The 57,671-nt window shown below is 38.8% G+C and carries 56 protein-coding genes and 1 tRNA gene (2 of these 57 cut by a window edge); 33 read left to right on the forward strand and 24 right to left on the reverse strand.

Going from position 1 to position 57,671, the window contains the following annotated elements; genetic code table 11:
- Positions 1 to 1,014: the 3' portion of an FAD-dependent monooxygenase gene (locus I6F43_RS13675; protein ID WP_101216069.1), read on the forward strand. It extends 153 nt beyond the left edge of the window; 1,014 of the gene's 1,167 nt are visible here — the last part of the coding sequence; its start codon lies off the left edge, out of view; its stop codon occupies positions 1,012 to 1,014.
- 197 nt (positions 1,015 to 1,211) lie between these two features.
- Positions 1,212 to 3,113 carry an alpha/beta hydrolase family protein gene (locus tag I6F43_RS13680; protein ID WP_231614087.1) on the forward strand — a complete coding sequence of 634 codons (1,902 nt, stop codon included), beginning with the start codon at positions 1,212 to 1,214 and terminating at the stop codon, positions 3,111 to 3,113.
- Positions 3,114 to 3,381: 268 nt separating this feature from the next.
- Here the strand turns inward: I6F43_RS13680 and I6F43_RS13685 are convergent, their stop codons facing one another.
- Entirely contained in the window at positions 3,382 to 4,581 is a 1,200-nt protein-coding gene (locus tag I6F43_RS13685) for an alpha/beta hydrolase-fold protein (RefSeq protein WP_197102766.1), read from the reverse strand.
- Positions 4,582 to 4,958: 377 nt separating this feature from the next.
- Here I6F43_RS13685 and rpsF point away from each other — a divergent pair, with 377 nt between their 5' ends.
- The 9 genes from rpsF to alr all read left to right on the forward strand — a co-directional run bounded on the left by rpsF (position 4,959) and on the right by alr (position 11,146).
- Complete coding sequence (gene rpsF / locus I6F43_RS13690) at positions 4,959 to 5,300, forward strand: 30S ribosomal protein S6 (protein ID WP_007378473.1); 342 nt, start codon at positions 4,959 to 4,961, stop codon at positions 5,298 to 5,300.
- Positions 5,301 to 5,343: 43 nt separating this feature from the next.
- Positions 5,344 to 5,661, forward strand: a complete 318-nt coding sequence (priB, locus tag I6F43_RS13695; protein ID WP_004588456.1) for a primosomal replication protein N — start codon at positions 5,344 to 5,346, stop codon at positions 5,659 to 5,661.
- 12 nt (positions 5,662 to 5,673) lie between these two features.
- Positions 5,674 to 5,901: a 30S ribosomal protein S18 gene (gene rpsR, locus I6F43_RS13700; RefSeq protein ID WP_007378475.1), complete on the forward strand. Its 228-nt coding sequence runs from the start codon at positions 5,674 to 5,676 to the stop codon at positions 5,899 to 5,901.
- A gap of 35 nt (positions 5,902 to 5,936) precedes the next feature.
- Positions 5,937 to 6,389, forward strand: coding sequence for a 50S ribosomal protein L9 (gene rplI, locus I6F43_RS13705; RefSeq protein WP_002962755.1), 453 nt, complete (start codon positions 5,937 to 5,939; stop codon positions 6,387 to 6,389).
- 219 nt (positions 6,390 to 6,608) lie between these two features.
- Positions 6,609 to 7,157: an RNA polymerase sigma factor gene (locus I6F43_RS13710; RefSeq protein ID WP_197102767.1), complete on the forward strand. Its 549-nt coding sequence runs from the start codon at positions 6,609 to 6,611 to the stop codon at positions 7,155 to 7,157.
- Positions 7,144 to 7,626 (forward strand): hypothetical protein, encoded by a 483-nt coding sequence (locus I6F43_RS13715; protein ID WP_024607941.1) that lies wholly within the window; start codon positions 7,144 to 7,146, stop codon positions 7,624 to 7,626. Before I6F43_RS13710 ends, I6F43_RS13715 begins: the two co-directional genes overlap by 14 nt.
- A 9-nt stretch (positions 7,627 to 7,635) precedes the next feature.
- Positions 7,636 to 8,574, forward strand: a complete 939-nt coding sequence (locus tag I6F43_RS13720; protein WP_197102769.1) for a DUF4097 family beta strand repeat-containing protein — start codon at positions 7,636 to 7,638, stop codon at positions 8,572 to 8,574.
- Between the two features lie 113 nt (positions 8,575 to 8,687).
- A complete protein-coding gene (gene dnaB / locus I6F43_RS13725) occupies positions 8,688 to 10,067 on the forward strand; it encodes a replicative DNA helicase (RefSeq protein ID WP_007587308.1) in 1,380 nt (459 codons plus the stop codon).
- A complete protein-coding gene (gene alr, locus I6F43_RS13730) occupies positions 10,067 to 11,146 on the forward strand; it encodes an alanine racemase (protein ID WP_007587306.1) in 1,080 nt (359 codons plus the stop codon). Before dnaB ends, alr begins: the two co-directional genes overlap by 1 nt.
- A gap of 19 nt (positions 11,147 to 11,165) precedes the next feature.
- Here alr and I6F43_RS13735 read toward each other — a convergent pair whose 3' ends face one another.
- On the reverse strand, positions 11,166 to 11,405 hold the full coding sequence (locus I6F43_RS13735; RefSeq protein ID WP_007587305.1) for a DUF2960 domain-containing protein: 240 nt from the start codon (positions 11,403 to 11,405) through the stop codon (positions 11,166 to 11,168).
- Positions 11,406 to 11,512: 107 nt separating this feature from the next.
- On the opposite strand from I6F43_RS13735, the gene I6F43_RS13740 reads away from it, so the two are divergent.
- From I6F43_RS13740 to I6F43_RS13750, 3 genes are all read left to right on the forward strand, one after another.
- Positions 11,513 to 11,764 carry a hypothetical protein gene (locus I6F43_RS13740; RefSeq protein WP_007587304.1) on the forward strand — a complete coding sequence of 84 codons (252 nt, stop codon included), beginning with the start codon at positions 11,513 to 11,515 and terminating at the stop codon, positions 11,762 to 11,764.
- 201 nt (positions 11,765 to 11,965) lie between these two features.
- Positions 11,966 to 12,583 carry a nicotinamide riboside transporter PnuC gene (pnuC, locus tag I6F43_RS13745; protein WP_007587303.1) on the forward strand — a complete coding sequence of 206 codons (618 nt, stop codon included), beginning with the start codon at positions 11,966 to 11,968 and terminating at the stop codon, positions 12,581 to 12,583.
- Positions 12,584 to 12,586: 3 nt separating this feature from the next.
- On the forward strand, positions 12,587 to 13,393 hold the full coding sequence (locus I6F43_RS13750) for a phosphotransferase (protein ID WP_197102771.1): 807 nt from the start codon (positions 12,587 to 12,589) through the stop codon (positions 13,391 to 13,393).
- Positions 13,394 to 13,396: 3 nt separating this feature from the next.
- On the opposite strand, the gene I6F43_RS13755 is transcribed toward I6F43_RS13750, so the two are convergent.
- The gene (locus I6F43_RS13755) at positions 13,397 to 13,579 is read right to left on the reverse strand and encodes a hypothetical protein (protein WP_007587299.1); all 183 of its coding nucleotides are present in this window, start codon (positions 13,577 to 13,579) and stop codon (positions 13,397 to 13,399) included.
- A gap of 246 nt (positions 13,580 to 13,825) precedes the next feature.
- Here I6F43_RS13755 and I6F43_RS13760 point away from each other — a divergent pair.
- The 3 genes from I6F43_RS13760 to I6F43_RS13770 all read left to right on the forward strand — a co-directional run bounded on the left by I6F43_RS13760 (position 13,826) and on the right by I6F43_RS13770 (position 15,354).
- Positions 13,826 to 13,900: transfer RNA gene (locus I6F43_RS13760), tRNA-Arg, on the forward strand.
- A 214-nt stretch (positions 13,901 to 14,114) separates the two neighbouring features.
- Positions 14,115 to 14,648 (forward strand): hypothetical protein, encoded by a 534-nt coding sequence (locus I6F43_RS13765; RefSeq protein WP_024589710.1) that lies wholly within the window; start codon positions 14,115 to 14,117, stop codon positions 14,646 to 14,648.
- A gap of 1 nt (position 14,649) precedes the next feature.
- Positions 14,650 to 15,354 carry an NRDE family protein gene (locus tag I6F43_RS13770; RefSeq protein ID WP_024592246.1) on the forward strand — a complete coding sequence of 235 codons (705 nt, stop codon included), beginning with the start codon at positions 14,650 to 14,652 and terminating at the stop codon, positions 15,352 to 15,354.
- 108 nt (positions 15,355 to 15,462) lie between these two features.
- Here I6F43_RS13770 and I6F43_RS13775 read toward each other — a convergent pair whose 3' ends face one another.
- A complete protein-coding gene (locus I6F43_RS13775; RefSeq protein ID WP_197102774.1) occupies positions 15,463 to 17,226 on the reverse strand; it encodes a lysophospholipid acyltransferase family protein in 1,764 nt (587 codons plus the stop codon).
- 352 nt (positions 17,227 to 17,578) lie between these two features.
- Here I6F43_RS13775 and I6F43_RS13780 point away from each other — a divergent pair, with 352 nt between their 5' ends.
- A complete protein-coding gene (locus I6F43_RS13780; RefSeq protein ID WP_007587289.1) occupies positions 17,579 to 18,793 on the forward strand; it encodes an HD-GYP domain-containing protein in 1,215 nt (404 codons plus the stop codon).
- Here the strand turns inward: I6F43_RS13780 and I6F43_RS20155 are convergent.
- Positions 18,753 to 19,076: a hypothetical protein gene (locus I6F43_RS20155; RefSeq protein ID WP_024592106.1), complete on the reverse strand. Its 324-nt coding sequence runs from the start codon at positions 19,074 to 19,076 to the stop codon at positions 18,753 to 18,755. The two genes, I6F43_RS13780 and I6F43_RS20155, sit on opposite strands and share 41 nt — an antisense overlap.
- Positions 19,077 to 19,359: 283 nt before the next feature.
- Here I6F43_RS20155 and I6F43_RS13785 point away from each other — a divergent pair, with 283 nt between their 5' ends.
- Complete coding sequence (locus I6F43_RS13785; protein ID WP_121954265.1) at positions 19,360 to 20,622, forward strand: outer membrane protein transport protein; 1,263 nt, start codon at positions 19,360 to 19,362, stop codon at positions 20,620 to 20,622.
- 113 nt (positions 20,623 to 20,735) lie between these two features.
- On the opposite strand, the gene I6F43_RS13790 is transcribed toward I6F43_RS13785, so the two are convergent.
- From I6F43_RS13790 to pepA, 3 genes are all read right to left on the reverse strand, one after another.
- Positions 20,736 to 23,591, reverse strand: a complete 2,856-nt coding sequence (locus tag I6F43_RS13790; protein ID WP_197102780.1) for a valine--tRNA ligase — start codon at positions 23,589 to 23,591, stop codon at positions 20,736 to 20,738.
- Positions 23,592 to 23,644: 53 nt separating this feature from the next.
- Positions 23,645 to 24,091: a DNA polymerase III subunit chi gene (locus tag I6F43_RS13795; RefSeq protein ID WP_007587285.1), complete on the reverse strand. Its 447-nt coding sequence runs from the start codon at positions 24,089 to 24,091 to the stop codon at positions 23,645 to 23,647.
- A gap of 150 nt (positions 24,092 to 24,241) precedes the next feature.
- Positions 24,242 to 25,753, reverse strand: a complete 1,512-nt coding sequence (gene pepA / locus I6F43_RS13800) for a leucyl aminopeptidase (protein WP_007587283.1) — start codon at positions 25,751 to 25,753, stop codon at positions 24,242 to 24,244.
- Positions 25,754 to 26,062: 309 nt separating this feature from the next.
- Here pepA and lptF point away from each other — a divergent pair, with 309 nt between their 5' ends.
- Together lptF and lptG are read left to right on the forward strand one after the other, a co-directional pair.
- On the forward strand, positions 26,063 to 27,175 hold the full coding sequence (gene lptF / locus I6F43_RS13805; protein WP_007587281.1) for an LPS export ABC transporter permease LptF: 1,113 nt from the start codon (positions 26,063 to 26,065) through the stop codon (positions 27,173 to 27,175).
- The gene (gene lptG, locus I6F43_RS13810; protein WP_007587278.1) at positions 27,172 to 28,239 is read left to right on the forward strand and encodes an LPS export ABC transporter permease LptG; all 1,068 of its coding nucleotides are present in this window, start codon (positions 27,172 to 27,174) and stop codon (positions 28,237 to 28,239) included. The genes lptF and lptG overlap by 4 nt, the downstream gene beginning before the upstream one ends.
- 100 nt (positions 28,240 to 28,339) lie before the next feature.
- Here the strand turns inward: lptG and I6F43_RS13815 are convergent, their stop codons facing one another.
- From I6F43_RS13815 to I6F43_RS13830, 4 genes are all read right to left on the reverse strand, one after another.
- Positions 28,340 to 28,840 carry an RDD family protein gene (locus I6F43_RS13815; RefSeq protein WP_007587274.1) on the reverse strand — a complete coding sequence of 167 codons (501 nt, stop codon included), beginning with the start codon at positions 28,838 to 28,840 and terminating at the stop codon, positions 28,340 to 28,342.
- Positions 28,841 to 29,011: 171 nt separating this feature from the next.
- Positions 29,012 to 29,776 carry a DUF6515 family protein gene (locus tag I6F43_RS13820; protein WP_165722072.1) on the reverse strand — a complete coding sequence of 255 codons (765 nt, stop codon included), beginning with the start codon at positions 29,774 to 29,776 and terminating at the stop codon, positions 29,012 to 29,014.
- Positions 29,777 to 30,154: 378 nt separating this feature from the next.
- Positions 30,155 to 30,412, reverse strand: coding sequence for a hypothetical protein (locus tag I6F43_RS13825; protein WP_170072658.1), 258 nt, complete (start codon positions 30,410 to 30,412; stop codon positions 30,155 to 30,157).
- A 378-nt stretch (positions 30,413 to 30,790) separates the two neighbouring features.
- Complete coding sequence (locus I6F43_RS13830) at positions 30,791 to 31,930, reverse strand: alkene reductase (protein ID WP_197102781.1); 1,140 nt, start codon at positions 31,928 to 31,930, stop codon at positions 30,791 to 30,793.
- 80 nt (positions 31,931 to 32,010) lie between these two features.
- On the opposite strand from I6F43_RS13830, the gene I6F43_RS13835 reads away from it, so the two are divergent.
- Positions 32,011 to 32,928, forward strand: a complete 918-nt coding sequence (locus I6F43_RS13835; protein WP_197102782.1) for a LysR family transcriptional regulator — start codon at positions 32,011 to 32,013, stop codon at positions 32,926 to 32,928.
- A 144-nt stretch (positions 32,929 to 33,072) separates the two neighbouring features.
- Complete coding sequence (locus I6F43_RS13840; protein WP_197102784.1) at positions 33,073 to 34,905, forward strand: tetratricopeptide repeat-containing diguanylate cyclase; 1,833 nt, start codon at positions 33,073 to 33,075, stop codon at positions 34,903 to 34,905.
- A 541-nt stretch (positions 34,906 to 35,446) separates the two neighbouring features.
- Here I6F43_RS13840 and I6F43_RS13845 read toward each other — a convergent pair.
- From I6F43_RS13845 to I6F43_RS13855, 3 genes are all read right to left on the reverse strand, one after another.
- Positions 35,447 to 35,680, reverse strand: a complete 234-nt coding sequence (locus tag I6F43_RS13845) for a hypothetical protein (protein WP_121955078.1) — start codon at positions 35,678 to 35,680, stop codon at positions 35,447 to 35,449.
- Between the two features lie 181 nt (positions 35,681 to 35,861).
- Positions 35,862 to 36,719 carry an MBL fold metallo-hydrolase gene (locus I6F43_RS13850; RefSeq protein ID WP_197102786.1) on the reverse strand — a complete coding sequence of 286 codons (858 nt, stop codon included), beginning with the start codon at positions 36,717 to 36,719 and terminating at the stop codon, positions 35,862 to 35,864.
- 201 nt (positions 36,720 to 36,920) lie between these two features.
- Positions 36,921 to 38,804 carry a propionyl-CoA synthetase gene (locus I6F43_RS13855; protein WP_169045088.1) on the reverse strand — a complete coding sequence of 628 codons (1,884 nt, stop codon included), beginning with the start codon at positions 38,802 to 38,804 and terminating at the stop codon, positions 36,921 to 36,923.
- Between the two features lie 186 nt (positions 38,805 to 38,990).
- On the opposite strand from I6F43_RS13855, the gene I6F43_RS13860 reads away from it, so the two are divergent.
- A complete protein-coding gene (locus I6F43_RS13860) occupies positions 38,991 to 39,392 on the forward strand; it encodes a nucleotide triphosphate diphosphatase NUDT15 (RefSeq protein WP_024589726.1) in 402 nt (133 codons plus the stop codon).
- On the opposite strand, the gene I6F43_RS13865 is transcribed toward I6F43_RS13860, so the two are convergent.
- The 3 genes from I6F43_RS13865 to I6F43_RS13875 form a co-directional block, all read right to left on the reverse strand.
- Entirely contained in the window at positions 39,393 to 40,490 is a 1,098-nt protein-coding gene (locus I6F43_RS13865; protein ID WP_197102787.1) for a polysaccharide lyase family 7 protein, read from the reverse strand.
- Positions 40,491 to 40,847: 357 nt separating this feature from the next.
- Entirely contained in the window at positions 40,848 to 41,621 is a 774-nt protein-coding gene (locus tag I6F43_RS13870) for a substrate-binding periplasmic protein (protein ID WP_197102788.1), read from the reverse strand.
- Positions 41,622 to 41,713: 92 nt separating this feature from the next.
- Positions 41,714 to 42,727: an AraC family transcriptional regulator gene (locus tag I6F43_RS13875; protein WP_024605807.1), complete on the reverse strand. Its 1,014-nt coding sequence runs from the start codon at positions 42,725 to 42,727 to the stop codon at positions 41,714 to 41,716.
- A gap of 97 nt (positions 42,728 to 42,824) precedes the next feature.
- On the opposite strand from I6F43_RS13875, the gene I6F43_RS13880 reads away from it, so the two are divergent.
- Complete coding sequence (locus I6F43_RS13880) at positions 42,825 to 43,271, forward strand: SRPBCC family protein (RefSeq protein WP_101216759.1); 447 nt, start codon at positions 42,825 to 42,827, stop codon at positions 43,269 to 43,271.
- Entirely contained in the window at positions 43,268 to 44,089 is an 822-nt protein-coding gene (locus I6F43_RS13885; RefSeq protein WP_197102789.1) for a sterol desaturase family protein, read from the forward strand. Before I6F43_RS13880 ends, I6F43_RS13885 begins: the two co-directional genes overlap by 4 nt.
- Positions 44,090 to 44,100: 11 nt before the next feature.
- Here I6F43_RS13885 and I6F43_RS13890 read toward each other — a convergent pair whose 3' ends face one another.
- The 4 genes from I6F43_RS13890 to I6F43_RS13905 all read right to left on the reverse strand — a co-directional run bounded on the left by I6F43_RS13890 (position 44,101) and on the right by I6F43_RS13905 (position 47,362).
- Positions 44,101 to 45,939, reverse strand: coding sequence for an Lnb N-terminal periplasmic domain-containing protein (locus tag I6F43_RS13890; protein ID WP_197102790.1), 1,839 nt, complete (start codon positions 45,937 to 45,939; stop codon positions 44,101 to 44,103).
- Between the two features lie 79 nt (positions 45,940 to 46,018).
- Positions 46,019 to 46,501, reverse strand: a complete 483-nt coding sequence (locus tag I6F43_RS13895) for a DUF3015 domain-containing protein (protein ID WP_024589733.1) — start codon at positions 46,499 to 46,501, stop codon at positions 46,019 to 46,021.
- 169 nt (positions 46,502 to 46,670) lie between these two features.
- A complete protein-coding gene (locus I6F43_RS13900) occupies positions 46,671 to 47,060 on the reverse strand; it encodes a hypothetical protein (protein ID WP_007587227.1) in 390 nt (129 codons plus the stop codon).
- The gene (locus I6F43_RS13905; RefSeq protein WP_024594103.1) at positions 47,057 to 47,362 is read right to left on the reverse strand and encodes a hypothetical protein; all 306 of its coding nucleotides are present in this window, start codon (positions 47,360 to 47,362) and stop codon (positions 47,057 to 47,059) included. Before I6F43_RS13905 ends, I6F43_RS13900 begins: the two co-directional genes overlap by 4 nt.
- Positions 47,363 to 47,635: 273 nt before the next feature.
- Here I6F43_RS13905 and I6F43_RS13910 point away from each other — a divergent pair, with 273 nt between their 5' ends.
- Entirely contained in the window at positions 47,636 to 48,055 is a 420-nt protein-coding gene (locus I6F43_RS13910; RefSeq protein ID WP_010554617.1) for a VOC family protein, read from the forward strand.
- A 194-nt stretch (positions 48,056 to 48,249) separates the two neighbouring features.
- Positions 48,250 to 49,068: a hypothetical protein gene (locus tag I6F43_RS13915; protein ID WP_197102791.1), complete on the forward strand. Its 819-nt coding sequence runs from the start codon at positions 48,250 to 48,252 to the stop codon at positions 49,066 to 49,068.
- A 22-nt stretch (positions 49,069 to 49,090) separates the two neighbouring features.
- Here I6F43_RS13915 and I6F43_RS13920 read toward each other — a convergent pair whose 3' ends face one another.
- Complete coding sequence (locus I6F43_RS13920) at positions 49,091 to 49,975, reverse strand: AraC family transcriptional regulator (RefSeq protein WP_024594102.1); 885 nt, start codon at positions 49,973 to 49,975, stop codon at positions 49,091 to 49,093.
- Positions 49,976 to 50,159: 184 nt separating this feature from the next.
- Here I6F43_RS13920 and I6F43_RS13925 point away from each other — a divergent pair, with 184 nt between their 5' ends.
- Entirely contained in the window at positions 50,160 to 51,305 is a 1,146-nt protein-coding gene (locus I6F43_RS13925; RefSeq protein WP_007587207.1) for an iron-containing alcohol dehydrogenase, read from the forward strand.
- A gap of 217 nt (positions 51,306 to 51,522) precedes the next feature.
- Complete coding sequence (locus tag I6F43_RS13930; protein WP_165725736.1) at positions 51,523 to 51,969, forward strand: DoxX family protein; 447 nt, start codon at positions 51,523 to 51,525, stop codon at positions 51,967 to 51,969.
- Between the two features lie 61 nt (positions 51,970 to 52,030).
- On the opposite strand, the gene I6F43_RS13935 is transcribed toward I6F43_RS13930, so the two are convergent.
- On the reverse strand, positions 52,031 to 55,117 hold the full coding sequence (locus I6F43_RS13935; protein ID WP_197102792.1) for a beta-galactosidase: 3,087 nt from the start codon (positions 55,115 to 55,117) through the stop codon (positions 52,031 to 52,033).
- A gap of 112 nt (positions 55,118 to 55,229) precedes the next feature.
- Between I6F43_RS13935 and I6F43_RS13940 the strand changes: the two genes are divergently transcribed.
- The 3 genes from I6F43_RS13940 to I6F43_RS13950 form a co-directional block, all read left to right on the forward strand.
- On the forward strand, positions 55,230 to 56,048 hold the full coding sequence (locus I6F43_RS13940) for an AraC family transcriptional regulator (RefSeq protein WP_197102793.1): 819 nt from the start codon (positions 55,230 to 55,232) through the stop codon (positions 56,046 to 56,048).
- 80 nt (positions 56,049 to 56,128) lie between these two features.
- Positions 56,129 to 56,449, forward strand: a complete 321-nt coding sequence (locus I6F43_RS13945) for a hypothetical protein (RefSeq protein ID WP_007378232.1) — start codon at positions 56,129 to 56,131, stop codon at positions 56,447 to 56,449.
- A 150-nt stretch (positions 56,450 to 56,599) separates the two neighbouring features.
- Positions 56,600 to 57,671: the 5' portion of a TolC family protein gene (locus I6F43_RS13950; RefSeq protein WP_165735876.1), read on the forward strand. Its footprint extends 182 nt past the window's final position; only the first 1,072 of its 1,254 coding nucleotides appear in the window; it begins with the start codon at positions 56,600 to 56,602; its stop codon lies off the right edge, out of view.

The raw sequence follows: 57,671 nt of genomic DNA on the forward strand, positions 1-57,671 counted from the left end.
TTAAGCATTGCAAGCCAAACCTTGCTTGAACAATTAAATGTATGGCCCGAAATTATCGCACAGCGAGCGTGCGCTTATACACATATGGATGTACGTGATGCCGACAGCTTTGGCAAAATAGCGTTTAATAACGAGCAACTTGAGCTTGAACATTTAGGCCATATTGTTGAAAACGACATTATCCGCTTTGCGCTTATAAAAGAGCTAGAGCAACAAAGCAGTGCAACACTAATGTTTGATACACAGTATCAGCAAATACATCAAAGCGAATCTGATGTATTTATAACACTTAAAAGCGGCGAGCCAATTATTGCAAAACTGCTGGTGGCGGCTGATGGTGCAAATTCAGCTATACGTAAACAATTTAATATGGCGCTTAGTTTTAAAGATTACGATCACCATGCGCTAGTCGCGACAGTTAAAACTAAAGAGCAACATGCAAACACCGCACGCCAAGTCTTTTTACCAACAGGGCCACTCGCGTTTTTACCATTGAGCGATGAGCATACTCATTCAATTGTGTGGTCTACCAGCCCCAATCATTGTGATGAATTATTAGCAATGGACGACACCGCCTTTAATAAAGCCGTAATGGCTGCAATTGATGGTCAATGCGGGCTGTGTGAAGTGCAAAGTGCGCGTACTGCTTTCCCACTTAAAATGCGCTACGCCCAGCAATGGGTTTCAGGCAAAGTGGTACTCATTGGCGACGCTGCACATACAATCCATCCACTTGCAGGGCTTGGTATGAACCTAGGCCTAAAAGATGCGGCTTATTTAATTGAGCTTTTGACAAGCGATAGCAAGGAGTTTGCAAGCACTCGCACACTGCGCGATTACGAGCGCACTCGTAAGCTCGATGCACAAAAGCACATAGCTATGATGCAAGGGCTAAAAGAGTTATTTGAAGGTGCAAACCCAGTTAAAAAACTTATTCGTGGAGTAGGGCTGTCACTCGTTGATAATTTAGGCCCAATAAAACACCTGTTCGCCAAAGAAGCGATAGGAAAGTGATGTAGGTTGAGTGAAACAAAACCCAACGAGAAAAGCGGTTAGTTATTCGCTTTTAATAAAAAACCGATGTTTAATTTAAGCATCGGTTTTTTATTAAAATAAATTAAGTACTTACTTTGTATGTTTTTTTGGTAAACTTTGTTATTTTTACATTAAATATAATAAAAAGTTTTTACTAAATTTTAAGGAAGAAATAAATGTTAAAAATAACACTCTTATTTTTTTTATTAACTGCGTCTGTAGTTCATGCAAAAGATAAACCTTGGGAGTCTTACGCTAAACTTCCAATGGTAGAGCAACCACAAATATCGCCAAATGGAGAAATGATAGCAACACTTTATAATACTGCTGAAGGTCCTACTATCAGTTTAGCTAAATTTCCTAGTATCGAATTCAATATATTAGCAAGTCTCAAAAAAGATAAAGACAGAGTCGACTTTATTCGTTGGTCAGGTAATAAATATATCATTGTTTCTGCTAGTTACCCTGAATATGTCAATGGTCAATACATGAGAGTTTCAAGGTTATATTCGATCAATGTTGAAACCAATGAAAGTAAAATGCTAACTACGCGACGTTTTTCTGAATATAGGTGGTATAGATATCAGAGTTTCAGACTCGTTTCCTCACTTAAAAATGAGCCAGATTTCGCGCTAGTGTCAACGTTTGATGAAAAAGATAAAGCTTATTCTGTTTTTAAAGTTGAATTAGGTGATTCTAGTTTTGATAAAATTCAGAGGAATAAAGAAAATATTGGAAGTTGGTATGCAGACCCTAAGGGAGTTTTACGCCTGGGGATCGCAATTGATAAAAAAGATGATAAGTTTATTGCTTCAATATGGTATCGAGCAAAGAAAGATGAAGCATTAAAAATGATTCATACCCATATTTTGGGTGAAGATAGTACTTTCTCCATCCAAGGCCTTAATGAAGATGGTACAAAAGCTTACGTCCTTTCTGATCGTGTATTACACAGACAAGCTTTATGGTCATATGATATCGAGTCAGGGGAGTTTGAAGAGCTTGTTTATAGCAATGATAAATACGATATAAATAATGCAATCGTTAATAGTGAGGGCGATTTTATAGGGGTTGGCTACTATGATGATTTCTACAAGAGCCATTATTTTTCAGAGGTAGACGGTAAGCAAGAGCTTATGGTTACTAATTTATTTGGTGATAAGCAAGCTAGTATTGTTAGCCGCAGTAAAGATAGAACACGAATTCTTGTAAATGTAATAAGTGATTCAGTCAGCCCTACTTATTATTATTTTGATTTAAACACAAAGAAGGGCGGCGCTTGGTTATCTAAATTTCCTTATTTAGCACGTAATAAATTTGTACCAGTGCAAAACTATAGCTTTAAAGCGAGCGATGGAGCTGAAATCTCAGGCTATTTTACAAAACCAGAAGGGATTAAAACTCCGCCGCTAATTGTAATGCCTCACGGAGGACCTCATAGTCGAGACTACAAATACTTTAATCGAGAGCTTCAATATTTAGTTAGTTTAGGTTATGCGGTATTGCAAGTGAACTTCAGAGGCTCAGAAGGTTTTGGTAGTGCTTTTGAAACTGATGGTTATTATCAGTGGGGTAAACGTATGCAACAAGATGTATATGACGCAATGGATTGGGCTACTAGAACCGGATTAACATCAAAAAATGATGCATGTATTTATGGTGCAAGTTATGGTGGTTATGTTGCATTAACAGCTGCATGGCAAGAGCCCGATCGCTTTAAATGCATTATTAGTATTTCTGGAATATCGGATCTAAAAGGGTTAGTTGAAGATGAAGAGCGACAAGATGCCTACCTAGGTAATATTGTTGATATGACTGATAGTAAAGCCGTTGATGCATTATCTGAGGTTTCGGCAATCAATATGATTAACCGAATTAAAGCCCCACTTTTACTTATCCATGGGACAAAGGATACGAGAGTTGACTATCGACAATCAAAATATTTTTATGATAAAGCAAAGCGAAATCTAGATATAAAGTATGTTGAAATTGATGACGGAACACACTTTTTTGATGACTCAGAAAGCTTAAAAGTACAATACAAAGAGGTTACTGAGTTTCTTAAAAAACACTTGTAAATAAATGAGTGAGCGTTTTTTAACTCGAAACCTATTTTAAATTTTCTAGTAATTATAAAAAACCGATGTTTAGTTTAAACATCGGTTTTTTGTTTTAAAATAGTTTTGAACATATTTAAAGCCGCGCTTTTCACGCGAGCAAGCTCGGCGTCTACATGCAAAGTTTAACACTGAGCTTAATCTTACCTGTAGGCGTTTAGCTTGCTGACGCGACGAGCGTAGCTCGTAATTACTATCGTTAGTTAAAAAGCGCTTTGCGTTAAATCAGTTACAAATTCTCTTGTGCTTCATTCACCATATCTTTGAGCGCATCAATTAACAGCGGGTCTTTTTTGTTTTCTTTTGCAAGCTCGAGTGCGTTTTTCATACTAGTGACGGCCTCTTTAAATTGTTTGTTAGCAGTATAGCCTTGCGATAAACGCATGTGAGAATAAGTTGCATTGGGATAATCGGTAGTAAAATGTTTAAGCGTTGCTATAGCTTTAGCTGTATTACCAAACTTTTGCTGGCTATGAGCAAACTCTACGTATACATCTTGTGGAATTTTAAGCTCAAACCCGTACTTATCACTAAGTGCTTGGTAATAACCTGTAATGAGCGATACATCAGCAAACTTTCCGTGCTCGTCAGTAACCTTAAATATTAGGTCGCTAAATAAGTGAATTAGGCTATCGCTAAGCGCTGGTAGTATAGTGCCCATATGAGTAAAAGCGGGGTAATGCTTATATTCCCATTTAAGCTGCGAGGGCGTTTGTTGTTCTAAATTTACCAAAGTATTTAATACGCCTGTATAAAAGCGTGCTCCTTCGCTTGCTACACTAATAAATAACGCCTGATCACCTTTAGGGTTTTTAGTGTATTTTATAATATTATTTTTTAATTCCTCATCACTCCACCAACTGTTTGGGCTTATAGCTATATAGTTATTAAATAACTCAGGCTGATTAACTAAAGTATAAAGCGCCAAATTACCTGCATTAGAGTGGCCAATTAAGGTGTTGTAGCCGTTAGTTGAGTAATTACTGTTTATATAAGGCATGAGTTCATCAGACACAAACTTTAAAAACTTGTCGGTTTGTCCTGCGTCAGGCCATTTGTTTTTAACAAAAGTTTGAAACTCTGTTTTAGGCTCGCCTTCTACTTTTGGTAAATAATCACGAACACGGTTAGTTGTATCAATACCAACGAGCATTGCGTTAGGTATCTGCTCGTAATCAACAAGGGATTTAATAACACCAGACGCCGTATGAAAGTGCTCAACACCATCAAGTAAATAAATAACATAAAGCGGCTGATCGTCTTTTACAGTGTCAGGTATGAAAATTTTAATGGGTCTGTCTTCGTTAAGTATTTTTGATTGCAGAATGACTTTTTTACCAACGGTTATGTCAGTTGTATTGGTTTTTGCGTGGCTTAAAAATGGTGTACTAAAAGTAAGTATTAATACAAGCGATAGTAAGAGCTTCATAAATATCCTTATTTAATAATGTATTGCTTAATAATTGCACGGCTTTAAGCTTGAGTAAATGTTTATATTTTCGGGGTAAACATAAAGCTTAAGTAATTAAAAGCTATCGCTTTTCATGCGAGTAAGCTCGGCTTCTACAAGAGACATTGCACTCTGTGCTTAACTTTTTCGGTAGGCGAGCAGCTTGCTGACGCGACGAGCGAAGCTCGTAATAATTACCTTTTAACTCTTATCTATAAAAGCTTAAAAAACCTGCTTGCTTAATTATCCGTCTAAGCGTAAAATGCGCGCTCATTTCGGCTTTTAAACTATTAATTCCTTGCCTTAAACCGACCGGCCGAAACGGTAGAAGGCTCTATTAACCGTAAGGAATATCCATGCGTCATTACGAAATCGTATTCATGGTTCACCCAGATCAGAGTGAGCAAGTTGCTGGTATGATCGAACGTTATACTGGTTCTATCACTGAAGCTGGTGGTGTTATCCACCGTCTTGAAGATTGGGGCCGTCGTCAATTGGCTTACCCAATTAACAAGCTTCATAAAGCTCACTATGTTCTTATGAACGTTGAAGCACCAACTGAAGTAATCAGCGAGCTAGAAACTACTTTCCGCTACAACGATGCAGTGCTTCGTAACTTAGTTATCCGCACTAAAACTGCTGAAACTGAAGCGTCTCCTCTTGCAAGAGAAGAGAAGAAAGAAGCACCAGCTGCTTAATTGTTTTGAGTCCTAGCATGGCATGTAATCAGCAGTTACTATAATGGTTAGCCCATATATGAATCAGCTGGTTATATCTGGGGTAGTTTGTAAAACTCCCAAGTTTAGCCAAAGCCCTGCTGGCATCCCGCATTGTATTTTTGTTGTAGAACATAAATCGATGCAAACCGAAGCAGACCTTAACCGTAATAGTTACGTGAGGCTTCAGGTAGTTGCCAGTGGAAAGCAAATGCAACAACAGACTCAACATTTGCACGTTGGGCAGGCATTGCAAGTGAGTGGTTTTTTAAATCGCCACGAAGGTCGTAACGGCCTTAGCCAATTGGTTTTGCATGCTCAGCATATAGAAAGAATTATTTGAGGAATTAATCTCATGGCACGTTATTTCAGACGTCGTAAGTTCTGCCGCTTTAAAGCGGAAGGCGTAAAACAAATCGATTACAAAGATCTAGCTACTCTTAGAAACTATGTTACAGAAAGTGGCAAAATCGTACCTAGCCGTATCACAGGTACTAGCGCTAAATTTCAGCGCCAGCTAGCAACTGCTATTAAGCGTGCTCGCTACTTAGCCCTTCTTCCATACACTGACTTACATAAGTAAGCAGCGGATTAACAGTTTTTAAAAGGTGTAGAAACATGCAAGTTATTCTACTAGATAAGATCGCTAACCTAGGTAGCCTAGGTGAACAGGTTGTAGTTAAATCTGGTTTCGCACGTAACTTCCTTTTCCCTCAAGGTAAGGCAGTTCCTGCGACTAAAGCTAACATTGAAACGTTTGACGCTCGTCGTGCAGAACTTGAAGCGAAAATCGCTGAACAGTTAGTTGCTGCACAAGCACGCGCTGAAAAACTAGAAGCATTAGCAGAAGTTACATTAGTATCTAAAGCTGGTGACGAAGGTAAGTTATTCGGTTCAATCGGTACTCGTGACATCGCTGACGCTATCTCAGCTGTTGGTGTTGAAGTTGCTAAGTCAGAAGTTCGTTTGCCTCTAGGTACTATCCGTGAGACAGGTGAATTTGACGTATCAATTTCAGTTCACTCAGACGTAACGGCTACTATTAAAGTAATCGTAATCGCTGAAGCTTAATTTTTAATTAAGCGACAAAAGCCGTGCTATTAGCACGGCTTTTTTGTGTCTGTAATTTGGCTAACTTTATTAGTTAAGGGCACTGTTAAATACAACCTCGTACAAGCCCCTTTTTTATTCAATTATTTTTTCATTCCCTTTAAACCTTTTCGAACTGTTATTACGTCTAACTTATCAATACACTAACTCAATAATAATAATTAAAAGGCGACATCACGGATGTTACACGTTAAACCCGAACAAACGCCTTTATGCGAAGCTAAACTCATTGAGCGTTTTAAATCAGGTGATCAAGGCGCATACACAACGCTTTATGAGTTACATATAAAACGAGTCTACGGTTTATGTCTACGCTTATTAGCGGACCAAGCGCATGCTGAAGATGCAGCCCAAGAAGTGTTTGTACAGGTATGGCGTAAAATAGCGCAATTTGACGGTCGCTCGCAGTTTTCTACTTGGCTCTACAGCGTTGCCAGTAATGTTGCGATTAACTACTTACGCAAGCAAAAAAATTGGCTGCAAAAAGTAGTGAGCATTGAACACTGCGGTATGGATGAGCAATCAGCTAATGACTGCAAAGGCTTAAATGGTCTCGATAAATTAATAGTAAGGCTTCCTGAGCGCGCACGTATGGTGTTTGTGTTGTTTGCAATCGAAGGTTACAGGCACGAGGAAATAGCCGAGCAATTAGGTATGGCTGTTGGTTCAAGTAAATCGCAATATCATCGTGCTAGGCAGCTACTACAAGAGTGGTATGAAAATGAATAAACCAAATTTTGACGACTATTTAAATGAGTCATTAAACACGCTTGATAAAGACATTACGCCACAAAAAGACCTGTGGGCGGGAATTGAGCGAGCAATGGTTAGTAATAAGCAGGACCTAAAAGGCACTGCTATTTGGCCAAAACTAACAGCAATAGCTGCCTGCACATTAGCTGCTTTAATTGCTGTAAATCTATTTGTTATAGCGCCTGAGCCACAACCCGTAGTGGCTATAAGTGATTACTTTTCGGCGCAAAAAAACAGTTTGTTGGTTGAATATGAAAATAAAGAAGCATTGACCACTAACTGGCAAACGCAGCTACAAGAGCTTGAAAACGCAGAGCAAGCAATAAAGCAAGTTCTTAAAAATGAGCCACAAAACCAAGCGCTACTAACAATGTTAGCGCAAATATATCAACAACAACTTGATTTAATTAACAAGGTGCATGCGCCACGTTGGCAGCACATTTAGGAGTACGACATGAAAGCGATTTTATTAGGACTGAGCTTATTTCCGTTGGCGGTATTAGCGGGTGAAAAAATAGATAAGCAAATAGACGTACCAAGTGGCGGCACTATTTTTATTGAAAACCAACGCGGTGATATACATATTAAAGGCTGGGATAAAAACGAATTTAAAGTATCTGGCGAGCTTGATGACAAAGCCGAGGGTTATGAGCTTAAAACAAATGGCGATAAAACTCAGTTTATTGTAAAAATGCCACGTAAATCAAATTGGAGTAATAATGGCGATGGCTCAAGCCTAACCATATTTATGCCTAAAAGCAGTAGTTTAGAGTTTGCTGGCGTTAATGTATCGGTGACTGCAAAAGAGCTAAAAAATGGCGCTGAAGTTGACGTGGTTAATGGCGAAATTACGGTAGATGATATTACTGGCAACATTAAGCTCACCACCGTAAATGGTGATGTAAATGCAGAAAACCTAAGTGGTAATATTCAATTTGAAACCGTTAATGGCGAAATTAACGATAGGGAATCGAGTGGTGAACTACGTTTTAGCGCTGTTAATGGCGATATTAAATCAACCTCAAGCGCCAATGATGTGCGCCTTGAAAATGTAAATGGCGATATAGATTTTACGCTATCGTCAATTAAAAACTTACGTATTAACACGGTAAATGGCGAAGCCGAAGTACATATTAAAGAGCTTTTAAAAGGCGGTGATGTACGTTTTGAATCGGTAAGTGGCGATGGTGATTTTTACTTTCCTGACAGCATATCTGCAAATTTTGAAATTAAAGCGCACGCTAATGGCAAAATCATTAATAAAGTTACTAGCGATAAAGTCAGTAAAGCTAAATACGGCCCAGCCAGTGATTTAGAATTTAGCATTAATGGCGGTAATGCTAATGTTGAAATGGATACAATTAGTGGACGCATAGAGCTTCGTATTAAATAACGCTCATTCACCTTCACGATTACAAAAAGCAGGAAAAGATTTCCTGCTTTTCTATTTGCACAGCCCCTTCAAGTCGATAGAATAGAGCCATTCAATTTTACTACTGTGAAGTTATGGCCAAACCAGATAAGCAAGTCGATACACTTAAAGTTCCTCCCCATTCAATAGAAGCTGAACAATCTGTTTTAGGTGGCTTAATGCTTGATAACCAAGCTTTTGACCGCGTAGCGGAGCTTGTTGTATCACAGGATTTTTATACCCGCACGCACAAGTTAATTTTTGAGGCGATGACGGCACTTGCTGAGATTGGCGATCCGATAGATTTAATCACTATTTCTGAAAGTTTAGAAAAAAATAATAAACTGGCAGGAATTGGTGGCTTTGCTTATTTAGCAGAAATAGCTAAAAACACGCCAAGTGCTGCTAACATTGACGCTTACGCAAGTATTGTACGCGAACGTGCTGTTGTACGTGAAATGATTGGCGTAGCGAACGAAATTGCAGAAGCGGGTTTTAACACCGAAGGACGTACCAGTCACGACTTACTCGATTTTGCCGAAAGCAAAGTGTTTAAAATAGCTGAGCAACGAACAAAAAATAATGAAGGCCCGCAAAGCATTCATAGCATCCTTGAAAAAACCGTTGATAAAATAGAAGAGCTTTATCAATCACCACAAGATGGTGTTACGGGTGTAAGTACAGGTTATGCCGATCTTGATAAAATGACGACGGGCTTACAGCCTTCTGACTTAATTATTGTTGCAGCGCGTCCATCAATGGGTAAAACCACTTTTGCGATGAACCTTGCAGAACATGCTGCAATGACTCAAGACAAACCAGTATTAATTTACTCTCTAGAGATGCCTTCAGAACAAATTATGATGAGGATGTTAGCGTCTCTTGGCCGTATTAACCAAACTAAGGTACGTACTGGTCAATTAGATGATGACGATTGGGCACGACTTTCATCAACAATGGGCTTGTTGATGGAAAAAGGTAAAATGTACGTTGATGATGCATCGGGCTTAACACCTACCGATGTACGTTCACGTGCAAGGCGTATAGCCCGCGACCACGGTGGCATTAGTATGATCATGGTCGATTACTTGCAGTTAATGCGTGTACCAAGCCTTGCTGATAACCGAACGCTAGAAATTGCTGAAATTTCACGTTCACTTAAAGCACTAGCAAAAGAGCTAAAATGTCCGGTTGTTGCGCTTTCGCAGCTTAACCGTACGCTAGAGCAACGTGCCGATAAACGTCCTATTAACTCAGATTTACGTGAGTCGGGGTCGATAGAGCAAGATGCCGATTTAATCATGTTTATTTACCGTGATGAAGTTTATAACGAAGACAGTACTGACAAAGGTATTGCCGAAATTATCATAGGTAAACAACGTAACGGCCCAATTGGTAAAGTGCGTTTAACATTCCAAGGTCAATTTTCTCGCTTTGATAATTACGCGGGACCAGCGGTAGATGATGATTACTAATGCGCCTAGCCACTGCTGAAATTAATTTAGCTGCACTTGCGCATAATTTAGCGCAAGTTAAGTGCTTTGCACCTAACAGCAAAGTAATGGCGGTGCTAAAAGCAAATGCTTACGGGCATGGTTTAGTAACGATTGCGCAGCATTTAAATAATGCTGACGCATTTGCTGTGGCGCGAATAGATGAAGGGCTTGCCCTTCGAGCTGGGGGCTTAACAAAGCCAATAGTTTTACTAGAAGGCTTTTTTAACAAAGCCGACTTACCTATTTTACTCGCTAATAACTTTCAAACTATTATTCATGATGAATACCAATTAGCCGCGCTTGAAAAAGCAAAGCTCGATGCGCCAATAACATGCTGGTTAAAAGTAAATACAGGTATGCATCGACTAGGTATTGCGCCAGAGCAGTTTGAAGAGTTTTATAACCGCTTACAAAAAACACCTAACGCCAAAAATACCGTTAATTTAATGACACACTTTTCGTGTGCTGATGATGTTGATAATGCCAAAACGGTTCAACAAATCACGTTATTTGATAACTTAGTGAATGGCATTGACCAAGCACATTGTTTATCAAATTCTGCTGGTATTATTGCATGGCCGAGCGGCCATGGTGATTGGGTACGCCCTGGGCTTATGTTATATGGCGTATCGCCAATGGCAAATAGCATTGGGCAACAACACAAATTAAAACCAGTTATGCGCTTAACTACGCGCGTAATTGCAGTGCGTAATGTACCAGCCAATGAGGCGGTAGGGTATGGTGGTCGTTGGAAAAGCGATAAACCAACCAAATTAGCCGTTGTGGCTATGGGTTATGGCGATGGTTATCCTCGGCACGCTAAAGAGGGCACACCAGTAATAATTGGTAAGCAGCGTTATGGTATTGTTGGCAGTGTTGCTATGGATATGATTAGCGTAGATATAGGCGCTAATGAGCACAATATTAAAGTGGGCGACAGAGTCACTATGTGGGGCCCTGAGCTACCAGTTGAAGAAATAGCATTATGCGCTGATACTATCCCCTACGAGCTATTATGTAATATTACACCGCGCGTAAGTTATGAGTATCAGCGTTAATACAGCTATAAAGCGGTATTTACTCTTTTATAAAGTAAACGTCGCTAAAGCCCATACGGGCAAATTCTTGGTCGCGAAAGTTACGAACAGAAGCAGACCCTTTTGAGGTCATTTCTATTTGCTGTACCATGCTTAAGTAATTAGTTAGATCAATACCTTCGGCGGCAGCAATTGCTTGATACATGTCGTGGTATTTATCTTTAGCGAAATTAATCTCGCGCGGTTCGTTTTTATATTTGTAGGTTATTCTACGTGCCATATTAAGCTCATTTCAATTGAGTGTTGCAGCGATTTTACACTGTATTTAATAACGGCTCTAGCATTGAATGACTTGTTGTAATCGGTAATTAAAATAAAGAGTCAAAAATGAAATTATCAGTAGAGATCAGTAAATACCCACTTCACCAAGATTATATCCCGTTTATTCAGGGCTTTATTGACAGATTAAACGAATACGATGATTTAAAAGTGATTACTAACACGTTATCAACGCAAATTTTTGGTGATTACGATTTAGTAATGCAGGTGTTAAATACCGAAATTAAACGTTCATATGAAGAATTTGGTAAAGCTATTTTTGTATGTAAGTTTCTCTCTGGCGACTTATCGCCTGAATAACCTATAATACCAACCTGCATAAATCTTTGATCAATTTAACGAATTAAATTGCACTATAACGTCGTTAAAAATTTTTTATTTAGAGCAACTAGATACAAAAATTTTTGCCTAGTTCTAGCGTAATTTTCTTAACGTTAAATAGACCCCGTATATAAGCAGATTGGTATAACAATCGGCACAACTAAACGGTAACTGCATAATATGGACTTTTTAACACAAACCTTAAGTGGTTTTACAGCAATGTCGCATTGGGAATATATTGCGGTAGGGTTGTCGATGGCTTATTTATTATTAGCAATAAAAGAAAGCTTATGGTGTTGGCCAGCGGCATTTTTTAGCACGCTCATTTATACAATAATGTACTGGAATGGCGCATTACTTATGGAGTCGTTACTTAATTTTTATTATATGTATATGGCTGTATTTGGCTGGGTTGTATGGCGTAAAGGCAAAGCTGCAAATTTAAATATTACATCGTGGTCGATAAACCGTCATGCTGTTTTAATTAGTTTAACAACCGTAGCTGCAATAGTTATTGGTTACGTTATGCAAAACTATACTCATGCCGATTTTGCTTATCTTGATAGTTTTACAACGTGTTTTGCCGTAGTAACTACTTACTTAGTGGCTAAAAAAGTCCTCGAAAACTGGCTGTACTGGATTGTAATAGATGCCGCTTCTATGTATTTATATTATGAAAAAGGCTATTACCCAACGCTAGCACTCTTTATATTTTATACGATTATGGCAGCGTGGGGCTTTAAAACTTGGTACGAAGAGTACGAACAAAGCCAAGCTAAGCCTCTAGCACAGCTTTAATCAATGATTGAGCATACTAAGTTAGTAAAAATGTGTAGTGCGCTTATAGAGCCTACAAGCATTGTTTCAAGCGAGCGATTACTTAATGGCTTTAGTAACGATAACTTTTTAATACGTACCGAGCAACAAGGGTATTTGTTAAAGTGTTATAAAAGCCATTGGCCAAGTGACGGCCTTGAAGCGCAGCGCTTTTTAAGTGACTTTAATATATGTCCTGTGCCTATTTGGCTTGATAAAGAAAATGGTCGTGCGGTATTTAATTATATTGAAGGCAAGAGCGCGCAATCGGATATAACGCTTAGCTTTATTAATAAACTTGCTCAAGTGCACAATTACAAAGTGTCTACCGCGCCAATGGATATAGCTAAAGAGCTTCATTTTTATCAAAGCACCGACGTATATACGCAATATAAACCTCAAATAGAGAAGGCACTCAAAGCCGTTGCAGCTATGTCATTTAATGCAGGCTTTTGTCATAACGACTTAGTAAAAGACAACATTATTGTAAATGCTTCAGGCATGTATTTAATTGACTTTGAATATGCACAAACTAATGATGTGTATTTTGATTTGGCAGCCCTTGCAGTGAGCTTTAATCTTAATGAGAGCAGTGAAAGTGCATTGTTAAATAACTATAAAAATAGTATCGATAAAACAAAAACGTTTAATCCTTCAATGGATAAGCTGAATTACTATAAGCTGTTTTTTTTAGTGTTATGTATTGGCTGGTATGAAGAGCGCAGCATAACTAGTAAATCTGTAATGTTACGCGCGCAGCTAACTAAACTCGTTAATAATACTTTTTTATAGATGTTAAAGACCACCAAAGCGCTCGGCGAGCTCTTTGTATTTTGTTACTTCGGCTGTATCAAATTGTGGTTCACCATTTTCATCTTCTGATTTAGCAATTAATAAACTTTCTCTAGAGAGGCGTTTTACACGCTCTACTTTTACACCTAAAAACTCAGCAACTTGCTCAGTAGACATTAAACTCATCATTATTTCCTCGTATTAAATCCATCCGCACAGCGACAATCATAGTTTCAATGTTACTAAACCGTTACTGTTTCCTATTCAATAAGAATAAATAGCGTGTTTTTAAGCCATTGTGAAGTGTTTTATTTAAAAGAGTTTAATTAATAAGCATATAAGCTGATGTTACTGGTATTTATTTAAAGATCTCTTTATCATTGCTGATGCTAAAGCACTGATATCGCGAGTTGGTGTGGCGGCAACAAATGTGCTCTCGTGGTGAAATGGATATCACGTGGCCCTCCGGAGGCTGAGTTGTAGGTTCGATCCCTACCGAGAGCGCCATTTGCTTTTACATCTACTAATATTCCTCTCTATATTATCTAGCTTCTCATTAATTACTTTTATATTTAAAAATGTATTACTGCATAAATTTTGAAATTTTATTGTAAGAACAGCTTTCTAGTTATTTATACAATGCAAAATTGCATTATTCAAAATGTTATCTAACGTTATGTATGCATATACGACGAAATTATAAATGAGGAAAACCGATTCAATGTTAAATAGTCAGTTAGAAATACTCGCTCAAGGACATGCTTATCTTGAAAGTGTAACTAAAGAGGATTATTCGCAAATCGTTGCTCCTAATTTCATTAGTTCAGCTGGGTCACATATGCGCCACATTATCGATCATTACCAGTCTTTAATGACGGGCTTTGGTATAAATAATATTGATTACGATAGTCGCCTACGCGGCAGTAATATTGAAAGTAACCCCTGTGAAGCTATAAAAAAAATTGCCGAGATAGCATCGTGGATTGAACAGCTAAGTACAGATGATTTTAATAAACCGCTGTTACTTTCAAGCGAAGTATCAATTAAAAGTAAAAATGTACAAACTGTAACAACCTCATTAGCACGAGAGCTTATATTTGTAGGAAGCCATGCAGTACATCACTATGCGATGATTTCACAAATTACCTTTGCACAAAAAGCATCATTCGATCAGAACTTTGGGTTAGCACCAAGTACAGCCACTTTTTTGAGAGAAAAAAGCCAACAAAGCCAATTAAAATCACTGCAAAGTTAATATGTGCACTTTAAGTTACTTCCTAACTGATGATGGCTACGAGTTGTTTTTTAATCGTGATGAACAAAAAACACGAGAAATGGCACTCGCCCCGAGTAAGCACACAGATAACGCAATTTACCCTATCGATCCGCAAGGGGGTGGTACTTGGCTTGGTGTATCGCATTGGGGGCAAACGTTAGCTTTATTAAACGATTATCAAAGTGCATTTGATATAACTGCCGTAAAGCACAGCAGAGGCCTCTTAATCCCGCATTTACTAAGCAATAATACCCCTGCATTGTCTCAATTAAAAAATATGGATTTATCGGGTTACGCGCCTTTTAAATTGTGTATTTTTCCGGATGAATTATCGCTAAATAATGGTCACATCGCTTTTGTTCGATGGGACACAAAACAATTAATCGATTGCCAAGTTGAATCGCTTGCAACGTCGTCTGGCGTTGAGCTAGAAACAGTTACACAAAAGCGTAAACAACAATTTAAGCAACTTATTGACTTAAGATATCCTGCAAGTGAGCAGTTTTTAGCATTTCATTACAGCAAAGCCGAGCAAGGCCAATATGGTGTAAATATGCAAAGAGAAGATGCAATGACAGTCAGTATTAGCCATATTAAAGTTGGTAACACTATACGCTTTAATTATTTTGATAAGCAGTCTCAGCTCATTAGCAGCATTAGTTGTTTAAAAGTGGCTACAGCTTAACTAAATATTTTTATAGCTGTTACATAACTAAAAAAGTCGACGCAATTAATTGCGTCGACTTTTTTGTTGCTCTATTTTCATCTGCTGTATTAATACAGCAGATGAAAATTATGAGTGATTTATATAATCATCTTTTTTATCACCAAGGTAGAGCTTAAGTAGCTTTTCAGGCGCACTTGGTAGGTGCACACTTAAAAGTAATCCAGGGGTGTGATTAAAGTTACTGTCAATTCCCATACAATGAAATTGAGCGCCTAGCTTATGATATTGCTTTAATAAAATCGGTATGTCTTTTTTATCTTCTTCTATTCCCATAACCAATGTTGATACATGATCTATGTTTAACGTGTGATCACTAATGAAGTCTTCAAACTCTGGATGAATTTTTTTATTAAAAGGCGTATTGGCGCTAACACCTTGTTTATTATTAACCATAGCATGGTCAATAATTGCGACAGAACGAGGGTCGTAAAGCTTACTTAATGAAACCGTGCCATATAAAGTCCTATAACGTGGGTTTTGCGACATAAACGCACCGATCCCTTTAAATAGCAGTAATAAGCCATGGTAACTGCCTTGATGTTTTTGAACTATAAACGAGCGACCCATTTCCAAGCACGGCTGTTGTTGATTAATAAAAGAGGGTTCAAAATTAAACATTTGCGATAAATAAAGGGCGCTCACGTCGCTATTTTTTTGTAATAAATCAGTTTGTCCAATTCGATAAGCTCCAATGATCTCTTCATTTTTATGATCAAAAATAAATAAATGCATGTAGCTTGCGTCAAACTTATCGGTATCACATGGCTCGCCGCTTCCTTCGTTCAATGTACGAAAGGTTATTTCTCTAAGGCGTGTTATTTCAGCAACACAATTAGGTATTTGATCTTGATAACCGTAATAAACGGAGTAACTTTTAAAGTCTAATAAATGCTGCTCGCTTGGTAAGCTAGCAAGTTCACTCGTCATTTTTGTTTTATCAACATCCTGCATAATCGCTTTTAGTTGCATTGATTGGGCATCGTCTTGCCAAGGTGTTACAAAGCGTTCATCGTTTAAATAGCAAAGCAGGCGCGCAATATCGTTAATGTCGCCAGTTTTCTCAAATTTATTTAATAACTTGGGTGTAAGTAAATTACCAGCACCTAAATTAATGGACCTTTTTTGAATTTTAAGTAATTCACGTATTAGCATTAATAATCTAAATCGGTAGTAAATACGTCCCAAATTGTAAAACATAGGGCTATTTTGACCACTAATAAACACAGGTAATAAAGGGGCTTGTGTTTTTAAGGCTAGTTGAGCCGCTAAGCGATTCCATTGACCGTCGGTTACACGTTGTTTTTTTGATTGAAAAAACGAAACCCTGCCAGCAGGAAAAACCACAAGTAAACCATCGTTATTTACATGTTTAAAACACTGTTTAATTGCACTGGTGTTAATGGCTGCTTTTGGTTTTAGCGGATTGGCAAAAATAAAATAGTCTTTAATTTCTGTAAATATTTTTAAACCAACGTTAGCCATTACTTTAGTATCGCTACGATAATGGGTGAGTAATTTAGCAATTATTACGCCCTCAATCATGCCATAAGGATGGTTACATACTACTATGCAAGGGCCTTGCTTAGGTATTTTGTTAATAACACCTTGTGCGCCAAGTACATTAATACCCAATACATTTAAAAGCTTTTCACTAAACTTCTGCTTATCTAAACCCGATAAATTATTAGAGAGGTATATATCACGCAGTTTATTTATACCTAGTAAGCTATCGAGCAGTGGAGCGGCTACTTTTAATATATGACCCAAAGGCGAGGCTGTGTTTATTGCAGCCACACTTAGGTTTGATACGGGGTGGTTTAGTTTTGTCATATATTAGTACTCTTAAGAATTTAAAGCAGTTGTTATTAAGTGCTGTGTATATTGAGACCGAGGCAAAACAATATTATGTTCAAGAAAGGTTAATAAAGTTCGCTTTTTTATAATAATTAGATAAATTTTATAGCTAAATCACCTGCTTTTTAGTGATAAGCAATTTAGTGTAGTTGAGATGAAAGCGTTTAATTATTTAAAAGTAAAATAATCAGAATTACAGTGCAGCTCTAATAGGGCTGTAAATAATGGTTTTAGTTATATATAACTACTTACAACTCAAAAACTAGACTTTTAGGCTTAATTAATGCTATTTAAGGTACATATTCCTTAATAGAAAAATCCCGCCTTTATGCTAATTACTTTGCCCGTATCTGAGCTTACTCCTGGTATGTATGTTGATAGCGTTACTAAGCAACATGAAGGGATCAATAGCATAAAAATTAAGACCAGTGGCTTAGTACGCGATAGATCTATTATTAAGCGTTTAGTCTCTGAAGGGGTGCTTGAGCTGCTTATAGATTTTGCTAAAGGTGATGCCCCAGTTCCTGCCAAATATAAGCCTCAAAGCAAACCTAAAACATCTAATAGCCAGCAAAAAGCCGAAAAAACACCTATAGCAATCTCAATTGAACAAGAATTTGCTAAAGCGAGTGTCAATTACGATCAGCATGGCCGAAAGCTACAGTCGTTATACGGTGACTTAACATCTGGCCTGAGTGTTAATATAAAAGTGCTTGATGAAATAGCCAGCGAAATAGTCAGCTCAGTTTTTCGTAACGCCAACGCCATGACTATTCTTACTCGTATAAAAGATAAACACAGCTATAACTGGCGGCATATGATCAACTGCGCCATTTTTACCGCTGTATTTGCTAAATACTTAGGGTACAAAATGGCTGTTGTGCAAGAGCTTGCTATGGGCGCGTTACTTCATGATTTAGGCCAAGCTAAATTACCGCAGGGTATATTTTCAAAGCCAACTAAGGTTACTAATAATGAGCTCTTAGCGATTAAAAAGCATGTAGCGCAAGGTTTGGGTTTAGTTAAAGGCGAGAAGGGTATAACACCCCTTATGCTTGATATGATAGTAAATCATCATGAGCGCTTAGATGGCTCTGGTTATCCGCGAGGCCTACAGGCAGAGAAGTTAAGTCGTCCAGCGCGTATAATGGCAATTGTAGATGTGTACGATGCAATGACTGCCGATAGAATGCATCAAGATGGTGATGAACCAATCAACGCATTGCGGTACTTATTAGCCAATAAGCAATTGTTTGATGGTGAGTTAGTACAGCGTTTTATAAAGTGTTTAGGGGTTCATCCGGTAGGAACTATTGTAAAATTAACGAATGAACGTTTAGCCTTAGTGCTTGAAGGGAACGTATTAAATCCTATTAAACCTAAAATTAAGCTATTTTATAATGCTAAGCACAATCATCATGTTACACCGAAAGACATCGATTTAAGTGAGCACACCCAAGAGCTTAAAATACTATCAAGTGTTAAGCCCTTAGATTATCAGATTAATTTGTCTCGCCTGCTAAAAGAGCATTTGTTGAACTAGTTTTACTGCATTGCCTTTTTTTAGTTTGTTTTGCAGAAATAAACGCACCCAAAAAGCAATTTCCCATCAGTGTTAACCATAACAAAGTGCCTAGCTCTACGTGCAATGCAAAACAACACAGCGCTAAAGAAATCAACGCATTTAACATTGCCCCTAGCCAATAATGGTTTACGGGGTTATCGCATTGTCCTGCTTGAGTACATGCACAGTAGTTTGCTTTGTAAAAGCAAAACACACTCGCCCCACAAAATATTAGCCCTGTAATAATAAATAAAATGATCACAGTTTTACTTCCATTGCGATTTTATAATGAGTGTAAGTTGCTACTAATTTCAAGTCAATCTAAATGATAATTAATTACATTTAGAGTGTTTGCTCTAATACCACACTTCTCATCCGATGAGTTTTAAATAGTTGTTAAAATGTCGTTAAAAAACATGTTTTTTACTGTCTTTTGACGTATTCATAGAGTTTTTTACAAAAAATTAAGGTAGTGTAATCACGTTTTAAATCCTAATAACAACACACATAGTACCCAGACAGTCAGTTTGGTTAAGGACTCAACAATGAAATTTTCTAAAACTCTTATTGCAGCTTCGCTTGCATTTGTTTCAGCTGATAGCTTTGCAGCTGCGTTTCAATTATCAGAGCAAAATGCATCGGGTTTAGGCCGTGCATACGCTGGTGAAGCTTCTATCGCAGACGACGCGTCTGTAGTTGCACGTAACCCTGCACTAATGACTTTATTTAAAGAAAAGCAACTAAGTGTTGCTGCTATTGGTGTAATTCCAGATGTAAGTATTGAAGGCGAAAGTACTAATAACGGTATTGACCCAAGTGCATTAGATGACGACAGCATTGCACCAAGTGCTGTAGTACCTGCTATTTACTTTACTATGCCTTACAACGATAAAGTATCGATTGGTTTTGGTGCATTTTCTAACTTTGGTTTATCTACAGAGTTTAACGACGAATACGTTGCTGGCCAAATTGCTGGCGAAACAGAAATCTTTACTGTTAACCTTAATGCAAGCGTTGCTTATAAAGTAACTGAGCAATTCAGCTTTGGTATTGGTTTAAACGCTATTTATGCTGATGCAACTGTTATTCGTAAAGTGGGTGCTAATGCAAGCGGTATTGATTTTGGTGCTGATGCTGTAAACCTTCAAGGTGATGATACTGGTTTTGGTTTAAACGTTGGTTTAATGTACCAGCTAGATGATAACAGCCGTTTTGGTTTTAACTATCGCAGCGAAACAGACATCACATTTGATGGTGACTTCTCAAACGAGTTACCAGTAGGCGGTACTGGTGGTGCTAAGCTTCCAGGTGCAGTTGATCTAACACTACCAGCTATTGCTGAGTTTTCTGGCTCACATCAGCTAGATGACAAGTTAGGCTTACATTACAGTGTATTATGGACAGGTTGGAGCAGCTTTGAATCACTAGAAGCACAAGTAACGTTACCAACAGGTGATAAGTTTGTTGCGTTTGAAAAGCAAGAGCAGTTTGATGACTCTTTCAGATACTCTGTAGGTGCTGATTACCAATACAACGAAGATTTACTACTTCGTGCCGGTGTTGCATTTGATGAGTCTCCAGTATCGCAAACACACCTTTCTATCTCTATTCCAGATACAGATCGCTTTTGGTTCTCGTTTGGCGGTAACTACACAATTGATCAAAACTCTAACGTTGACCTTGGTGTAAGTATCATCCGTGGTAAAACACAAACGTTCACAGAAGCTGATGACTCGGGCAGCCAGTGGGGCTTCGAATCTAAAGGCCACGCGGTATTACTTGGCGCTCAGTACAACTACAAGTTCTAATGTAGAAGTGTCTTGTGGTTAATCACAGGGCACAAAAAAGCCGCTCACTTTAATTAAAGTGAGCGGCTTTTTTAATGCCTATTAAATAGTGTTAATAGGCATTTTATGAAAGCTTATAAACTTTCTATTTTAGTTTTTTGCTCAAGTAGCTTAGTTTTAGCATCGCTAAACTCAGCTAGTTTTGCATTTTCTTTAGCAAGTACAGCTTCTGGTGCGTTGTTTACAAACTTTTCGTTAGCGAGTTTGTTTTGCACTTGTGCTAGGCCTTTTTCTGCTTTTTCGAGTTGCTTATTAATACGCGAAAGCTCGGCTTCCACATCAATTAAGCCCGCCATTGGGATCATGATCTCAAGGTTGCCAACATAAGACGTTGCACATGCTGGTGCGTCGTCTTTGTTTTCAAGCATTGTAAACTCTTCAATTTTTGCAAGTGATGCTAAAAATGATTTGTTTTCTTCAATGCGTCGCACGTCGTCGCCCGATGCATTAGCAAGTAATACGCTAAGTGGTTTACTTGGACTAATATCCATTTCACCACGAATATTACGAATAGCTAAAATGAATTGTTTAACCCACTCTAAGTCGTCCATTGCTTTAGCATCAACGCTTGCTTCATTATATACAGGGAACGGCTGAACCATAATGCTGGTGTTTGCTGTTTCAAGGCCTGCAAGTGGCGCAACACGCTGCCAAATAGTTTCAGTGATGTATGGCATCATTGGGTGCATTAAACGCAGTAAGCTTTCAAGTACGGTAATAAGTGTATTACGTGTACCACGTTGCTGCGCTTCATTACCTTTAAATAATACCGGCTTAGTTAGCTCTAAGTACCAATCACAAAACTGGTTCCAAGTGAATTCGTAAAGTGTGTTAGCAGCTAAGTCAAAACGGTAGTTATCTAAATGCTCTGTGTAGGTTTTAACGGTTGCTTCATATTGACCTAAAATCCAGCGGTCAGCTAATGAAAGCTCCGTTTGAGCACCGTTTGCAAAACCACAGTCTTGCTCTTCTGTGTTCATTAATACGTAACGGCTCGCGTTCCATAATTTGTTACAGAAGTTACGGTAACCTTCAAGGCGGTTCATATCCCAGTTAATATCACGACCAGTAGATGCCATTGCAGCAAGGGTAAAGCGAAGGGCGTCGGTGCCGTGTGCTTCAATACCGCCTGCAAATACTTTACGCGTATCTTTTTCGATTTTAGCGGCAAGTTTTGGCTGCATCATGTTACCAGTACGTTTTTGTACTAGGTCTTCAAGTTCAATGCCGTCAATCATGTCTAGTGGGTCAAGTACGTTACCTTTTGACTTAGACATTTTATCGCCATTATCGTCACGTATTAAGCCAGTTACATACACGGTTTTAAACGGAACTTGTGGTTTGCCATTTTCGTCTTTTACAAAGTGCAGCGTCATCATAATCATGCGCGCAACCCAGAAGAAAATAATATCAAAACCAGTTACCAACACGTCAGACGGGTGGAAGGTTTTTAAATCATCGGTATTTTCTGGCCAACCTTGTGTAGAGAACGTCCAAAGCGCTGATGAGAACCACGTATCAAGTACGTCTTCGTCTTGGCTTAGCGTTACACTATCTGCAATGTTGTTTTCACGGCGTACTTCAGCTTCGTCGCGACCAACAAATACGTTACCTTCATTGTCGTACCAAGCTGGGATACGGTGACCCCACCAAAGCTGGCGTGAAATACACCAATCTTGTACGTCGTTCATCCACGAGAAGTACATGTTTTCGTATTGCTTAGGTACAAATTGAATATCGCCGTTTTTAACAGCGTCTTTTGCAGGCTCAGCAAGTGGTGCAACACGTACATACCATTGGTCGGTAAGTAGTGGCTCAATTACCACACCAGAGCGATCGCCGTAAGGAACCGTTAAACCATGGTCTTCAATTTTTTCAAGTAGGCCAAGTTCTTCAAATTCTGCCACAATTGCTTTACGCGCTGCAAAACGATCAAGCCCGCGCAAGCGCTCAGGAATTGGCGCATCAAACTCAAGCTCTTTACCGTCAAAGGTGTATGTTTCACCTTGGGTAAGAATAGCGGCGTCTTTATCGAAAATGTTGATCATCGGCATTTGATGACGCTTGCCCACTTCGTTATCGTTAAAGTCGTGCGCTGGGGTTATTTTTACACAGCCCGTGCCTTTATCTTTATCGGCATGTTCGTCAGCAACAATTTTAATACGACGATTAACGATAGGTAATAAAATATCTTTACCGATTAAATCTATGTAGCGCTCGTCATCAGGGTTTACTGCAACACCCGAGTCGCCAAGCATGGTTTCTGGACGGGTTGTCGCTACTACAATGTAGTCTTTTCCGTCTTGCGTTGTAACGCCATCAGCTAGTGGGTAACGTAAGTTCCACATGTGGCCTTGCTTGTCTTTGTTTTCAACTTCAAGATCAGAAATAGCCGTGTGTAATTTTGGATCCCAGTTTACTAGGCGCTTGCCTCGGTAAATTAGGTTTTCTTTGTGAAGGCGTACAAACACTTCTTTAACAGCTTCAGATAAACCATCATCCATTGTAAAACGTTCACGATCCCAATCAACAGATGCGCCAAGGCGGCGAAGTTGCTTAGTGATAGTGCCGCCCGATTCTTTTTTCCATTCCCAGATTTTATTAATAAAATCTTCGCGGCCTAAATCGTGGCGTGTTTTGCCTTCTTCGGCATGCAGTTTACGCTCAACTAACATTTGCGTTGCAATACCTGCGTGGTCAGTACCTACTTGCCATAATGTGTTGTTACCTTGCATACGTTTAAAACGCGTTAGGGTATCCATTATTGTATCTTGGAAGGCGTGGCCCATGTGTAAGCTACCAGTGACATTTGGCGGCGGGATCATAATTGAATATGGTACGCCTTTGCCAGATGGCTTAAAGTAGCCTTTTTGTTCCCAGTCTTGATATAGAGACTGTTCAATATCTTGCGGATTGTAGGTTTTATCCATTACACAGAACCTTAAATAAGTACTTAAATTAGTTGGTTAGTTTGCCTGATTGGCTAGCTATTAATATCTTGCGTGGTGAGATTGGCACCGAGTTGGCGTAGCTTTTTAAAACGCTCGCGGGCTGCTTGTTTAGCCGCTGCTTCTACGGGTACAAAATCAAAAACTTGGTTAAACCGACGAATGTAATCCGGTAACTGAGTAGCCAAGTTAATTAAAACTTTACGATTGCCAACAGGTGGCGTAATACCAATTTCTACAGGTGCGCCGCCTTTAGGGCCTTCACCTTGTAAATTATGTGGCACAAAACTATCTGGATCGAATGCCCAAATTATTTCATCAATGGCACAGGCAGCTTCGTTATCGTTAACACAAATAAACACACGCTGCCCATTTCGATACTGATCGGCCGCAATTTGAGCAGCCAAAGCAAAATGATCGTCAGCCTTCGCTTTAGACTCATCTTGTTGCTTTAGAACGAAAAATTTAGCGTTCATGTTCATTGTATCGGGGTTTCCCATGACATTGAATGTATACCAAATTGATATACATAAATTAAGAGGCAGATTTTGCCATATAACGGGGTTTGCTTCAATTAATACACAAATAAATAAGGCGCCAAATGGCGCCTTATAAATAGCTAAACAGTGTGTTTAATCTTGAGCGGCTTCACTTACGCCAGCTCTATTTAATAAATACTGAGTAAGCATTGGTACAGGTCGACCCGTTGCGCCTTTTTTAGCGCCACTGCGCCACGCTGTACCGGCAACATCTAAATGCGCCCAATGATACTTTTTAGTAAATTTAGACAAGAAACATGCCGCAGTAATAGTACCCGCAGAGCGTCCACCTAAGTTTGTAAAGTCAGCAAATGGGCTTTCTAGCTGATCTTGATAGTCATCCCATAACGGTAACTGCCATGCGCGGTCGCCACTTTGCTCAGACGCTTTTAATAAATCGTGTGCAAGTGGGTTATGGTTTGATAGTAAACCAGTCGCATGCGCGCCAAGGGCTACAATACAAGCGCCAGTAAGTGTTGCTACGTCAATAACCGTATCTGGATTAAAGCGTTCAACGTACGTTAGTGCGTCGCACAATACTAAACGACCTTCAGCGTCGGTGTTTAACACTTCAACTGTTTGCCCCGACATTGTTGTTAAAATATCACCCGGGCGATACGCGTTTGAGCCAGGCATATTTTCACAGCCAGCTAAAACACCAATAACGTTAATTGGCAATTGCATTTGTGCAAGTGCACGCATTGCGCCAATAACACCTGCAGCGCCGCCCATGTCGTATTTCATTTCGTCCATGCCTTCGCCTGGTTTTAATGAAATACCGCCTGAGTCAAACGTTAAGCCTTTACCAACAAGTACAATAGGGGCTTGGTCGTCAGCGGCGCCTTTGTAGTTAATAATCGACATAATTGATTCGTTATCACTACCTCGGCCAACAGCTAGGTAAGAATTCATACCTAGTTCTGCCATTTGCTTTTCGCCAATAATATCAACAGTGATGTTGTCAAAATTAGTCGCCAACTCTTGTGCTTGCTCGCCTAAGTACACTGGGTTACAAATATTTGGTGGCATATTAGCCACGTCTTTACACAGCTTACTACCTGCTGCAATGGCTAAACCATGCTCAATGGCACTTTCGCCAATCGTTAGTTCGCGTCGTGTTGGTACGTTAAACACCATTTTACGAAGTGGACGACGAGGGTCTACTTTTTTACTTTTTAATTGGTTAAACGTATATAAGCAATCTTGCGTTGTTTCTACTGCTTGACGAACTTTCCAGTAAGTGTCGCGACCTTTAACGTGTTGCTCTGTTAAAAAGCAGACTGCTTCCATAGAGCCTGTTTCGTTTAAGGTATTAATAGTTTTAGAAATAATTTGTTTATATTGCTTATCGTCAAGCTCGCGCTCTTTACCACAACCTACAAGCAATATGCGCTCGCTTAATACATTGGGTACATGATGCAATAATAAAACTTGGCCTGGCTTACCTTCTAAGTCGCCACGGCGAAGTAAATTAGAGATATAGCCATCACTAATTTTATCGAGTTGTTCACCAATGGGGGATAACCTACGTGGCTCGTAAACGCCAACCACAATACATGCGCTGCGCTGTTTTTCTGGGCTACCACTTTTTACGTTAAATTCCATTGTCACTCCTGATTTTGAGTCATTTAAGTTAGTAAGTTGGGGCTAAAAAAGTATTTTCTAGTCTTATCTACGTAACTTATGTGCGGATAATTTTAATTTTAGCTGATTTTGCTAGACTCTTACTGTGTAATTGAACTTTATATGCTTAAGGGCTACTAATGCAACATTATATCGTGCACTTAGGTAGGATAATTAAATTTGATGGCTTATAATAATAGCCTATTTGCCGGTATTAATTGGGTAAAATAGCTATTTAACTATTCAATTCTCACTATCGTAGTGAAATTCCATGTTTAACAGGGGCGAGCATTGCTAATTTTCCGTTATTTGACCGCTGAGGTTTTAAAATCGCAGGTCGCCGTATTTTTAACTTTAATGACAATCTTTTTGTCACAAAAGTTAGTTGGTATTTTAGGTGATGCCTCTGAGGGCAGCATTCCTGCTAAATTAGTGCTATCGATGATTGCACTAAAGCTTCCACAACTGGCCTCGCTAATACTTCCGCTGAGTATATTTTTAGGCATTATTTTGGCTTACAGCCGTATTTACGCCGATAGCGAAATGACCGTCCTTAAAGCCTGTGGCGTAAGTGAATGGTATGTTGTGCGCGTAACGCTTATATCAAGCGTTGGGCTTGCCATATTAGCCGCTGCATTGACTATGTATATAGCGCCGTGGGCAAGCGAGCAAGAGTATCAATTGAAAGAACAAGCCAAAGCCGATGCAGGGTTATCTGCACTCAGAGCTGGGCGGTTCCAAGAAACCGGTAACGAAAAAGCCGTGGTGTTTATTCATAATATTGAAAAAGGCGGCAAAGAGCTCAATAAGGTATTTGTTGCACAGTTACCTGATAGCGAAAAAGGCAATCTAGCGCGCTTAGTATATGCACAGCAAGGTGTTGTGGTTGAAGCCGTAAATGGTGAGCAACAGCTAGTACTAACAGACGGTAAACGTTACGAAACAGACGGCACAACGCCTGCACTTAATTTAACAGAATTTGATGGTTACAGCGTACAAATACGAGAACAAGAAATAGAGCATCAACGCCGTAAATTAGAGGCTGTGCCAACTAACCAATTATTGGCTATAAACACTCCTGAATCTATTGCTCAATGGCAATGGCGACTCGCTATTCCGTTATCAATCCCGCTACTTACCTTACTGGCAGTGCCACTAAGTGTGGTTAATCCTCGCCAAGGTAAATTTGCAAAACTAGTGCCTGCTATTAGCTTGTACTTAGGCTACTTTATTTTACTAAATGCCGCTAAATTTGCAGTTGAAGATGGCAAAATCCCGCCTTCAATCGGCTTGTGGTGGATTCATCTAAGTGCCTTGTTTATAGGTGGGTTATTAATTATAAAAGGGCGACCACTGGGCGCTTGGCTTAAAGCCGTTGTAACTAAGCGGGAGTTAGGCTCATGATGAAAACGCTTGATTGGTATTTAGGCCGCAGTATTTTACAAACTACTGGCTTTGCATTGTTGGTACTTGTTGGTATTAGCACCTTAATTAAATTTATCGACCAGTTAAAGTCAGTAGGGCGCGGCAGTTACGACTTAATGACCGCAATGCTTTACACGCTTTACACAATACCTGGCGATTTAGTGGTGTTTTTTCCGATGGCCGCGCTAATTGGTGGCTTAACGGGTTTGGGGGCACTTGCCTCAAACAGTGAGCTGGTAGTGATGCAAGCCGCTGGTATGTCGCGCTTACAAATAATTGGCTCTGTGATGAAAACAGCCATATTTATGGCTGTATGCATGATGGCACTTGGCGAATGGGGTGCACCTGAAGCGCAATTACACGCTAAAGAAATGCGAAACCAAGCAATACATGGCGGCGATGTGTTTAATACACAAAAAGGTGTATGGGCTAAAGACGGCAATAATTTTATTAATATTGAAGATGTTGATGAAAACGGCAGGCTCAACGGGGTACACATGTACCACTTTGATAAATCGTTAGAGCTTACCCAAATTACTAAAGCAAGAGATGCACTGAGCCGAAAAGAAGGCTGGCTACTTCGTGACGTAAATAAGGTTATTATTACTAGCGAAAAAACCACAACAGAGCAATTACCAGAAGAGTTTTACCCTTCGCAACTCACAGCTGAAAAGTTAGGGGTTGTTTCGGTAAAACCGGAGTCACTTTCATTTACTGGGCTTTGGTCGTATTTAAGTTACTTAGAGCAAAACGAACAAGACACAAGTACCTATGAGCTTGCTCTATGGCGTAAGTTGATGCAGCCAGTATCTGTTGCGGTAATGCTGCTGGTGGCGCTCTCGTTTATATTTGGCCCACTGCGTACCGTTACTATGGGCGCACGTATTATTATGGGTGTTGTAACGGGGATTGTGTTTCACTTAACTAATGAAATATTTGGCCCTGTCGTTATGGTTTACCAAATACCTGCCATTATAGGGGCGGTATTGCCCAGTATTATATTTATAGGCTTTGCGACATATTTGATGAATAAACGGGTATAGAGTACCAATTCAAAGCATTAAAAGGGTGACCACTGGTCACCCTTTTTGCTTTTTAATTACTGCTTAATTACCGCTTAACTCACGATTTGAAAAGTTGGTATTAATCAAGCTCACTATAAATACGTCTGTTTTCTTCTTTAGTAAGTGCAATAACTTCTGTTTTAGAGATGTAATCTTGCAGTGCTTTTTTGTTTTTAAAATCTACTAACACCACCAAATTACCTAAACCGAGTAAAGCGCTAACGCTGCGGATAATTGATTGCGGCCAGCTAATTAAATTACCCTCGAGAGTTTGTACTTTTAAACGCCATGCACGCATGCCAATGGTTTGCCCGCTTTTAGTCCAAAAGTAGCCAAAAAATACTAAGGTAACAATAATTAAAAGAGCGGTACGAATACCCGAAAGAAGATTTGAATTTTGAATAAAGGCAGATACATCCTCTGCGCCATTTAAACTAATTACATCGAGAGAAATAAGCCCTTGTACTGCAAATAAATACAGCACTACAGTTAACATCGCAAACGCAATAATGGCTAACGTATCGTAAACTAACGACGCAAAACGGCGCCAAAAACCAGCACGTGGAAACTCACCCGACATAAATACACTCTCACTATTAATATGCGAGCTAGTTTAGCAAAAAAGCTTACAAATACTAAGACATGTTAATGTTTAGAGAGGGAATTGATTTTATTGCTTTAAGTTATTACCTACAGGGGAAATGAAAAAGACCCTGCTATTGGTAGCAAGGCCTTTTAATTTATAGCGGATTTAACCTAGCTTGATAGCAAGGTATTTTATGTCGTCACCACTTATTTGCGGTAAAAAATAAATATCGCCGTATTTAAAATACTGCTGCGAGTTAATTATTACGGCCTGTGCTGCCTGAGGCAATGAATCGTAAGTTTGGCCCAAGCTATAATCATTCACATTCCCCACTTTTATTGCCTGATTAAGACGGGTTGGTGGCTCATCAACCACTGTATAACCGTCATTATTTGCGACGTAATACACGTTTTGATATGTGTAGTAGGTGGTATTGTGATGCTTAAAATGCCTGTAATTTCTTGGTAGCGTATTTATACGCAGGCCTCTAGGTGGCGTAACTACATGGTAGCCTCTTTTAGCTTTACGGTAGTAAAGGCCGTCGTTAAACGTAAACGAAATACCATTAAATCTAATCGATGCGCTATTGCGTGGTAAATGGTTTATAAATCGATTTTGTCTGTAAGCGACTGAATTATTATGGCTTGTTAAGTAGTTATATTTGCGCTGGTTGTAGCGGTATTGTTCACGCTTTTCCTGCTTGTACTTAGCAAGTTTACGTTTTTCTTGCTTACGGTCTTCTCGTTTTTCTTTTTTATGCTCAATACGCTGCTTTTTTTCATGGCGGCGTTCATCGCGTTTATATTCAACACGTTTGTCGTGGTCACGTTTAAAGCTTTTATCATTCTCTCGCTCGTTTTGTGCTCCAAGCGCAGAGCCTGATACTGCGCCAATGGCGAGCAGTGCAGGTAGTAAAAAAGTAAGTTTCATAGTATTGCCTCGTTTATGTTTTTACATAACTGGGTTCAATACTAGCGGTTCAAACTGAATGTTAACTGACATACAACAGCAAACGGAGCTATGCTTACAGCTTTTTACATTTTACTGACGGTTCTTGACATAATATCTAGTTTTTGACGATTTTTAAGGGTAATTCTGTTCTTTTTAAGGGGGGTTATTACGAGAGATATTTTAATAATACTGCTATTAAATTATATATTTGGACTTTTTTGTTGTGCTTAGAAAACGTTATTTCCGTGCATTTTAGATGGGAAAATACCAATAATAGAGTTTAAATGGTGTAAAAAGCTAAGTTTGCGGCGCGTTGTTTATTGCCGCAAACATGACTTTATATTTTAAAGTACGCATTTATCTTTTAATAAATTTAAGGCTAGGGTGATACGTTATGACATTAACTTTAACAAATGCTGTGTTATTAACGTTTCTTTTAACAACTTTAACTGGAACATACTTGATTACCTTAGTCTGGTTAATTTTTTTCAGTTCTCGTTTTAGCTGAACCTTTTTATATTCTTGCTTTGTATATCTATCATGTGGTGCTGCAAATGCAGAACTAGATAAAGTGCCCATAACTAATAGTGCAGGTAGTATAAATGTAAGTTTCATAATATTGCCTCGTTTGTGGTTAACATGGCTAGTATTGACGTTTGAAACTGAATGCCAACTGCATATAGGGGCAACTGTAGGGAGGCTTTACACCCTTTTACTTATCTTTACTATTCTTGACGCTAATACCAATCCGCAGTAATACTTAATCAATTTGAGGGATTCAATCTAACGCTAACTCTATTAAAAAATGACTGATATATGGCTGCATAAATGCAGAAGGTAGAGAAATGAAAGAGCAATTGTCGAGAACAATTAATAACAAATTCAGCAGTGTTATCAACATAGTTGTCTCATCTCAAAACAGGTAGCTTAATTAAGCTACCTGTTATAAAGCCGTATCGGTTCTATACCAATTCCATATATCGTTTAGGTTGACTACTTTTGATAAAAAGGATAATCGCTATAACCTACTTCAGTACCGCCATACATAGTGGCTGCATCGGCCTCGTTAAACGTCCAATTATTCGCTATACGCTCTGGTAAATCAGGGTTAGCTATAAATGGGCGACCAAATGCAAATAAGTCACCGTAACCTTCACCTAAAATACGCACCGCTTTTTCTACTGTGTATTTACCAGCATAAATAATGCGACCTGAAAATTCAGCTCGTACTGCTTTATAAAATTCTTGTGGTAAATCAGGAGCATTTTCCCAATCAGCTTCCGCTATTGATAAGTAAGCAATACCTGCTTGCTCAAGCACTTTAACGGCTTGTACATAAGTATGATGAGGGTTTGATTCAACAAGTCCTAAATACACTCGTGTTTCATCTGTGCTTTCAAATAAAGGAGCAAAGCGAACACCTAAACGATCAGAGCCTACAACGTCACTTACCGCTTCAACTATCTCTTTTAAAAAGCGCAGGCGATTACTAAGCGTTCCACCGTATTGATCGTCACGGTTATTAGTATGTTCAGAAATAAACTGATTAACTAAATACCCGTTAGCACAATGAAGCTCTACGCCATCAAAGCCTGCTTCTAGAGCATTACGTGCAGCTTGCGCATACATGTTTACCAGCTCGCCAACCTCAGTAGTACTTAGTGCACGGGGGGCACTTGGTTCAGCCAATGCGCCTTCACCAGGTGCGGTTTCAATAAATACTTTTACATTGTCAGCAATAATATCTGAAGGGCCAACCGGTTTACCTGAATTTGGTTGTAGTGTGGCGTGCGATACGCGCCCTACATGCCAAAGCTGAGCAAAAATAACACCGCCTTTAGCATGTACTGCATGTGTTACTTTTTTCCAGCCTTCAATTTGTGCTTGCGAGTGAATACCTGGGGTCCAAGCGTAACCTTGTCCACGAGGTTCTATTTGTGTGCCTTCGGTAACCATAAAACCAGCCGATGCCCGCTGCGCATAATACTCAGCCATTAATTCATTAGGAATATTGCCAGGCTGAGTGCTGCGAGAGCGAGTAAGAGGTGGCATCACAATACGGTTTTTAAGTGTAAAAGGGCCAAGCTCAATTGATGAGAATAAAGGGGCGGTATTAACTAATTCTGATTTCATTTTAAATTCTCTTATAAAGCAAACAAAGGCTTAAATAGTGGTTAAGCAACATTGGCAGCATAGAGATTTAAAGATACAATTTGAAACAACACTTTTTTGTGCAGCATACAATTATGAATGGTATTAGTCGGCTCGATATAAAACAGTTAAGAGTACTCAGTAGCTTATTAGAACTGCAAAATCTTTCGCAAGTAGCCAAAAAAATGGGGTTAACGCAACAAGCTATTAGTGAGCAACTACGAAAGCTACGAGACTTATTTGACGATCGCTTGTTTATTCGCCAAGGTAATAACATGGTTGCTACTCCTAAAGCGCAAGGACTCAAGGCGCCTGTTAATCATATTTTAAAGCAATTAGAATCGTTACTAGAGCCCGAGCTGTTTAGTCCGCAAACTTATAAAGGTGTGTTTACCATAAGCGCAACCGACTACGCCACGCAGGCCTTATTGCCGCAATTATTTAATATTACCCGCCGCGAAGCGCCAGGTTTAAAGCTGATTGTGCGCGACTTTGCATCAGATAACGTTAATCAACTTATAACGGCAGGCGAGCTTGATTTGCTGATAAGCTTTCCTGAATTTATACCCGACAACCTTTCTTATATCACTTTGTTTGAAGAACAGCATTTGTGTATTACCGGTATAGGTAATACTACTTACACTGAACCTTTGAGCTTGGCGCAATTTGCAAAGCATTCACAGCTAGTGGTGTCGCCATCGCGCGCTAATTTGCGCGGATCGCACGATCGGTGGTTTGAAAGCCAAGGGCTAAAACGTAATATTGTAATGTCGGTACCGAGTTTTTCAGCAGTGCCCGATATTTTACATACTACTGATATGCTAGCGTTTTACCCATCAAGATTATTACCAAACAGCAAAGTTAAACAGCTAAAAATAGAAGCTCTGCCTCCTACATTTAAAGTAATAGCCGCATGGCATCCGCGTACCAATAACAGCCCAATCCATAAATGGTTGATAGAGCAGCTGCAAAATCTATAACAGTAAACTTTAATGCAAGTATTAATGTAAGTATTAAAGCAAATACTGTTACCATAATTAACGATGGTTATTAAAGATTGTCGTCAGCTAATTGCAGTGTCCTTCAATTGTGTTTTAAGTGCGGTAAAGGAATTATAAAGCTAAATGTTTAAGTTATTTTTTGGTGTTTTTTGCTGTCTACTTTGTTTCGGTACTTTGGCTAACGCAGTAAAAGAAGATGTTGAAAAAATACTAAGTGGTCATTTAACGAGTAATCAAAGTCGTGGGCTTATGGATAAGTTAGAGCGCAACCTACCTTATCCTTCTGTGCTCGATACTGCTCGAGTTAAAACTGTAAAGTGTTGGTTTTATGACCCCCAAAATGACAAGAATCATATAGCATTAAATGATTTACTGTCAGATGCTAATCAAGCAATCAAAAAAGCTGACTCCCCTAAATTAAAACTCGATTTACAAACATGCCAGGTATTTAATTTATACCAACAAGGAAAAGTAAGTGCGGCCACTTCAATGACCAAAAATGTTATTAGTGACACCTCTAAAAATCCAGAACTTTATTACCAACATGCGACAGCTAACTTAATTTTAGGAAGGATTTTTCGTTCGCAAGGCTCGTATCAGCAAGCTTTTTTAGCATTTCAGCAAGCTTATAATTCCTTTGAACAAGGCGGCTTTTCTTACGACAAAGCGCTCATACTTAAAGAGATAGGGCTTATTCATGCCGATCTTCACAATTTTTTGCTGGCTGAAGAACAATTACAAAGAGCGATTAATGAGCTGACAAATTACAATGAGCAAGAGTGGTACATAGCCACAGATATCCTAGCCCAAGCTTATGAAGCCCAAGGTAATTACCAAAAAGCGGTAATGCTGTACAACAGTATACTCCCAGCCGTTATTAAGTATGAAGACGATGAAGGGAGTGCTTACCTACTCTTTAAAATCGCACAAATAAATATTCAATTAAATGAGCTGCAAGAGGCTAAACAATACTTAAATCAAGCTAGGGATTTAACGCTAAATAGTGAGTGGATTAAATTTATTCAATCAATAACAACAGCTGAGTGGTTAATTAAAAAGGGCCGCCTAGATGAAGCAGAACTTCTTTATTTAGATTTTGAACAAAATAGTTCTCAAGTATGGTCAGTTGACTCTTTAACTCGTTTTTTAGAATTTAAGCGTGAATTAGCAGTGCAAAAAAGTAATTATCAGCAAGAAGCCTTAGCTCAAAGAGAGTTATTAAAAATCGCAGATAAAAAAGTGCAAGAAATTGCAGATAATACATTACTTTCTCAACGTTTAGCATTTGACTGGGATCAGCAAAAACGAGAAATAACAAGACTGAAAGAATCGTCAGAGGTAAAAGAGCAGTTATTAAATTTAGCTAATGAAAAAGCATTTTGGCAAATCGCATCGTTGCTATTTTCTATTGGGTTAATATTGATTTTAGCTTACATAACTTATAAACAAACTCAGCATAAACAGCGATTCAAAACACTTGCATTAAAAGACGAATTAACAGATATCGCTAATCGTAGAGCAATATTTGCATTTAAATACAACGCGATTAAAAAAAGTGAGTTTTTAGGGAGCGCGTGTTCATTAATTGTTATTGATATAGACCACTTTAAACAAGTAAACGATACATACGGACATGATATTGGCGATGAAGTTATTATCTCTACAGTTAAATTTATAGAAAAAAACATTCGTCAAACAGATTGCGCAGGTAGGGTTGGCGGAGAAGAGTTTTTAGTTGTTTTACCTAATACAGCACTTAGTTTTGCGCATGAAGTTGCCCAGCGTATACGCGAAAATATTGAGAATGTTACTCATACCTCACTCCATATAAAATCAACAGTAAGTATTGGTGTAGTAGAAGTTAAAGCGGGCGAAGCCCCAAAAGATGCATCTCGACGAGCTGATGAAAAATTATACGCAGCTAAAAATGCAGGTCGTAATAAAGTAATGGTTTAATAATTAAATAATTACTGAGCTGTTAAACGGCTAGTAATTTTTATTTATTATTGAAAAATATAGCAAGCTAATTCACTTAATGTAATGGTACGAATTAGGCATAATTAAATGGTTTATTTTAAAAAGCACTCAACCGGTTTTTTACTTGCACACTTGCTGCATGTAGCAGCCAGCCAAGCTATCAAGATAATGGCATATTGCACAGCGAGATCTCTATAAGTAAATACAGCGCACAAGCTGATATGCAACACGCGACTCATAACACAAACAGGCCTGCCAATATTGGCTGCGGTTTAGGGCTGGAGTTAAGCAAAAAAATAATAAAATGGCACGATGAGTATATCAAGTAAGCGACATGCTAGGGCATTATGAAGTGCTGGTCGATTTTAGTTAACGAGCTTTTTTAATACTTAGATTTGAAATATAAAAACCGCGCTAAGGCACTTTTAAAAAAGCTTTAGCGCGGTTTTTTTACATTCAAAAATATTTAATTTAACGCTGAGAATATAAAAACTTAGTGATTTACTTAGCAAAGTATCTGTTAGCGAGCCCTGCAATGCCAATGATCATCATGTTTAGTGCAGGCTTGTTTTGTGGGCTTGGCTTTTACGATCACAATGCTTGGAGAGTTGTGCTCAGTTACTAAAACAGGCGTAACTACTTTAACTGCTTTTTTATGTGGTTTATGCGCACTGGGACTATGTTGATATACAGTGCAGCCACTCATGGTAAATGCTATTGCTGCTACGCTAATAATTTTTAAAGATAAGTTCATAGGTATTTATCCTCTTTGGCTTTGTATAAGCTTTAAGATAAATCTTTTTTTGTATAGTGCTGTCAATAAACGTAAGTGGAGTGTAAATGTTGCTAATGTTCACTAAGGCAATAGCGCATTTAAAGCTAATGCCTTTGTATTTGAATATTAGATTTGCACAAAAAAGTAAGGCCTAAAAAACCTATAAATCGCTGCGCCAACCCATACCAGACTCTTCCATTAAACGCTCGTACACGCCTTCTATGTTAAGTGGTAACCATGCACCAAACTGTTTAAAGTCACTAAATTGGTCTAACTTTACATTTTGTTTAATTTCGTCAAGCGTATTACCAGCTAAAACGCCTGCTGTTACTTGGCTATATAAAAGCTCTATATAAGTTAAATAGCGCGCTACATCAGCCTTGCTGCCAATATCGGCATGTCCGCCTACAAAAGTATTAAAGTCATATTTGAGTACCGCTTGGGTTGAGTTAATCATGCCTTGAATATCGTAACTCCACAGTTTTTGCCACGGCATTCTGCCAATAACAATCCAATCAACTACAAATAACGTTTTTTGCTTTTCGAATAATATACTAACCGAACCACGACCATCGTTTGGACCGTGGTAGTTAAGCTTTACTGTGGAATCACCAAGGGTAAGTAGTAGCTCATCATCAAAAGTAAGGCTGGGCGTTACTGTTTTCATTTGTGTGTTTTTAATATCTTGCGCAGCGAGTTTATTCGCTATAAAAGTGGTGTGCGGGCTTTTAAATACCTCGGCGCCGTAAATATGATCGCTATGATTATGGCTATAAATTACATATTTTACAGGCACGTTAAAGCGAGTTTTAATTTGCTCGTTTAACCATGTGGCGGCTTTTTTATTAAGTGGGTCGGTAACAATTGCGCCCTCAGGAGTGATTAAAAATACTGAGCGGTGTCTGTCGTCTATAAAGCGGTGTAAGCCGTCCCCTAAGTCTTCTATTTCATAGGCTTGTGTGGCAAAGCCTATAAATAATAGGGCTGTAGTTAATAGTTTTTGTAGCAAGCGGGGCATACACCATTCCTTTTAAAATTGATTAAATTAATAACGCTATTAAAAGAAGAAAGTACAAAGCCGTAAAAAATTTCAGCTGTTGGTTAAATTAAAACTTAAAACTTAAAACTTAAGCCTAAACCTAAACCTAAGTAAAAGGATCAAATATAAGGATGAAATAAAAAGCCATTATAAAAATGGCTTTAGATAGGTTGGTTGGGTTTATCTTTGTGTTAGTTGTTGGTTTATTTCTTCAAAGATACTGGCATCATCTATGGTTGAAGGTATTTGTAGCTCTTCGCCATCAACTAGTTGACGTAAATTTTTACGCAGTATTTTACCCGAGCGTGTTTTGGGCAACCTATCTACGCTAACTATATTTTTAAGGCACGCAATAGCGCCAATCTGATTACGAACACTTAAAACAAGCGCTTGTTCTACGTCGGTACTTGAGCCCATAAAATCATTTTTAAGCACGATCATTCCCATAGGGAGCTGCCCTTTTAGAGGATCGTTCACACCAAAAACAGCGCATTCGGCAACAGCAGGGTGCGCGGCTACTATCTCTTCCATTTCGCCGGTAGAAAGCCTATGTCCTGCTACATTTATAACGTCGTCGGTTCTGCCCATAATAAATAGGTAGCCGTCTTCATCAATATAACCACCATCGCCAGATAAATAATAACCCTCGTATTCATTTAGGTAGCTTGCTTTAAAGCGCGGGGTATCTTGCCAAATTGTTGGTAGACAACCCGGTGGAAGTGGCAGTTTAATTACCACGGCGCCTTGCTCGTTAGCTGCGCATTCATTGCCATCCATATCTAATATTCGCACGTCAAAACCTGGAGTAGGCACGGTAGAGCTGCCAGGTTTTGTTGCTAAGTACTCAAGCCCTACAGGGTTACAAGCAATAGCCCAGCCAGTTTCGGTTTGCCACCAATGATCGAGCACTGGCAGTTTGGTTTTTTCTTTAAGCCACTCGTAAGTGGGAGGGTCCAATCGCTCGCCGGCTAAAAACAAACGTTTTAAGCTAGAGGTATCGTATTGATTAAAACCATCGGCATTTGGGTCTTCTTTTTTAATTGCTCTAAAGGCGGTGGGGGCACTAAATAATGCATTTACTTTATACTCTTCAACCACGCGCCAAAATGCACTGGCGTCGGGGGTTTTAACCGGTTTACCTTCATATAATACGGTCGCGCAGCGATACATTAGCGGCGCGTAAACTATATAAGAGTGCCCAACTACCCAGCCAATGTCAGACGCTGCCCAAAATACGTCGCCGGGCTTCATACCATAAACGGTTTCCATGCTGTATTGCATTGCCACTGCGTGACCACCATTTTCGCGCACTACGCCTTTGGGTGTGCCTGTCGTGCCTGAGGTATATAAAATATAAAGCGGATCGTTACCATTTACAGGCACCGGATCTGCGATTGCAGCTGTTTGCATTGCCTGAGTCCAATCTATGTCTCGTTTAGGCTTAAGAGTGGCGGTTACTTGTGGACGCTGATAAATAACGCAGTGTTCTACTTTATGCGCAGCTAAGTCTATTGCGTTATCAATAAGTGGTTTGTATTCAATAACGCTGTTTACTTCAACACCGCATGAGGCGCTAAGTATAAGTTTGGGCTTGGCATCATCAATGCGTACAGCTAATTCGTGTGCAGCAAACCCGCCAAATACCACCGAATGAATAGCACCAAGGCGAGCGCACGCCAACATACCAATAACAGCTTGTGGGATCATTGGCATATAAATAACAACGCGGTCGCCTTTTATAACACCTAACGATTGTATTACGCCTGCAAATTTAGCAACTTCTTGTTGTAGTTGTGAGTAGCTATAAGTTTGCTTTGTATTAGTGACTGGAGAGTCGTAAATCAGTGCAGTTTGCTCGCCAAATCCGGCAATAACGTGTTGGTCTAGCGCTAAATAACTGGTGTTTAATTGCCCGTCACTAAACCAATGGTAAAGCCCGTCGTCGTCTTGTGTGTATGCTTTTGTGGGGATTTTATACCATGGAATATTCTTACTTTGTTCGAGCCAAAATTGGGCTGGGTTTTGTTTAAAGGCATTATATTGCTGTTTATATTCGCCTGACATGTAAGGCTCCTAAAGCTAAATTTGTGTGTGAGAGACCTTACAAAATGTAGGCTTTTTTTAGCAAGCAAGCTATTCGACCTTGGTCGGCTAAAAGTTAATCAATACACTGGTTTTAAAAATACCAAATTGACAATACAAAGCGTGTGGTTCAGCATGGCGGGCAGTAAAAATAAGAGAAAACACGATATGAGTAACGTAGTAAGAGTAGGGGTTGCGGTTATCATAAAGCATCAAAACACAATTTTACTAGGTGAGCGCATTGGCGCGCATGGTGCTAATACATGGGCAACACCTGGTGGGCATTTAGAGTTTGGTGAAAGTGTTGAGCAATGTGCAATACGAGAAGTGTTTGAAGAAACAGGTCTAAAGGTAAGTAAAATTACTAAGCTTGATTTTACCAATGATATTTTTACAGCAGAGAACAAGCACTATATTACGCTGTATGTAAAAGCTGATTTTGAAGGCGGAGAGCCTGAGCTTAAAGAGCCTAATAAATGTTTAAAGTGGCGCTGGTGCGATATTAATAATCTACCAACGCCACTGTTTACATCACTAAAAAATTACTTATCTGAGGCTGTACTAGCCTAGTTATTTTGTTGGCGGTGTCGCTGGGCTTAACGTAAGTTTACTAAAGCTTACTTGAGCGTAATCGCCATTTTGTTTATCTGTAGACCAATCGCCAGTACCTAAACAACCTGGGTACCAAATACCTTTCGCGCTTTTAGTACTACATTGGTTATAAGCGCCGGCTTTAAAGTAATGCCAATCTGCAGCGTAGCCATGTGGATGGTCTTTTTCGTCCACTTTGCCATAAGCATCTACGTTATTACCTAAGTTAATAGAGTAATTAACGTCTTCTTTGCCTTGTGCGCTAAATGTAAGGTGCATAACATTTTTATACACATTTACCGTGTAGCTAAATTCTTCACCTAGTGCAATACCTGCGCCGCCTGGCTCGTTAGGGTTTTCCCATGTATTACCCCAAACAGGGTAAGTAATGTCTGTACGGTCAGGATTCGTTTTAGCTAAGTTACGTTCGTAGTTCCAAAAAACTGAGCCTGTTTTATGTCCTGGCCATTTTTTGTAATATATTTTAAGTGGCTCATTGCCCCAGCCATAACCAAGCTTGGTATCAATAAGTGCCTGATCTTTACCTGCGTGAATTTGCCCTACAACAACCGAGTAAGCTGCTTTTTTATCAGGGTCGGTAGCACGTAGTGCAACGTGATCTACTTTTAACGTTGCTTCCATTTTTCCACCAACAGAACCAAATCGGTCAGATAGCGGGTGAACAGCTAAAGCAAAGTTGTTTTTAGAGTGTTTAGTTTTAATTTTAGTATTTGATCCACGGATCATTTGTCTAAGTTCACTACGGGTATTAGTAGAGTTAGCACTTGTAAGCGCTTTATTAGGGGAGGTAAATACCATGTAGCCTTTATCATCAAGGTAGAAAAAATCAGGGTGTGCGTAAGTCTGAATTTCTTCTACATCTATTTCATCAATTTTACCGTCGTTGTTTAAATCCACTGGTACATTTATTTTCCAGTGAGATAAATCAAACTTTGTTGCAGGTACCGGCGCACCGCTTTGCTGATTAGTGCTTTGGGTACTTGAACAAGCGGTAAAAAGTAAAGGGGTGATAACGGCTAAAGCCGTAAGTTTAAATGTGGATGTATTTTTTATCATTATTGTCTCTGTGTGATGAAGTAAAAATTGTGCGGTACAGGCATCGCTTAATCTCAATCTAGCATACCAATTTAACAATTAAAACTTACCAATTAGTAAAATTAAATATTTTTTAAATGATCTTTTGTTATACCAATTTGGTTTAGGTGTTTTTTAACGGCTTTTATGGAAGTGTTTACGGTATGTACTTTTTATGTGCTTGGCTATTCATTTAGTGATGTTTAACGTAGATTTTGGCGCTAAGGTGTAGTTTATTTTGGGGGGGGAGGAGATTTTTAATTTTGTAGTTTGCTTTGCCGCGTTTAGCAAATAACTAAATAACCACTGCCAATAACTAATGTCGGGCTTTAACTATGGTTAGTGCTGCAAGTTAGTCGTGTTTGGTAATAAAAGTTGCCACTTGTTTAAAATGGCATGGTATTCACCATTTTCTTTAATACTACTTAATGCGTCAGAGAGTGCTTTAGCTGTTTTAGGATTAAGTTGATTACTTGCTGCAAAATTAAGTGAGGAGGGAAGATCGCTTAAATGAATTCGTTTTGTTATTAGACTAGGATCGAGTCCTAGGCTTTTTAGCTCGTTATTAAGTGTAAGTGTATTAGTTACTACAAAGTCGATCCGGTTTTTATAAAGCATTTGCCAAAGTTGATTATAGTAACTGACCAGTATTAAATTGTTATTTTCGGTAAAGCCTTTTTGCTTTAAGTAGGCTTCGCTCAGGTAGCCACGAATGGTTGCTACTTTATACTCTTTAGCAAAATTTAAGTGAACAACTTCATCTACATGGCTTTTTAAGCTAATTAAATAAGCATCTGCAAAATACACTTCGCCTAACCACGTATATTTATTAATCCGCTCTGGGGTTTTTAACAAAGACAACATTATGGCGTTGGTATTTGTTTGATGCTCCTTAAAAACGCGGGCCATAGGCATTATTTCAAAATTAGCGGTTAAGTTTGTTTGCTTCACAACTGCTTTGGCAATGTCGACTAAAGCGCCGCTTACTTCACCTTGCTGATTTTTAAAGTGATAAGGAGGAAGGTCTTCAGCTATAAAAGTAACCGAATCGGCGTTACACAGGGGGCTATATAAAATAAATACAAAAGCACTTAATAAAACACGAAAAAACATAAAAAATCTTTTAAAGCAATAATACACCTAGTGTAGAGAGTATTAACTAAAACATATATATATTATGTTTATATAACGTAAATAATTTGCATTTACTTGGCTGTACTTGCTGTTTTGTATTTTATAAATTGTAATGGCGAGCATTTATGCCAGCGTAAAAAAGCTCGATTAAAAGAGCTTTGATCTTTAAATCCTAAAATATTAGATAAATCAGCAAGTGGCATGCTGGCTATTAATGTATCTGCACGTTTTTTACGTTCTTTTTCAAGTAGCTGAGCAAAGGTTAAGTCTTGTTGTTTTAAGCGTCGTTGTAGCGTTCGGGGTGTTAAATTAAGCGCATCAGCTATGCCTATTAGGTTGCAGTTTTGCAAGGTAGTTTTAGCTGTAAGTAACTGATTAACTTTATCGTCAATACACTGCTGGCTTTTAAAGTTAGAGAGTTGCTGCTCTGACAATTGCTTAAAAGTAGAATTAATAATGGCGTTATCGGTTTTAAAGGGCAGCGTCAAATAATCGCTCGGAAAGCTAATTTGATTATATTCAGCACTGCTTTTTACAGGGCATTTAAACCATGATTCAAGGGCGCGCCTTTGCGATGGCAACCAATTATAAGTGAAACTAATACTACTTGGCGAAAGCGTTAAATTTATTAACTGGCGAATTACACTTACCCACGCGGTCATGTTTCGTAAAACAACATGCTCATTACAACTTTGGTGAGCAATCCAACGAATAGTTGCTGTATCAGTATTTAGTTCAAACTTGGCTTTACCAATATCAGCCACCAAGCTGTCGTAGCTTAACAATGCTTTAATGGCACTGCTTAAGTTATCGCTTGATTCAATTAAGTAACCTAAAACGCCGTAGTCAGCAGTGCGAATTTGCTGACCTAGGGTAAAACCAAAAAGAGGATCGTTAAGTGTTTTTTTGCCATAAACTAATAAGGCATTGTAACTATTTAAACTAATACGCGGCGCTAATTGATGGGTACGCTGATTACTAAATTCGTCAAAGCTAATAGCGTGCAAAGCCGTTTTAGTACTAATGCCTTGCGCTTGTAAGTAATCAAGAATACTTGAAAAGTAATGATCAGCCAATGTGTGCATTTGTCATCTAAAGCTAAAAAATAGTCGTGTATTAGCAAGTTTGCCACGTTAAATTTTTATATGCTAGTTGAATGCCTAATAACCTCTTGCTGTAAAAATGATACTTATAACAATAAAACAAACGCTTAATGCACAGCCAAAACAAATAATAAGCACACTATTGGATCATCAACAGTTGCATCGATTTTTTAATGCCAAATTTACGCTGCTACAAGCACAAGACGAAGGGCAAATAGAAGGCGGAAAAGGATCTGTTAGGCAAGTGAAAATAGGTAAAATAACTTTTTCAGAGCAAATAATCAGTGCCGATCAAAATCAGATCAGTTACCAAATAGTAGGCGATAAACCAGTAGCTAATCATCGAGGCGATATATACCTCACTGCAAATAAAGACATCAATACTTTAGTTACCGAACTTAACTATTGCATAAGCTGCTCAGCTCCATGGTGGATGCCAAATGCATTACTTAAATATGTTATTACAAAAGATATAACCCAAGCGTTAAACAATTTAAATAATTATTTTTTGGCGGGTAAAGTATGAACTCAGAAATTATTTTGCTCGCTCTTAGCCCGTTATTTTTGATATTTGTTTGCTGTGAGTTTATTAAGTTTAAGCGCTATTACGACATAAAAGATAGCCTAGCAAATACAGTGTTAGCGCTATTACACCAAGGCGCAGATGCTATTGCGTTACTGCTGTTAATGCCTTTATTTAATTGGTTGTATGACTATAGATTGTTTGATATTGAAGTGAGTGTATTAAGTATTGCATTTGCATTTTTACTGCAAGATTTTTTATATTATTGGTTTCATAAAGCATCGCATCATATTCATTGGTTGTGGGCTGCACATGTGGTGCACCATAGCTCAACTAAAATGAATTTCACCACCGCATTTAGGCAAAGCTTAATGTACCCCTTAGCCGGTATGTGGGTGTTTTGGTTACCTATGATTTTAATTGGATTTGAACCGCTAACAGTATTTAGCGTGGTTGCATTAAATTTGGCGTATCAATTTTTTGTACATACTCAAATAGTAGGTAAGTTAGGCTGGTTTGAAAAAGTATTTAATACGCCTTCGCATCACCGAGTTCATCACGCAATAAATGCAGGTTACCTTGATAAAAACTTTGCAGGTGTACTTATTATTTGGGATAAGTTATTTGGCACCTTTGTAGAAGAAGATAAATCAAGGCCTTGTAAATACGGCATTATAGGGCAGCTTAATAGCAATAACCCAGTCGTTATTACGTTTCATCAGTGGGAGCACTTATTTAAAAGTGTTTATAAGGCATCGGGAATAAAAGCTAAATGTAGAGTACTATTTGGCTACCCTACAAGTAGCATTAAATATAAATAATATTGAAAAAGTTAAAAGTAAAACTGCATAGCTAAACTCATTGATGAATTATGGCTATGCCATTGAGCATGCTGTACTTTGCTGCGCAGCGATACATTGCGAGAAACAGCGTAATTCCATGTTATAGCTATTTCGCTGTGCTTACTTGCTGCGTTATCAGTTAGCCATAATATATTGCCAGTTAAAGCGAGTTTATGGTTATTGCTTATTTGCCAAATTACACCGGCTTCACTGCCTATTCCAGTACTAAGTCGGTCGGTTATATCGCCTGTATTTAGCTCAAATTGACCAAGAATATAGCCGTGTAGATTATTAGGATCGCCATAAGATTTACCATAACCTCCTTTTGTAAAAAAGCGGCCTAAACGTTTATTGTCACTTGGTTGTCGGTCAAAGCCCATTTTAAAGTTCCACGACCAGCTATCAAATACGCGGTTATCGGGTGCAAGCGACATAGCATCTAATAAGTAAAAATGTTCAATATCTGCATTTCCTTCGTCAGTAATAGCGGCTTCCAAATCAAAAAAACTAATTTGTGCACCCGCTATAAAACCTTCAGGCCTATCTAGTAAGTCATGATACGCAAGCCTATAACCAAAATTTGTAAGGTTTGCTTGGTTATTATTTTGTACCCTACCTAGCGATACTTTAGAAGAACCATGACCTTGCTCTGGGGAAGCAATAGGGCGGCTTGGCTTAGTAAATGGCGAAGCTACATTATATTTGCTGCGCATTAGGAGTAGCTTAGTTAGTCGCGGGGCAATTTCTTCACGATTTAACGCTTTATCGTAAAATTCAAAATTTAACCATTCGTACGCCATTTCTAATATAGCGACTAATTGCGACTGTGAGTAATTACGAGTATTGAGGGAGCCACCTTGCATTAAGTCTCTTGCATCATCAAGTTGTTCGTCAGTCATTTGAGTAGAGTAATGGTATAGCTTAGTACCAAAAGCAGGGCGGTAATTAGGTGTTTGTAATAAGTTGTTATTTCTTAGTACTGCAACGGTATCTGATGGAATAGCTTGCATATTAAATGACGATGTTAAATCAAGGTCCTCTTGTGCAAGTTGTAATAATGCAAGTAATTGGTAAGAGCAGTTTTCATCAATAAAAAAGTAATCGAATGTAGCTAATTGTAGCTCCCACAAGTGCAATAAAATAAGCTCTACCTGTAGCTCTGATAAATTAAGTTTGTATTCCCAAATATCACGAGATTCTAAGTCATTATATTCGCGTACTTTTTTATAGTACGGCATAAGCGAAAACTTACCTGGGTAGCTGCCAATCAAGCCTTTTAGTGCATACATAGCTGCGTTATCTGAGCCGTCTGGCTCTGCTGCAAAATTAACGGCGAATGCGAGCAACTCTTTATGGCGAGTCTGATCTTTTGCATCAATACGAAGTAAAGTGTGGCCAAACATTGATGATGGGCTATTCATAAATGCAGTTGGAAAAACTAACGTAACCCCTTTAGGGTTTATTATTTTTTGCCACGCCTGTAGTTCTGGGCAATTAAGTTCGGGCCAGTTATTTTTAATTTTTGTTTTTAGCCATTTATAACGTGCAGGAAACTGACAACGATATTGTGCTGTTTTTGGGTCAGTATTTTTACCACTAAATGCAGCTATAGTGGCTTTAAGTTCGTCATATGGGCTTGTTTTACCTGTAGGAGATAAAAAAAACTCAGCACTGTCTACTTCACTTTTCCAATCACCTAATGCGGCCAAGCGGTAGTGACCTAATTTAAGCCAGTAAGGGTGTGTTGCTAATGTATTTGTTTCAATACTTTGAGCGTTTGAGTAAGTACTAAAAAGAGCGAGCAGTAAACCAAATAATATTTTTTTCATAATCACTAAATTACAAAAGCCGCTAGAGAAATACTCCAGCGGCTTTATTTATACGTATAAAACCGGCTAATTTAGCTGATTAAGAAAGAGTATAAGAAGCAAGTTGTGCGTTACTTGCAAGAACAGTGTTTAGGTTTTCTAAAACTGTTTGTGAAGTCACGTTTTCAGAAGTAAATACTGAAGAAAACTGTGCTTGAGCAAGCTTATTGAACGCTGCTTTATCTTGATCTGCAACACCCCAAGCTTCAGCTAGAGTAGCTAAAGTTTCGCCTTCACCTTTTGACATATCACGAGCAAGTTGCTCCATGTTACCGTCAATGAATAAAGCGATTTTTTCTGAAGAAGTTACTGTACCAGTACCATCACAACCAAGAGTACCAAAAGTGATACCAAAAGTTTGGTTACCAGATGTACCATTTGTTGTAGCGCCTAAAATTTTAACGCCTTTACCTTGCTGACCAGCAAATAACATAGAACCAAGACCACAACCAATATCTTGGTCAGCCATTGCGTTTGAGAAAGGAAGTAAAGATAGAGCTGCTACTGCGATTAGTTTTTTCATTTTCATAAATCCATATATGATTGTCTTTATTTAGGGTAAATAAAGTTCGCGGAAGATTCTAACAGACTTGCAGAAAAAAGGAACAGGCTAAAACATGAATATTTTACACTCTAATTTTTAAATATATTAAAGTTAATGTCAGGATAAAAATCAGCCTAGTTTCCACTTTTTATTGAACTGGTGGCGGTTTTTTACTTCTTGGGGCACCTAATAAAATACAAGTATGGCAAATACATACAGATAAAAATGCACTAATACCCAATGCACCGCCATAGCCGTCAAGCTTTGGTACAAGAAATTCAAATAAGATTGAAAACAAAATAGATGAGCTTGCTACAGTATAAATACCAAATCGATGTGGGGCGCTCATACCTATGAATGTGCCGCCAAAAAATACAATTGCGTATAAATCGGGGTTCAAATTTAAAGCGCTAAAAATTAAATAAGCAATAATAGAAAGTGAAGACGACGCTCTAACCCCGTCAAAGCGACTATGCTTAGCTAAATAAAATGTTAAAAAAGCCCCAAGCAGTACAAGTAATGGATATTCAATACTCATAATACAATTCCTTTGGCTAATACAAAAAGTGCTACGCTTGCAAAAGCTACGCTGCCAAGCTTGCCACCAAAACCTGTAAACATATTCATAGTAAGCACATACAAACTTGAGCCAATAAGCGAAATAATAGCAATTTCCCAGTAACTGGTAATTAAATGAGTTGAACACATACCTGCAAAGCTACCAGCATAAATTGCAGCATACGGATGGTTTTTATAAAGTGCAGGAAAAGGAATAAACGAGCCAATAAGCCCCGTTAGCGCAGCAGAAATCACTAAAGGTAATGCAAAAGTAGTGTGCATAGCAAAGCAAGCTACAAAGCCTAAAAAGAAAGTGATGAATTTTAAAAATAAGAATTTAATCATAGCGGCGCATTTTAAACTAATCCTTTTGCGCTTTCTAATACTCTCTAACAAATAAATGTTATAAGTAATTACAAACTTTAAAAGCGTGTTTTTTAAACGGCTTTTAGGTATTAAATATGCTTAATAGTGCCGCTGTTAATGTTCTATAAATCACAAGTTATGTATAATGGCGATAATTTAATGTATTAAAGTGTTAACCAAGGGTTATTTATGTCTAACTGTTTGCATCTGGCTATTCCGGCTGGCGATTTAAAAGTGGCTAAAGCGTTTTATTGTGACGTACTAGGCTGTAAAACGGGTAACAGTGAAGAAGGTCGCTGGGTAGATATAGATTTTTGGGGTAATGAACTTACCTTGCACCAGAGTGTTGAGCGCTTACCAACAGTTCGCCATGATGTAGATATGGGAGCTGTGGCAGTACCTCACTTTGGGATTCACTTATCTGAAGATGAATTTAACGGGTTAAAAACACGTATTGAAGATGCGGGTATTGAATACTTAGATAAACCATACCGCCGATTTATTGGTGATGAGTTTGAGCAAGAAACGTTTTTTATTGAAGATCCAAATGGCAATGTGCTTGAAATGAAAACCATGGTAAACCCAGAGGTTTTATTTAAAAAAGTATAAATGCTGTTGTTTAAGTTAAGCTAAAAAAACCACTTTAATAAGTGGTTTTTTTATAACTATTAATCAGTGTTTTGATAAATTAGTTAATATTTACAGGTGAAAAAAATTACACTACATGCATGATTTTTATTCACTCTACAATGTAGGTATAGACACGTAGACTTAATTTCAATTCTCATACTTTATTGTTATTTATGCTGCTTAAACTCATAATTGCACCTTTGCTTATTTTACTAATAACATGCGCCCAAAAACGCTTTGGTAGTTTTGTTAGCGGCATAATTCCTGGCTTGCCTATTACCTCTGGGCCTATTTCTTATTTTATAGCATTAGAGCAAGGTAAATTATTTGCAGCTAACTCAGCGGTGGCCTCTCTTTATGGTATGAGCGGTATAGGCTTATTTTGTTTTAGTTACTTGGTTGTATCACGAAGATTTGGAATGCTTAAATCGCTTTTTACAGCGTTGAGTATTTGGTGCGTATTTAGCGTTATTACTTTATTTTTACCAGTGAATATTATTGTGGCGAGTGTGGTTTCACTTTGTATTTTACTCGGTTTAACTATTATCTCTACAAAGCTAAATATATCAGTTGATGCAAAACCATTAAATGCTCGCTGGGAGCTTCCGGTAAAAATGATATTAGTGACGAGCTTTATCGTGCTTGTTACGTTTATATCGCAGCATATAGGGTCTGCATGGAGCGGGTTAATATCTACCTTTCCGGTTATTTTAGCGGTAATGGGCAGTGTTGCCCATTTTAGTGACAAACAAGCCTCAACGTTTAAAATTCTTAATGGCGGTATTATTGGTTCATTAGGTGGGTGTGTATTTTTTGCGGTGATTGCGTTTATGTTAAAACATAACTTTATGATTTGGCAGGTGTACGCAACAGCTGCCATTTGCTCAACATTATTTACTATTATTTTTAGCCAACTTATTAATCGCCAATTGACTAAGCAAGTTATGCTAAACACCAAAAAAGCAGTGCTTAAGATTGACTCGCTCGGTTAACTTACATATCTAAAGCCATTACCTAGTTATGTAGTTGAATTAACATTTCACTGGGGGTTTTATTAAAGTGGCGTTTAAATTCGCGGCTAAATTGCGATGGGCTGGTATAGCCAACCTTTAATGCAGCTTCGTTGGCTTTGCTTCCACTACTGGTTATAAGCTCTTTAGCTTTAGCTAAGCGTACTTTTTTTAAATACTGCAAAGGTGACTCAAACGTTACTTGCCTAAAAGCACGATGGAACGACGATACGCTCATGTTTACATCTTCAGCCAACCCCTCAACTGTAATTTGATTGGCATAACTACTGTGCATAGTTGAGAGCGTACGGGCGATACGCGCATAATGCCCATCATGCATAGCAAGCCCTATTAAAGTATGTCCTTGTGGACCACAAAGTACACGATATACCAATTCTTTTACTATATCTTCGCCAAAAACGTCAGCCTCAATGGGGTTATTAAGCACGCTAAGTAAACGGTGGGTTACTTGCTCCATTGCGCCATCTATTTTAGCCGATTGAACGCCACTCATTTGCCCAGTGGTGAATGGCTTATGTGTACCAATTTGGTTTACTAATTTATGTAACATTACCGGGTTTATATCTATAACAATACCCATAACAGGCTGGTTGTTATCGGTAAAAGCTTCGCATTCAAGTGGCACTGGTACACCTAAAACAAGGTAGTCGCCTTCACCATATTTTATTTGATGATCAGGAAAATGAATTATCTTATGTCCTTGCCCAACAATAATAATACCTGAGTTATATATAAGTGGCTGGCGCGGCGAGCTTTTACTTGCACGATGAAAATACACACCTGGAATAATGGTTTCCATGTTGCCTTCAAAGTTAAGTAAATTATTGTGCTCTGCAAATTTTTGCATCATGTTGGCTATTGAGGACATTAAAACTTCTACTATCGTACGAATTTTGCGTAAAATATCAATCCTGACAGTTTTAGGCAAGCTTTTGCGAGTTATTGGGCTTTTTTTATGTTTATTTTGCCACTAATATGCACTCATTGAAGTTTAGCTTAGTTAGTAACTAAGCATTATATTTAGTATTTAACCGTCACCTAGGAGCAAAATAATGAAATTTAGCTACGTAAACCCAACACTTATCCAGTTCGGCCAAGAACAAATTGCCTCACTAACTGATTTGATCGCAAAGGATCAAAAAGTACTTGTAGTGTACGGCGGCGGTTCAATTAAAAAGAACGGCGTGTACGACCAAGTTGCAGCAGCACTTGAAGGCTTTGACTGGGTTGAATTTTCGGGTGTAGGCGCTAACCCAACTATAGAAGTACTAGACCAAGCAGTAAAAATTTGTAAAGAACAAGGTATCGACTTTGTACTAGGTGTAGGCGGCGGTTCAGTAATCGACGGCGTTAAATACATTGCAGCATCTGCAGTTTATGATGGAGAAGGTTGGGATATTCCTACTGGTAAGCACACTATTACTAGCGCATTACCAATTGGTGCAATATTAACATTGCCTGCAACGGGTTCAGAGTCTAACCAAAACTCAGTTGTGAGCAAAGAAGCAACAAAGCAAAAACTACCGTTTGCATCACCAGAAGTACTTCCTAAATTTGCGATTATGGACCCTGATGTAATGAAAACATTACCACAGCGCCAACTTGTGAATGGATTAGTAGATGCATGGGTACATACCTGTGAGCAGTACCTAACATTCCCTGAAACAGCATTGGTTCAAGAAGGTTACGCAGAGGCACTTTTAAGAACGCTTAAAACACTGGGCGATAACTTTGAAAACCAAGACGACGCATGGCGTGCAAACCTTATGTGGGCAGCTAACCAAGCACTTAATGGTTTAATTGGTTCTGGTGTATCGCAAGATTGGGCAACACACATGATTGGCCACGAGCTTACAGCTGCTTACGGCGTTGATCATGCTCGTTCACTTGCTATTGTTCAGCCTTCTTTACTACGCAACCAATTTGCAGTTAAAAAAGCAAAACTAGAGCAAATGGGTAAAAACGTATTTGGTCTTGAGCAATCTGACGATTTAGCTGAGAAAACAATTTTAGCAATCGAAGCGTTTTACCACAGCCTTGACGTAGCGACCCAGCTTACTGAACATGGCGATGATAAAGCCGCTGCTATTGACAATATTATTGGCAAACTTGAAGCACACGGCATGCTAGCACTTGGTGAAAACCAAGCTATTACGCTTAAAGAAAGCCGCGAAATTTTAGAGCAAGCAGTTGCTTAATTTTCAAAGCTAAGCGCTTACTTAAATATACTAAGTTTTAGCGTTAATAAAAAACCGTCAACCTTTAGGTTGGCGGTTTTTTTATGGTTTATTATAAATACTGCGTTTCTAATTAACCAATAAAGTCTGTATTAATGTTTTTTAATGATGATAGTAAACTGTGCTCAACGGTTAGAAAAAATCTAACGATTAAATAAATTAAAACAGGACTAAACTCATGAAATTACTAAACACATTACTTAGCTCAAAAGCAGGCGTAGCAGCATTAATTTTACGAGTACCAGTTGGCCTTATTTTAGCGGCGCATGGTGCACAAAAACTATTTGCTTGGTTTGGCGGTTACGGGCTTGAAGGTACAGGTCAATGGATGGCGAGTATTGGTTTAGAGCCTGGCTATTGGTTAGCAATGATGGCAGGTAGCGCTGAGTTTTTTGGTGGCATTGCATTAGCAATTGGTTTGTTAACTCGCCCAGCTGCTGTAGTTGCCGGCTTTACTATGCTGATTGCTATTTTTAGCGTACATATTAGTAATGGCTTATTTATGGCAAATAATGGCTATGAATACGCATTAACGTTACTTGTAGTAACTGTAGTTTTAGCAATTCAAGGAGCGGGAAGCTTTTCGCTTGATAACGCATTAGCTAAAAAACTAGCTAATAAATAGAGTTTATTAATTGAAGAATAGCGGCCAATTTGGCCGCTGTTTTTGTAGGTTAACTACTAAATTATTTAGCTGAAAAAGTTAAAGAATAACTGTACTGCTTTTGCTCAAGTAAATACTCTTTATGAGTACTTGGGCTCCATGAATCATCGCCACCTACACCCATATGTTGATGATCAATGTGTACATGTACGCAATCATCAGCAATTAGTTCGTTAGTGTGTTTTGCTTGCGTTAGCGTACTTTGCGAATACTCGCTGGCTGCAAACAAAAACGCGCCAGTTACGGTTAAGTTATTAATACTCAGTAATTGGCAATCACTACGCAGGCCATTATCAGTTGGGAATATATACGGTGTATGTAGCTCATTTAAGCTCAAGCTGTAATAACCTAAACGTGCTGCGGCTTTGCGATCTGGGTAGTTTTCGAAAGGTCCTAAACCTAGCCAGTTTACTTTTGTATCGCTTTGCTTGTTAAGTGTTGTACTTAGCCCTATACGCGGCATTGGCGGCAGAGTGTCGTTTAAGTGCACTTCAATATTTAAGCTAATATTGCCGGTATTATTTAGTGTATATAGCCACTGTGTTTGAGCCTGTAGCACGCCATTAAATTCGTAATTAAATACACAAGTAATACGTACATCAACGCTTGATTGCACTGCGTGAATTGAGCTGCATGTGCGCTGCCATTGCCCTATACCTGCACGCAACCAACGAGCCTCCCATGCATTGGGGTCTAGATTGTCTACTTCGCTTACACCAATGTCGTTATCAAGTGGGGCACGATAAAAGTTATCAACCAGTGGGCTACTAATAACCTGAGTATCGTTTTGTAACCACTGCTCTATAAGCCCTGATTGCTTGCTAAAAATAAGTTTAAATTTATCGTTTTCAATACTTAGTTGAGAGTCGGTTTCATTAATTCTTATAGCGCTTTGCTCTGTAGCTGATGCAAATGACTTACTGCTTAAATTGTTACTATTTATAAGCTTAAACTGCTCTGAATCCATAACGTGATTAGCGTTTGCAAAGTGTGAGTCGTTAACTAATGCTACATCTAAATTAAGGTAATATTGCGCACCTTGCTCAAACGCTGTTTTAGTTTTAATAGTTAACGTGTGCGTACTTTGCGGGGCAATATTAAGTACATGCTCGCCTTGCTCAACACAGATGCCATTTTGCATTAGTTGCCAAACCAGTTTTTCGTTATCGGTGTGTCTAAATACGTAATCGCTAAATACATCAATGCTGTATTGATTTTTAGTTTGCTCGCGCAATGTAAATTGTAAATGTTGCTGGCTATATTTAGCTTCAAACAGGCTAGGGTGCGGCGTACGGTCTGGGAACAATAAACCGTTTATACAAAATTGACGGTCATTTAGTTCATCACCAAAATCGCCGCCGTAAGCCCAATAATGCTTGCCGTTTTCGTCTGTTTTAGATAAACCTTGGTCTACCCAATCCCAAATAAAGCCGCCTTGCAGGCGTGGGTATTCTCTAAATGCTTGCCAGTAATCGTCAAAGCTACCTAGGCTGTTACCCATTGCATGGGCGTATTCACATAAAATAAGTGGGCGAGTTTCACCCGGTAGGCTCAACCATTTTTTAATAGAGTATTTAGGTACCGCATCGTCTTTAATATCGGTATCTACACGGGCGTACATTGGACAAATAATGTCGGTAGCCGTTGTATTTGCGCCGCCGCCTTCGTATTGCACTGGGCGAGAGGGGTCAAAGCTTTTTGACCAGCCGTACATGGCATCATGATTTGCGCCGTGTCCGCATTCGTTGCCCAATGACCAAATAATAATTGAGGCGTGGTTTTTATCGCGCTCAACCATTTGTGTATAACGCGACATAAATGCACCAGCCCACTGCGGATCGCTTGCAAGCCTGCCCATAGGAAACATGCCATGGGTTTCTATATTTGCTTCATCAACTACGTATAAACCTAGCTGGTCACATAGCTCATAAAAACGGGGATGATTAGGGTAGTGAGCAGTACGCACGGCGTTAAAGTTATTTTGCTTCATCAGCTTAATATCTTCAATCATATCGGCGGTAGTAACTGCATGACCGTTTTCTGGGTGGTGTTCGTGGCGGTTAACACCGCGAATAAGTAGCGGCTTGCCGTTTACACACAGTTGCCCGTTAAGCATTTCTACTTTTCTAAAGCCAATGTCGTAGGCTTCAACATCGACGGTATTGCCATGCTCATCAAGCAGACTTACAACGCAGCGGTATAAGTACGGGGTTTCGGCGGTCCATTTTTTAGGGCTTTGTATATCAATTGTTTGAAATACAACATCGCTCCAGCCACCTTTTTCATCAACACGTTTATTGTTAGTACTTTGAATTTGTGGCTCACATAGTGGTGTTTTATCATCAAAAATTTGCACTGCTACTTGGTAGTTATTCGGCGCATTAATCGCCGTTTTTATATGTAGTGCTGCATCGCGATAGCAAGCGTCTAAATCGGGGGTTATAAACACATCACGTATTTGGTTTTGTGGTTTTGTAAGTAAGTTAACATCGCGAAAAATACCGCTTAGCCACCACATGTCCTGATCTTCTAAATAACTGCCATCGCTCCAACGAATAACCATAACGGCAATACGGTTAGTGCCTGCAACTAACAGTTCGCTTAAATCAAACTCGCTCGGTAAACGGCTATCTTGTGAATAACCCACCCACTGTCCGTTACACCACAGGTGAAACGCCGAGTTAACGCCTTCAAAAATAATATGATTACGCTGAGTTAGCTGACTTTCGCTTATATTAAATTCAGTGCGGTAACAGCCTGTAGGGTTGTCGCTTGGTACAAAAGGCGGGTTAACTGCAAATGGGTACTTAACATTACAGTAAATAGGTTTATCAAAGCCGTGTAATTGCCAGTTAGAAGGCACTGTAATACTTTGCCAGTTGCTGTTTAGTGTTTCACTTAGCAACGATTCATCAACCGCTTCGGGTTTATCAAATAATTTAAAGTCCCACTGACCGTTTAAACTTTGTTTTTGCGATTGCGTGTTAGTACGGGCATGTTCAACGCTTTTAAATCCATTGAGTGGGCTGTGCGCTTTTACTTGATTAACTTGTACTGAAATTGGGTTTTCCCAATCTCGGCGATTAATTATGTGCTGTAAAGAGGTCATGTTTATCCTATTGCATAAGCGGGCAATTATAATGCGCTAAATATAGCTAAAAATAATCGCAGGGGTTATGCTTAAAGCTCTCCTTTGTTTATCCAAAACTATCATTGTAATTATGCGCTATAACATTAAAGACATACTCGATATTGGTCCGCGTTGTATAGAACGCTTTACTGATTCACAAACGCTCGCGCAAATGCCAAACCTTGAAATAGCACTTGCGGGTTGCTCAAATCTATCGGGTCGTTATTGCGTAGCACGCTCAGCACCGCTAGAACATACACTTTTTTATACGCTTGCAGGGCAGGGTAAATTAACAACACAAAATGAGCAGTACACACTTAATGCCAATACACTTATTGTGCTACCAGCAAAGCAAAGCTTTGAAGTGAAAATTGATGCTGAACATTGGGATATTATTTGGTTAAACCTTGCAAATACTAAACGTTGGCAGCATTTAAACTTAGCGCAAGCACTGGTACTAACCGAGCAAAAACTTGAACCGTTACACCTTGCTATGGAGCTTTTATACAGCGAGCCTAATGCTAATTTACGCGAAAGCGTAACGCCTATTTTAAGTCATTACTTAAATGCTACGCTGCAAAATAACTCACAGGGGGCGGCGCATAACCGTTTAATTAGTTTGTTTGAAGAGGTAGACAAGCGCTTGCAGTTTGATTGGACAATAGAGGCAATGTGCGAACATGTGCATTACTCATCGCCGCATTTACACCGTTTATGCCAAGCCCAATTTGGTAAAAGCCCTATACAACAACTTATTTATTTACGGATTGAGCGAGCTAAAAACTTACTGTTAAACACGGCTTGGCCAATTTCGCATGTAGCAAGTTATGTGGGGTACTCTAATATTTTTAATTTTTCCAAACGTTTTAAGAAGTCGGTAGGTGTGTCGCCAAGCGAATTTAGAAAATAACGTGAGCGGCTCTCTACATTTGAATAAATTTAAGGTATTGTGCGATTTCTTAAATTGCATTTTAGAGTTTTAGGTAGGTAATGCGCTCAAACCGTTTTTTAATAGTGATATTATTAGTGCTTGTACATAGCTTTATTAGCTGTGATGGTGCTGCGTATCATTTGCAAGAAGACGTTGATCACGTAACCAGTTCGTTATCGCAAGGCGACTCCACAGCCGATGATAACCAAAGCGATAAAACATCAACTACCGAGATTCATGCCCACCAACATTGCCATTGTGGCTACAACAGCACCTCTAGCCATTCAATAAGCCCAGAGCAAAGTAAAGCAACTTCGCCTGCTTGCTATAACGGGTTAAATTACCCGCCAGATGTACCGCCACCCAATTCACTTAGTTAGTTTTTAATTTTAAATACTTTGTAAAAAACTGCCTGCGCTTGTGCGCTATTAGGCTAGTTATTTACATATTTAGGTTGCTTGATCGCGCTTATTTTTAAAATAGGCGTAGTGATTAAGTTAACTCTGTTTGTTAAAAAACGGACACGCTATATGAATAAAAAACCAATTATGCTGGTGGCGCTAATGTGCGCGCTACCTGCTTTTAGTACTTTGGCGAATGTTAAAACATTAACCCTTAAGCAAGCGCTGAGTAATACCGAACAACAAAACCCGGTATTAAAACGCTACCCGTATCATCAAAAAATATTGAGTGCGCTTAAAACCCAAGCTGCTCTTTCGCCTAATCCTGTATTGAATGTTGAAGCTGAAAACTTACTGGGCACAAACAAGGCGCGTGGCATTCAAGGCGCTGAAATAACGCTCGGGCTTAGCCAACTAATAGAGCTGGGCGATAAGCGCCAAAGCCGTATTAATTACGCAACCGCCAATATTAAAGCCCAAGCAATACAGTATCAAAATACCCGTTTAGCCTTATTAGCAACCACTGCTGAGCGATACTACCAAGGGCTTAAATTTCAAACATTATTAAGTTTAAACAACGAGCGTAAACAGGTCGTAACCCAAGCACTTAAAGCGATTGAACAAAGAGCTAATGCGGGTGCTGCGTCGCAAGCCGATGTAACGCGCATGCGTTATGCACTTAGCCAAGTAGAGCTTGATAAAGCCATGCTTAATAGTGAATTTGAGCGAGCAAGTTTATCGATTAACGAGCTGTGGAGTGAGGAGCAACCCTACGATACTTTTGCTGGCAATATTAATGTAATTACTGCGCTTAAATCAGCACAAGCACTTTTAGATGCGGTTAACCAAGCCCCTGAATTTGCATTATTACAGCAGCAATATTTACAGCAAACAGCTAACTTAACACTGCAAAAAGCAAACGGAAAAACCGATATTAATATAGGGGGAGGCGTGCGCTATAACCAACAAAGCGACTCCAGCTCATTAGTGTTTTCGTTTTCTATGCCACTGCAATTAAGTAATTCAAATAGCGGAAATATTGCAGCTGCAAATAGTCAGCTCATGCTTTTAAATGAGCAGCAAGGGCAATTGCGCATCCAGTTACGCCAGCAAGTACGTACTTTGTACGCTTATTATCAAGGTCGAGCTAATCAGGCAAAGCTATTATCTGATCAAATTATTCCTCAGGCACAAACATTGA

Source organism: Pseudoalteromonas sp. NZS71_1, assembly GCF_015864305.1.
In the GTDB taxonomy this organism is placed as follows: domain Bacteria; phylum Pseudomonadota; class Gammaproteobacteria; order Enterobacterales; family Alteromonadaceae; genus Pseudoalteromonas; species Pseudoalteromonas arctica.

Coding starts and splice junctions, on each gene's coding strand:
- I6F43_RS13860 (WP_024589726.1), top strand. CDS start 38,991: ATGAGTAACGTAGTAAGAGTAGGGGTTGCGGTTATCATAAAGCATCAA.
- rplI (WP_002962755.1), top strand. CDS start 5,937: ATGCAAGTTATTCTACTAGATAAGATCGCTAACCTAGGTAGCCTAGGT.
- I6F43_RS13870 (WP_197102788.1), bottom strand. CDS start 41,621: ATGTTTTTTCGTGTTTTATTAAGTGCTTTTGTATTTATTTTATATAGC.
- I6F43_RS13920 (WP_024594102.1), bottom strand. CDS start 49,975: ATGTCCTCAATAGCCAACATGATGCAAAAATTTGCAGAGCACAATAAT.
- I6F43_RS13910 (WP_010554617.1), top strand. CDS start 47,636: ATGTCTAACTGTTTGCATCTGGCTATTCCGGCTGGCGATTTAAAAGTG.
- lptG (WP_007587278.1), top strand. CDS start 27,172: ATGATGAAAACGCTTGATTGGTATTTAGGCCGCAGTATTTTACAAACT.
- I6F43_RS13715 (WP_024607941.1), top strand. CDS start 7,144: ATGAAAATGAATAAACCAAATTTTGACGACTATTTAAATGAGTCATTA.
- I6F43_RS13945 (WP_007378232.1), top strand. CDS start 56,129: ATGCGCTCAAACCGTTTTTTAATAGTGATATTATTAGTGCTTGTACAT.
- I6F43_RS13900 (WP_007587227.1), bottom strand. CDS start 47,060: ATGAGTATTGAATATCCATTACTTGTACTGCTTGGGGCTTTTTTAACA.
- I6F43_RS13710 (WP_197102767.1), top strand. CDS start 6,609: ATGTTACACGTTAAACCCGAACAAACGCCTTTATGCGAAGCTAAACTC.
- I6F43_RS13720 (WP_197102769.1), top strand. CDS start 7,636: ATGAAAGCGATTTTATTAGGACTGAGCTTATTTCCGTTGGCGGTATTA.
- I6F43_RS13830 (WP_197102781.1), bottom strand. CDS start 31,930: ATGAAATCAGAATTAGTTAATACCGCCCCTTTATTCTCATCAATTGAG.
- I6F43_RS13685 (WP_197102766.1), bottom strand. CDS start 4,581: ATGAAGCTCTTACTATCGCTTGTATTAATACTTACTTTTAGTACACCA.
- I6F43_RS13855 (WP_169045088.1), bottom strand. CDS start 38,804: ATGTCAGGCGAATATAAACAGCAATATAATGCCTTTAAACAAAACCCA.
- pepA (WP_007587283.1), bottom strand. CDS start 25,753: ATGGAATTTAACGTAAAAAGTGGTAGCCCAGAAAAACAGCGCAGCGCA.
- I6F43_RS13780 (WP_007587289.1), top strand. CDS start 17,579: ATGCTAATTACTTTGCCCGTATCTGAGCTTACTCCTGGTATGTATGTT.
- I6F43_RS13865 (WP_197102787.1), bottom strand. CDS start 40,490: ATGATAAAAAATACATCCACATTTAAACTTACGGCTTTAGCCGTTATC.
- I6F43_RS13680 (WP_231614087.1), top strand. CDS start 1,212: ATGTTAAAAATAACACTCTTATTTTTTTTATTAACTGCGTCTGTAGTT.
- I6F43_RS13925 (WP_007587207.1), top strand. CDS start 50,160: ATGAAATTTAGCTACGTAAACCCAACACTTATCCAGTTCGGCCAAGAA.
- I6F43_RS13935 (WP_197102792.1), bottom strand. CDS start 55,117: ATGACCTCTTTACAGCACATAATTAATCGCCGAGATTGGGAAAACCCA.
- alr (WP_007587306.1), top strand. CDS start 10,067: ATGCGCCTAGCCACTGCTGAAATTAATTTAGCTGCACTTGCGCATAAT.
- I6F43_RS13895 (WP_024589733.1), bottom strand. CDS start 46,501: ATGAAAAAACTAATCGCAGTAGCAGCTCTATCTTTACTTCCTTTCTCA.
- I6F43_RS13735 (WP_007587305.1), bottom strand. CDS start 11,405: ATGGCACGTAGAATAACCTACAAATATAAAAACGAACCGCGCGAGATT.
- I6F43_RS13740 (WP_007587304.1), top strand. CDS start 11,513: ATGAAATTATCAGTAGAGATCAGTAAATACCCACTTCACCAAGATTAT.
- I6F43_RS13930 (WP_165725736.1), top strand. CDS start 51,523: ATGAAATTACTAAACACATTACTTAGCTCAAAAGCAGGCGTAGCAGCA.
- I6F43_RS13795 (WP_007587285.1), bottom strand. CDS start 24,091: ATGAACATGAACGCTAAATTTTTCGTTCTAAAGCAACAAGATGAGTCT.
- I6F43_RS13765 (WP_024589710.1), top strand. CDS start 14,115: ATGTTAAATAGTCAGTTAGAAATACTCGCTCAAGGACATGCTTATCTT.
- I6F43_RS13770 (WP_024592246.1), top strand. CDS start 14,650: ATGTGCACTTTAAGTTACTTCCTAACTGATGATGGCTACGAGTTGTTT.
- I6F43_RS13885 (WP_197102789.1), top strand. CDS start 43,268: ATGAACTCAGAAATTATTTTGCTCGCTCTTAGCCCGTTATTTTTGATA.
- I6F43_RS13750 (WP_197102771.1), top strand. CDS start 12,587: ATGATTGAGCATACTAAGTTAGTAAAAATGTGTAGTGCGCTTATAGAG.
- I6F43_RS13940 (WP_197102793.1), top strand. CDS start 55,230: ATGCGCTATAACATTAAAGACATACTCGATATTGGTCCGCGTTGTATA.
- I6F43_RS13785 (WP_121954265.1), top strand. CDS start 19,360: ATGAAATTTTCTAAAACTCTTATTGCAGCTTCGCTTGCATTTGTTTCA.
- I6F43_RS13915 (WP_197102791.1), top strand. CDS start 48,250: ATGCTGCTTAAACTCATAATTGCACCTTTGCTTATTTTACTAATAACA.
- rpsR (WP_007378475.1), top strand. CDS start 5,674: ATGGCACGTTATTTCAGACGTCGTAAGTTCTGCCGCTTTAAAGCGGAA.
- I6F43_RS13820 (WP_165722072.1), bottom strand. CDS start 29,776: ATGAAACTTACTTTTTTACTACCTGCACTGCTCGCCATTGGCGCAGTA.
- I6F43_RS13875 (WP_024605807.1), bottom strand. CDS start 42,727: ATGCACACATTGGCTGATCATTACTTTTCAAGTATTCTTGATTACTTA.
- I6F43_RS13890 (WP_197102790.1), bottom strand. CDS start 45,939: ATGAAAAAAATATTATTTGGTTTACTGCTCGCTCTTTTTAGTACTTAC.
- I6F43_RS13845 (WP_121955078.1), bottom strand. CDS start 35,680: ATGAACTTATCTTTAAAAATTATTAGCGTAGCAGCAATAGCATTTACC.
- I6F43_RS13775 (WP_197102774.1), bottom strand. CDS start 17,226: ATGACAAAACTAAACCACCCCGTATCAAACCTAAGTGTGGCTGCAATA.
- I6F43_RS13850 (WP_197102786.1), bottom strand. CDS start 36,719: ATGCCCCGCTTGCTACAAAAACTATTAACTACAGCCCTATTATTTATA.
- I6F43_RS13790 (WP_197102780.1), bottom strand. CDS start 23,591: ATGGATAAAACCTACAATCCGCAAGATATTGAACAGTCTCTATATCAA.
- I6F43_RS13815 (WP_007587274.1), bottom strand. CDS start 28,840: ATGTCGGGTGAGTTTCCACGTGCTGGTTTTTGGCGCCGTTTTGCGTCG.
- I6F43_RS13880 (WP_101216759.1), top strand. CDS start 42,825: ATGATACTTATAACAATAAAACAAACGCTTAATGCACAGCCAAAACAA.
- I6F43_RS13755 (WP_007587299.1), bottom strand. CDS start 13,579: ATGAGTTTAATGTCTACTGAGCAAGTTGCTGAGTTTTTAGGTGTAAAA.
- priB (WP_004588456.1), top strand. CDS start 5,344: ATGGTTAGCCCATATATGAATCAGCTGGTTATATCTGGGGTAGTTTGT.
- I6F43_RS13840 (WP_197102784.1), top strand. CDS start 33,073: ATGTTTAAGTTATTTTTTGGTGTTTTTTGCTGTCTACTTTGTTTCGGT.
- pnuC (WP_007587303.1), top strand. CDS start 11,966: ATGGACTTTTTAACACAAACCTTAAGTGGTTTTACAGCAATGTCGCAT.
- I6F43_RS13905 (WP_024594103.1), bottom strand. CDS start 47,362: ATGCACACTACTTTTGCATTACCTTTAGTGATTTCTGCTGCGCTAACG.
- dnaB (WP_007587308.1), top strand. CDS start 8,688: ATGGCCAAACCAGATAAGCAAGTCGATACACTTAAAGTTCCTCCCCAT.
- I6F43_RS13825 (WP_170072658.1), bottom strand. CDS start 30,412: ATGAAACTTACATTTATACTACCTGCACTATTAGTTATGGGCACTTTA.
- rpsF (WP_007378473.1), top strand. CDS start 4,959: ATGCGTCATTACGAAATCGTATTCATGGTTCACCCAGATCAGAGTGAG.